This window comes from Micromonospora sp. DT227 (genome assembly GCF_049841835.1).
Lineage (GTDB): Bacteria > Actinomycetota > Actinomycetes > Mycobacteriales > Micromonosporaceae > Micromonospora.
The window spans coordinates 1-54,955 of record NZ_JBNCLA010000017.1; the positions used below are offsets into that span (position 1 = coordinate 1).

44 protein-coding genes are annotated in these 54,955 nt (G+C 74.5%); 31 read left to right on the forward strand and 13 right to left on the reverse strand.

Annotated elements, in window-relative coordinates:
- Positions 1-248: 248 nt before the first annotated feature.
- Complete coding sequence (locus ACLQ2W_RS32080; RefSeq protein ID WP_425791428.1) at positions 249-2,360, reverse strand: glycogen debranching N-terminal domain-containing protein; 2,112 nt, start codon at positions 2,358-2,360, stop codon at positions 249-251.
- Positions 2,361-2,506: 146 nt separating this feature from the next.
- Between ACLQ2W_RS32080 and ACLQ2W_RS32085 the strand changes: the two genes are divergently transcribed.
- From ACLQ2W_RS32085 to ACLQ2W_RS32100, 4 genes are all read left to right on the forward strand, one after another.
- Complete coding sequence (locus tag ACLQ2W_RS32085) at positions 2,507-3,496, forward strand: LacI family DNA-binding transcriptional regulator (RefSeq protein ID WP_425791430.1); 990 nt, start codon at positions 2,507-2,509, stop codon at positions 3,494-3,496.
- A 25-nt stretch (positions 3,497-3,521) separates the two neighbouring features.
- Positions 3,522-4,769 (forward strand): sugar ABC transporter substrate-binding protein, encoded by a 1,248-nt coding sequence (locus ACLQ2W_RS32090; RefSeq protein ID WP_396775936.1) that lies wholly within the window; start codon positions 3,522-3,524, stop codon positions 4,767-4,769.
- An 83-nt stretch (positions 4,770-4,852) separates the two neighbouring features.
- Positions 4,853-5,971: a carbohydrate ABC transporter permease gene (locus ACLQ2W_RS32095; protein ID WP_281935521.1), complete on the forward strand. Its 1,119-nt coding sequence runs from the start codon at positions 4,853-4,855 to the stop codon at positions 5,969-5,971.
- Position 5,972: 1 nt separating this feature from the next.
- On the forward strand, positions 5,973-6,857 hold the full coding sequence (locus ACLQ2W_RS32100; protein ID WP_107156039.1) for a carbohydrate ABC transporter permease: 885 nt from the start codon (positions 5,973-5,975) through the stop codon (positions 6,855-6,857).
- 76 nt (positions 6,858-6,933) lie between these two features.
- On the opposite strand, the gene ACLQ2W_RS32105 is transcribed toward ACLQ2W_RS32100, so the two are convergent.
- Positions 6,934-7,518: a GNAT family N-acetyltransferase gene (locus ACLQ2W_RS32105; RefSeq protein WP_425791433.1), complete on the reverse strand. Its 585-nt coding sequence runs from the start codon at positions 7,516-7,518 to the stop codon at positions 6,934-6,936.
- Positions 7,519-7,553: 35 nt separating this feature from the next.
- On the opposite strand from ACLQ2W_RS32105, the gene ACLQ2W_RS32110 reads away from it, so the two are divergent.
- The gene (locus tag ACLQ2W_RS32110; protein ID WP_425791435.1) at positions 7,554-8,867 is read left to right on the forward strand and encodes a glycosyltransferase family 87 protein; all 1,314 of its coding nucleotides are present in this window, start codon (positions 7,554-7,556) and stop codon (positions 8,865-8,867) included.
- Here the strand turns inward: ACLQ2W_RS32110 and ACLQ2W_RS32115 are convergent.
- On the reverse strand, positions 8,766-9,317 hold the full coding sequence (locus tag ACLQ2W_RS32115) for a GNAT family N-acetyltransferase (RefSeq protein WP_405092934.1): 552 nt from the start codon (positions 9,315-9,317) through the stop codon (positions 8,766-8,768). The two genes, ACLQ2W_RS32110 and ACLQ2W_RS32115, sit on opposite strands and share 102 nt — an antisense overlap.
- An 81-nt stretch (positions 9,318-9,398) precedes the next feature.
- On the opposite strand from ACLQ2W_RS32115, the gene ACLQ2W_RS32120 reads away from it, so the two are divergent.
- The 7 genes from ACLQ2W_RS32120 to ACLQ2W_RS32150 all read left to right on the forward strand — a co-directional run bounded on the left by ACLQ2W_RS32120 (position 9,399) and on the right by ACLQ2W_RS32150 (position 18,756).
- Positions 9,399-10,628, forward strand: a complete 1,230-nt coding sequence (locus ACLQ2W_RS32120) for a winged helix-turn-helix domain-containing protein (RefSeq protein ID WP_425791437.1) — start codon at positions 9,399-9,401, stop codon at positions 10,626-10,628.
- Positions 10,618-11,259 (forward strand): DUF2752 domain-containing protein, encoded by a 642-nt coding sequence (locus ACLQ2W_RS32125; protein ID WP_425791439.1) that lies wholly within the window; start codon positions 10,618-10,620, stop codon positions 11,257-11,259. The genes ACLQ2W_RS32120 and ACLQ2W_RS32125 overlap by 11 nt, the downstream gene beginning before the upstream one ends.
- 94 nt (positions 11,260-11,353) lie before the next feature.
- A complete protein-coding gene (gene thyX, locus ACLQ2W_RS32130; RefSeq protein ID WP_107156087.1) occupies positions 11,354-12,091 on the forward strand; it encodes an FAD-dependent thymidylate synthase in 738 nt (245 codons plus the stop codon).
- Positions 12,092-12,143: 52 nt separating this feature from the next.
- Positions 12,144-13,070, forward strand: a complete 927-nt coding sequence (gene dapA, locus ACLQ2W_RS32135) for a 4-hydroxy-tetrahydrodipicolinate synthase (RefSeq protein WP_425791441.1) — start codon at positions 12,144-12,146, stop codon at positions 13,068-13,070.
- A gap of 51 nt (positions 13,071-13,121) precedes the next feature.
- Complete coding sequence (locus ACLQ2W_RS32140; protein WP_281935505.1) at positions 13,122-14,810, forward strand: ribonuclease J; 1,689 nt, start codon at positions 13,122-13,124, stop codon at positions 14,808-14,810.
- Positions 14,811-15,131: 321 nt separating this feature from the next.
- A complete protein-coding gene (locus ACLQ2W_RS32145) occupies positions 15,132-17,834 on the forward strand; it encodes a putative Ig domain-containing protein (protein ID WP_425791444.1) in 2,703 nt (900 codons plus the stop codon).
- 79 nt (positions 17,835-17,913) lie between these two features.
- Complete coding sequence (locus ACLQ2W_RS32150) at positions 17,914-18,756, forward strand: hypothetical protein (RefSeq protein ID WP_425791446.1); 843 nt, start codon at positions 17,914-17,916, stop codon at positions 18,754-18,756.
- Here the strand turns inward: ACLQ2W_RS32150 and ACLQ2W_RS32155 are convergent, their stop codons facing one another.
- Together ACLQ2W_RS32155 and ACLQ2W_RS32160 are read right to left on the reverse strand one after the other, a co-directional pair.
- Positions 18,757-19,938 carry an asparagine synthase-related protein gene (locus tag ACLQ2W_RS32155; RefSeq protein WP_425791448.1) on the reverse strand — a complete coding sequence of 394 codons (1,182 nt, stop codon included), beginning with the start codon at positions 19,936-19,938 and terminating at the stop codon, positions 18,757-18,759.
- A 41-nt stretch (positions 19,939-19,979) separates the two neighbouring features.
- On the reverse strand, positions 19,980-20,138 hold the full coding sequence (locus tag ACLQ2W_RS32160) for a lasso RiPP family leader peptide-containing protein (RefSeq protein WP_425791450.1): 159 nt from the start codon (positions 20,136-20,138) through the stop codon (positions 19,980-19,982).
- Positions 20,139-20,379: 241 nt separating this feature from the next.
- Between ACLQ2W_RS32160 and ACLQ2W_RS32165 the strand changes: the two genes are divergently transcribed.
- The gene (locus tag ACLQ2W_RS32165) at positions 20,380-21,927 is read left to right on the forward strand and encodes a S1 family peptidase (RefSeq protein ID WP_425791452.1); all 1,548 of its coding nucleotides are present in this window, start codon (positions 20,380-20,382) and stop codon (positions 21,925-21,927) included.
- Between the two features lie 69 nt (positions 21,928-21,996).
- On the opposite strand, the gene ACLQ2W_RS32170 is transcribed toward ACLQ2W_RS32165, so the two are convergent.
- The gene (locus ACLQ2W_RS32170) at positions 21,997-23,622 is read right to left on the reverse strand and encodes a YbjN domain-containing protein (RefSeq protein WP_425791454.1); all 1,626 of its coding nucleotides are present in this window, start codon (positions 23,620-23,622) and stop codon (positions 21,997-21,999) included.
- Positions 23,619-24,098 (reverse strand): YbjN domain-containing protein, encoded by a 480-nt coding sequence (locus ACLQ2W_RS32175; protein WP_425791456.1) that lies wholly within the window; start codon positions 24,096-24,098, stop codon positions 23,619-23,621. The genes ACLQ2W_RS32170 and ACLQ2W_RS32175 overlap by 4 nt, the downstream gene beginning before the upstream one ends.
- A 113-nt stretch (positions 24,099-24,211) precedes the next feature.
- On the opposite strand from ACLQ2W_RS32175, the gene ACLQ2W_RS32180 reads away from it, so the two are divergent.
- A complete protein-coding gene (locus ACLQ2W_RS32180) occupies positions 24,212-26,671 on the forward strand; it encodes a DNA translocase FtsK (protein WP_425791458.1) in 2,460 nt (819 codons plus the stop codon).
- 60 nt (positions 26,672-26,731) lie between these two features.
- On the opposite strand, the gene ACLQ2W_RS32185 is transcribed toward ACLQ2W_RS32180, so the two are convergent.
- Positions 26,732-26,977 (reverse strand): hypothetical protein, encoded by a 246-nt coding sequence (locus tag ACLQ2W_RS32185; protein WP_107156049.1) that lies wholly within the window; start codon positions 26,975-26,977, stop codon positions 26,732-26,734.
- Between the two features lie 84 nt (positions 26,978-27,061).
- Positions 27,062-27,376 (reverse strand): DMT family transporter, encoded by a 315-nt coding sequence (locus ACLQ2W_RS32190; RefSeq protein ID WP_107156050.1) that lies wholly within the window; start codon positions 27,374-27,376, stop codon positions 27,062-27,064.
- A 215-nt stretch (positions 27,377-27,591) separates the two neighbouring features.
- Between ACLQ2W_RS32190 and ACLQ2W_RS32195 the strand changes: the two genes are divergently transcribed.
- From ACLQ2W_RS32195 to pspM, 7 genes are all read left to right on the forward strand, one after another.
- Complete coding sequence (locus ACLQ2W_RS32195; protein ID WP_425791460.1) at positions 27,592-28,524, forward strand: ornithine cyclodeaminase family protein; 933 nt, start codon at positions 27,592-27,594, stop codon at positions 28,522-28,524.
- 63 nt (positions 28,525-28,587) lie between these two features.
- The gene (rimO, locus tag ACLQ2W_RS32200) at positions 28,588-30,084 is read left to right on the forward strand and encodes a 30S ribosomal protein S12 methylthiotransferase RimO (protein WP_425791462.1); all 1,497 of its coding nucleotides are present in this window, start codon (positions 28,588-28,590) and stop codon (positions 30,082-30,084) included.
- Positions 30,085-30,131: 47 nt separating this feature from the next.
- The gene (gene pgsA / locus ACLQ2W_RS32205) at positions 30,132-30,713 is read left to right on the forward strand and encodes a CDP-diacylglycerol--glycerol-3-phosphate 3-phosphatidyltransferase (RefSeq protein WP_405094167.1); all 582 of its coding nucleotides are present in this window, start codon (positions 30,132-30,134) and stop codon (positions 30,711-30,713) included.
- 50 nt (positions 30,714-30,763) lie between these two features.
- Entirely contained in the window at positions 30,764-31,312 is a 549-nt protein-coding gene (locus tag ACLQ2W_RS32210) for a CinA family protein (protein WP_425791464.1), read from the forward strand.
- A gap of 205 nt (positions 31,313-31,517) precedes the next feature.
- Complete coding sequence (locus ACLQ2W_RS32215) at positions 31,518-31,958, forward strand: helix-turn-helix domain-containing protein (RefSeq protein WP_281935483.1); 441 nt, start codon at positions 31,518-31,520, stop codon at positions 31,956-31,958.
- Between the two features lie 128 nt (positions 31,959-32,086).
- Positions 32,087-32,938 (forward strand): PspA/IM30 family protein, encoded by an 852-nt coding sequence (locus ACLQ2W_RS32220; protein WP_396775966.1) that lies wholly within the window; start codon positions 32,087-32,089, stop codon positions 32,936-32,938.
- Positions 32,939-32,954: 16 nt separating this feature from the next.
- On the forward strand, positions 32,955-33,719 hold the full coding sequence (gene pspM / locus ACLQ2W_RS32225) for a phage shock envelope stress response protein PspM (RefSeq protein WP_425791466.1): 765 nt from the start codon (positions 32,955-32,957) through the stop codon (positions 33,717-33,719).
- A gap of 123 nt (positions 33,720-33,842) precedes the next feature.
- On the opposite strand, the gene ACLQ2W_RS32230 is transcribed toward pspM, so the two are convergent.
- Together ACLQ2W_RS32230 and ACLQ2W_RS32235 are read right to left on the reverse strand one after the other, a co-directional pair.
- Positions 33,843-37,469 carry a fibronectin type III domain-containing protein gene (locus ACLQ2W_RS32230; protein ID WP_425791468.1) on the reverse strand — a complete coding sequence of 1,209 codons (3,627 nt, stop codon included), beginning with the start codon at positions 37,467-37,469 and terminating at the stop codon, positions 33,843-33,845.
- 168 nt (positions 37,470-37,637) lie between these two features.
- Entirely contained in the window at positions 37,638-38,429 is a 792-nt protein-coding gene (locus tag ACLQ2W_RS32235) for a DNA-formamidopyrimidine glycosylase family protein (RefSeq protein WP_425791470.1), read from the reverse strand.
- Between the two features lie 107 nt (positions 38,430-38,536).
- Between ACLQ2W_RS32235 and ACLQ2W_RS32240 the strand changes: the two genes are divergently transcribed.
- The gene (locus ACLQ2W_RS32240; RefSeq protein ID WP_425791472.1) at positions 38,537-39,757 is read left to right on the forward strand and encodes a hypothetical protein; all 1,221 of its coding nucleotides are present in this window, start codon (positions 38,537-38,539) and stop codon (positions 39,755-39,757) included.
- Positions 39,758-39,908: 151 nt separating this feature from the next.
- On the opposite strand, the gene ACLQ2W_RS32245 is transcribed toward ACLQ2W_RS32240, so the two are convergent.
- Both ACLQ2W_RS32245 and ACLQ2W_RS32250 read right to left on the reverse strand, forming a co-directional pair.
- Complete coding sequence (locus tag ACLQ2W_RS32245) at positions 39,909-40,694, reverse strand: SAM hydrolase/SAM-dependent halogenase family protein (protein WP_425791493.1); 786 nt, start codon at positions 40,692-40,694, stop codon at positions 39,909-39,911.
- A 199-nt stretch (positions 40,695-40,893) separates the two neighbouring features.
- On the reverse strand, positions 40,894-45,549 hold the full coding sequence (locus tag ACLQ2W_RS32250) for an Lhr family helicase (protein ID WP_425791474.1): 4,656 nt from the start codon (positions 45,547-45,549) through the stop codon (positions 40,894-40,896).
- Between the two features lie 177 nt (positions 45,550-45,726).
- Here ACLQ2W_RS32250 and ACLQ2W_RS32255 point away from each other — a divergent pair, with 177 nt between their 5' ends.
- The 9 genes from ACLQ2W_RS32255 (at position 45,727) to ACLQ2W_RS32295 (ending at position 54,883) form a co-directional block, all read left to right on the forward strand.
- The gene (locus tag ACLQ2W_RS32255) at positions 45,727-46,080 is read left to right on the forward strand and encodes a hypothetical protein (RefSeq protein ID WP_425791476.1); all 354 of its coding nucleotides are present in this window, start codon (positions 45,727-45,729) and stop codon (positions 46,078-46,080) included.
- A 111-nt stretch (positions 46,081-46,191) separates the two neighbouring features.
- On the forward strand, positions 46,192-49,023 hold the full coding sequence (locus ACLQ2W_RS32260) for a Na+/H+ antiporter subunit A (protein ID WP_425791478.1): 2,832 nt from the start codon (positions 46,192-46,194) through the stop codon (positions 49,021-49,023).
- On the forward strand, positions 49,020-49,487 hold the full coding sequence (locus ACLQ2W_RS32265) for a Na(+)/H(+) antiporter subunit C (RefSeq protein ID WP_425791480.1): 468 nt from the start codon (positions 49,020-49,022) through the stop codon (positions 49,485-49,487). The genes ACLQ2W_RS32260 and ACLQ2W_RS32265 overlap by 4 nt, the downstream gene beginning before the upstream one ends.
- Before the next feature lie 114 nt (positions 49,488-49,601).
- Positions 49,602-51,107 carry a Na+/H+ antiporter subunit D gene (locus tag ACLQ2W_RS32270; protein WP_425791482.1) on the forward strand — a complete coding sequence of 502 codons (1,506 nt, stop codon included), beginning with the start codon at positions 49,602-49,604 and terminating at the stop codon, positions 51,105-51,107.
- Positions 51,104-51,721 carry a Na+/H+ antiporter subunit E gene (locus tag ACLQ2W_RS32275; protein WP_425791484.1) on the forward strand — a complete coding sequence of 206 codons (618 nt, stop codon included), beginning with the start codon at positions 51,104-51,106 and terminating at the stop codon, positions 51,719-51,721. The genes ACLQ2W_RS32270 and ACLQ2W_RS32275 overlap by 4 nt, the downstream gene beginning before the upstream one ends.
- Positions 51,718-51,981, forward strand: a complete 264-nt coding sequence (locus ACLQ2W_RS32280) for a monovalent cation/H+ antiporter complex subunit F (RefSeq protein WP_107156066.1) — start codon at positions 51,718-51,720, stop codon at positions 51,979-51,981. The genes ACLQ2W_RS32275 and ACLQ2W_RS32280 overlap by 4 nt, the downstream gene beginning before the upstream one ends.
- Positions 51,978-52,307: a monovalent cation/H(+) antiporter subunit G gene (mnhG, locus tag ACLQ2W_RS32285; protein ID WP_425791486.1), complete on the forward strand. Its 330-nt coding sequence runs from the start codon at positions 51,978-51,980 to the stop codon at positions 52,305-52,307. The genes ACLQ2W_RS32280 and mnhG overlap by 4 nt, the downstream gene beginning before the upstream one ends.
- A gap of 165 nt (positions 52,308-52,472) precedes the next feature.
- Positions 52,473-53,822, forward strand: coding sequence for a hemolysin family protein (locus tag ACLQ2W_RS32290; protein WP_425791488.1), 1,350 nt, complete (start codon positions 52,473-52,475; stop codon positions 53,820-53,822).
- Positions 53,819-54,883: a hemolysin family protein gene (locus ACLQ2W_RS32295; protein WP_425791490.1), complete on the forward strand. Its 1,065-nt coding sequence runs from the start codon at positions 53,819-53,821 to the stop codon at positions 54,881-54,883. The genes ACLQ2W_RS32290 and ACLQ2W_RS32295 overlap by 4 nt, the downstream gene beginning before the upstream one ends.
- Positions 54,884-54,955 lie beyond the last annotated feature (72 nt).

Below are 54,955 nucleotides of genomic sequence, written 5' to 3' on the forward strand. Positions count from 1 at the left end.
AGCGCTACATCGCCCGAGACCTCTACCGACGCCTCGAAAACCCACCCCAACCACTTGACGCACCATAGGAGCGTCCCCCGCCGCCCCTCCCGCACACCGGACCCGCCATTGACCAAGGAGTTCGGGTCAGGCCCACCGCCCCGACCCGACACGAACTCCTTAATCACCGCCGTCCAGCACCGGACCGGCTCCGGTGATCATGAAGTTGGCGGCGGTTGTGGAGATCGAAAAGGCCGCCAACTTCATGATCAACGCCTGGGGGCGGGGGTGGGGGTGGGGGTGCGGGGGGTGGGGGTGCGGGGGGTGGGGATCAGGGTGGGGGGCAGGTTTGTCAGGGTGGGGTGGCCGGTGTGGGTGACGGTGGCCGTCACCGGGGTGCCGGCGATGCGCAGGTTGGTCGCGCTGAGCGCGCCCAGTTCCGGGCCGGCCAGCGGGCGCAGGTCGACCCGGCCGTTCGGCACGTCGGGATAGACGCCGAGAGCGGCCTGGAGCAGCAGCACGGCCGACGCCGCCGACCAGGCCTGCGGGCGGCACGCCGCCGGGTAGGGCACGGGTCGGCCGAGCGCCGCCCGGTCGTCGCCGCCGTACAGCTCGGGCAGGCGGTAGTCGAACGCCTCGGCGGCGGCGAGCAGGCCGTCGGCGAGGCGTAGCGCCGCGTCCCGGTGCCCGTCGCGGGCCAGCCCCGCGAGCACGATCGCGGTGTCGTGCGCCCAGATCGAACCGCAGTGGTACGACAGCGGGCTGAACCCGGCGTCGTCGGTGGACATGGTGCGCAGTCCGAAGCCGCCGGCCATCGCCTCGGTGGAGAGCAGCGCCGCCACCTGGGCCGATTCGGCGTCCGACAGCAGCCCGGTGCCGAGCAGGTGGCCGATGTTGCTGGTCAGCGCGTCGACCGGGCGCTTGTCCCGGTCCAGTGCCAGCGCGGGTTGCGGGCCGTGGCGGCCGTCCACCCAGAACGCCGCGCGGAACCTGGTGGCGAGCCGGTCGGCGTAGCCGCGCCAGCGGTCGGCGTCCGGACGACCGAACGCGTCCAGCAGGGCCGCCCCGTCGGTGGCCGCCCGGTACGCGTACCCCTGCACCTCGGCCAGCACGATCGGCGGCGCGGCCAGCCGGCCGTCGCGGAAGCGCACCGCGTCGCCGGAGTCCTTCCAGCCCTGGTTGGCCAGGCCGTGGCCGGTGGTGTCGATGTACTCGACGAAGCCGTCGCCGTCGGCGTCGGCGTGCTCGCCGAGCCAGCGCAGCGCCGCCTCCAGGTGCGGCAGCAGCGGCTCGATCTGGTCGGCGGGCAGGCCCCAGCGCCAGGCGTCGTGCAGCAGGCTGACCCAGAGCATGGTCGCGTCGACGGTGCCGTAGTACGCGGGCGGCAGCCGCAGCCCCTCGTTCGGGGCGAACTCGTGCCGGCGCAGCTCGTGCAGGATCTTGCCGGGCTGCTCGCCGGTGGCCGGGTCGACCCGGGTGCCCTGCCGGCGGGCCAGCACCCGCAGCGTGCCGGCGGCCAGTTCGGTGCCGAGCGGCAGCATCATCCGGGCGCCCCAGAGGCTGTCCCGGCCGAACAGGGTGAGGAACCAGGGCACGCCGGCGCCGAGGAAGACGTCCTCCGGGTGGGCCGGCTCGGCCAGGCGCAGCGCGTGCAGGTCGGCCAGGGACCGGTCGAGCAGCCGGAGCAGTCGGCGGTCGTCGGCGGCGACCCGTGGTTCGGCCCAGCCGGGGCCGGGCGGCGCGGCGGTCACCACGGCCCGCGGGTCGGTGACGGCGAGCCGCCAGCGCAGCGTGACCGAGTCGCCCGGGTCGACGGCGACCGCCCAGCTCAGGCGCGGTGCGACGGCGCGCTCGCCGGTGGCGTCCACGGTGGCGCCCGCGCCGGTCACGGTCACGGTGAGGCCGTCGGCGGCCCACTGCACCCGGCCCGGCTCCCCGGCCTTGGCCTCCAGCGGCTGGCCGGCGTGGCCGGTCTTGACCTGCTCGATCGGGGCGAGATCGCAGGCCAGGTCCACGGTGACGGTGGTGCGGACCGGCTCGGCGGCGGTGGACGACACCACGATCTCCTCGGTGAGACCGGCCGGGCCGGCCCGTCGGGTGCGTTCGACCCGGACGGTCGGGTCGGGGGTGTCGTCGCCGAGCCAGCGGGCCAGGGCGACGAAGCGGGCGCCGTGCGGGCCGGCGGCGCCGTTCGCGATCGTCTCCGGCGCCTTGTCGTCGAGGCGCAGCTCGGCGCGGGAGAGCACCCGGGCGTCGGCGTGGAAGACGCCCTGGACACCGTGCGGCCGGAGCTGACCGGCCGCGTCGCCGAGCGCGCTCGTGGGGGCGTGCACCACCCCGACCAGGTCGTGCAGCAGGGGTTGGAGGCGGCGTTCGGTCACGGGGGAACTCCTGGTGCTGATCGGTGGCTCGGATGTCTTGACAACTGGCGGCGGCCGGGTGCAGAGTGCGAAACATTCCAGAAACTTTGAACGATCTAATCCTGCCGCATCGGTATTGGATCGTTCAAGGCGGCGAGAGGGATTTCGTGGGAGAAAAGGTAACCATCGCGACCGTGGCCCGGCATGCCCAGGTCAGCCGGCAGACCGTCTCCAACGTGCTCAACGCCCCGCACATCGTCCGCGAGGACACCCGTCGCCGGGTGCGGGAGGCCATCGCCGCGCTCGGCTACCGGGCCAACCAGGCCGCCCGCCAGATGCGGACCGGGCGGTCCCGGCTCATCGCCGTCCGCATCGAGCCCACCCGGGACGGCATCAACGGCTCCGTGCTCGACCGCTTCCTGCACGGCCTCACCGAGACCGCCGACGCCACCGGCTACCGGGTCATGCTCTACACCGCCCGCCACGACGACGACGAGATCGCCACCTACGACGACCTGCTCGGCGCGTACGAGCTGGACGCGTTCGTGCTCACCGGCACCAAGCACCGCGACCCGCGTACCGCGTGGCTGGCCGAGCGGAAGGTGCCGTTCGTGACGTTCGGCCGGCCCTGGGACACGCCGGAGGCGCACCCCTGGGTCGACGTGGACGGCGCCGCCGGCACCGCGCAGGCCACCCGGCACCTGCTCGCCGCCGGCCACCGTCGGATCGCGTTCCTCGGCTGGCCCGCCGGCTCCGGCGTCGGCGACGACAGGCGCGCCGGCTGGCGTACCACGATGGCGGAGGTCGGCCTCGACGGCGCCGCACCGGACCGCGCCACCGAGGACGGCATCGCCGAGGGGGAGCGCGAGGCCCGCGCGTTGCTCGCCCTCGACGCGCCGCCGACGGCGCTGGTCTGCGCCAGCGACTCGCTGGCCCTCGGCGCGTGGCAGGCCGCCCGCGACGCCGGGACCGACGTGGCGGTCGTCGGCTTCGACGACACCCCGGTGGCCGCCGCGGTCGGGCTGAGCAGCGTCAGCCAGCCGCTCGGCGAGGCCGCCGCCCGCTGCGTCGAGCTGCTCACCGGGCTGCTCGACGGGCAACAACGCGACCCCCAACTGCTGCTCGACCCCTCGCTGGTGCTCCGGCACTCGGCGTGATCCCATCCCCCACCAGGAGAAACAGATGACACCACGGATGCTCACCCGGGCCGCGGTGGCCGGCGTCGCCGCCGTCGCCCTGCTCGGCTCCGCCGCCTGCGGCAGCGGCTTCGACGACTCGGCCACCGACACCAAGCAGTCCAGCGGCCCGGCCAGCCTGCAGATCCTGATCGGCTCCTCCGGCGACGCCGAGACCAAGGCCGTGAAGGACGCCGCCGCCGCGTGGGCCGGCTCGTCCGGCAACTCCGCCACCGTCACCCCGGCGCAGGACCTCACCCAGCAGCTCGGCCAGGCGCTGGCCGGCGGCACCCCGCCGGACGTCTTCTACGTCGACGCGGCCCGCTTCGCCGACTTCGCCAGCGTCGGCGCGCTGGAGCCGTACGGGGACAAGGTCGCCAACTCCGACGACTTCTACGAGAGCCTGCGCACCGCGTTCACCTACGACGGCAAGCTCTACTGCGCGCCGAAGGACTTCTCCACCCTGGCGCTCCAGATCAACACCGACCTGTGGGCCAAGGCCGGCCTGACCGACGCCGACGTGCCGACCACCTGGGACCAGCTCACCGCCGTCAGCCAGAAGATCAAGGCGAAGGGACAGGTCGCGCTCGCGCTCGGCGACACCCGGGACCGCATCGGCGCGTTCATGGTGCAGAACGGCGGCTGGCTGATGAGCAAGGACGGCAAGCAGCCGACCGCGGACACCCCGGAGAACCTCCAGGCGCTCCAGTACGTCAAGTCGCTGCTCACAGGCGGCTACGCGAAGTTCCCGAAGCAGCTCGACTCCGGCTGGTCCGGCGAGGCGTTCGGCAAGGGCAAGGCCGTGATGACCATCGAGGGCAACTGGATCAAGGGCGCCCTGCAGAACGACTTCCCGAACGTGAAGTACAAGGTGGTGCCGCTGCCGGCCGGCCCGAAGGGCCAGGGCACGCTTTCCTTCACCCAGTGCTGGGGCATCGCGGCCAAGTCGAAGTACAAGGAGCAGGCGATCAAGTTCGTCGAGGCGATGACCGCCGGCGAGCAGCAGATCGGCTTCGCGAAGGCGTTCGGCGTGATGCCGTCCCGCCAGTCGGTCCGCGACCAGTACACCGGCGCGTTCCCGGCGGACAAGCCGTTCATCGACGGCGTCGAGTACGCCCAGGGCCCGGTGAACGCGCCGAAGATGGACAGCGTGCTGCGGGACCTGGAGGCCGGCCTCCAGGGCCTGACCACCGGTGACCCGAAGACGATCCTGGCCAACTTCGACAAGAACGCCAAGGCGGCGCTCGGCGGCTGAGGTGTGAGGAGGGGCCCCCTGTTAACAGACGGGTGTTAACAAGGGGCCCCTCCTTCCACCTCCCCCGAGCGAAGGAGGAGGGAATGGCAACGGACACGCTCGCCGCGCCGGGCACCGCGTCGGCCGGCCCGCCGCGTCGCCGTACGGGCGGCATCCGCAGCAACGAGAACCTCGCCGGCTGGCTCTTCGTCGCGCCGGTGATCGTGATCCTCGGGCTCTTCCTGCTGCTGCCGATCCTGATGGCGCTCTGGGTGAGCCTCACCGACTGGAACGGCCAGGGCAGCCCGTTCACCGGCGACGTGCCGTTCGTCGGCGGCGACAACTACAGCCGGCTGTTCACCGACGACGGGCTCGCCCGCCGCGACTTCATGACCGCCATCCGCAACAACATCTACTACGTGGCGATCGTGGTGCCGGTGCAGACCGCGCTCGCGCTCGGTCTCGCCCTGGTGGTCAACAACCGGCTGCTGAAGGGGAAGGGCTTCTTCCGCAGCGCGTTCTACTTCCCGTCCGTCACCAGCTCGGTCGCGGTCAGCGTGGTCTTCCTGTTCCTGTTCGCCAACTCCGGCGCGGTCAACCGGCTGCTCGGCCTGCTCGGCGTCGACGGGCCGGAGTGGTTCGCCGACGGTCGCGGCGTCCTGCACCTGGTCCTCGGCGCGTTCGGGCTGGACACCCCGCCGGCCGCGCTCACCTCCGGCGGCCCGTTCGGGCTGAGCTGGTGGGAGTGGCTCTCCGGGCCCAGCGTGGCCATGATGTCGATCATCTGCCTGGTCATCTGGACCACCTCGGGCACGTTCATGCTGATGTACCTGGCCGCGTTGCAGAACGTCCCGGTGGCGCTGGACGAGGCCGGCATGCTCGACGGGGCGTCCCGCTGGCAGCGCTTCCGGTACGTCACGCTGCCGCTGCTCAAGCCCACCACGTTCCTCGTGGTCACGCTGGGACTGATCGGCTCCTGGCAGGTCTTCGACCAGGTGTACGTGATGAGCCAGGGTGACCCGGCCAAGACCACGCTCACCCCGGCGTACCTGTCGTACCGGACCGCGTTCCGCGACTTCGACTACGGCTCCGGCGCGGCCATCTCGTTCGTGCTGTTCCTGATCATCATCCTGCTCACCCTGTTCCAGCGCCGGCTGATGGCCGACCGGGACGGCAACCGGCGCGGCCGGTGGTGGCGGCGACGCGTACCGGAGGGGTCCTGACATGGCCGTGCTGACCGACCGGCCGGCGCCGGTCGCGCGCCGTCGCGACCGCGAGCCGCGCGCCCGGGCCAACCGCTTCCTCGGGTACGCCGTCCTGATCTTCTTCGGACTGGTCTTCCTCTACCCGTTCGTGATCCAGCTCGGCAACTCGTTCAAGACCGAGCCGGACGCGGCGGCCAACCCGCTGTCGCCGATCCCGGACCCGCTCACGCTGGCCGGCTTCGAACGGATCTTCTCCGGCACCAACTTCCCGCTCTGGCTCGGCAACTCGCTGCTGGTCACCGTGCTGGTCACGCTCGGCCGGGTGTTCTTCGACTCGCTCGCCGGCTACGCGCTGGCCCGGCTGCGCTTCCGGGGCCGGGCCGGGCTGTTCGCCGCCGTCATCGCGGTGATGGCGGTGCCGGGCGTGGTGCTGCTGATCCCGAAGTTCCTGGTGCTCAAGCAGATCGGCCTGTACGACAGCTACGCCGGCCTGATCGTGCCGCTGCTCGCCGACGCGGCCGGCGTGTTCATCATGAAACAGTTCTTCGAGTCGATCCCGGTCAGCGTGGAGGAGGCGGCCCGGATCGACGGCGCCGGTGTCTTCCGCACGTTCTGGTCGGTGGTGCTGCCGATGGCCCGGCCGGCGCTGATCACGCTGACCATCCTGTCGTTCCAGGGCTCCTGGAACGAGTTCCCGCACAGCCTCGTCTCGGTGCAGGACCCGGGCCTGTTCACGCTGCCCCGAGGGCTGGCCGACCTGGTCGGCGGCTCGCTCGGCAAGGGCAACCAGTATCCGCTGAAGCTCGGCGCGGCGCTGCTGGCCACCATCCCGGTGGCGGTGCTCTTCGTGATCTTCCAGCGTTACTTCGTACGCGGCGCCAACGAGGGCGCGGACAAGGGCTGACCGGTGGCCGGCGGTCCCGCCCCGTGCCGGGACCGCCGGCCACCCGTCGAGGGCAGACCGGCGGCCGGCCGGAAACTCATCGCTGCGCCGGCGCCGATTCCGCCGGGACGGCCACGTGCAGCCGGAGCTGGGGCACCAGCATGTCGTCCACGTCCAGCGCCCGGGTCGCGCCGTCCGGCTCCCAGCCGGTCGAGCCGAGGAACGCGCGGGTCGCCGCGTCCGCGTCGAACGCCCACGCCACCGCGCGGGTGAGCCCGTCCGCGCGCCAGTGCTCGACGGCGGCGGCGAGCAGTCGGCTGCCGTGCCCGCGCCGCCCCCACCGCGGCTCGACCAGCAGGTCGGTCACCGCGGCCACGCCCGAGTCGAACGCGTCGGCCGGTTCGCCCGGGGCGAGCGCCTCGGCGTCGGCCGGACCGGAGGCGGCGAACCCCACCAGATACGATTGCGCGGCCTGTTCGACGGCGACCAGCACCCGGTGCGCGCCCGAGGGCGGCTCCTGCACCGCCGCGCCCCACCGCCGGGCGAGGTACGCCTCGTCCAGGTTGTCGAGCACGTGCCGGGGCAGGATCCGGCGGTACGCGACCCGCCAGGTCGCGAGCTGGATGCGTGCGATCTCGGCGACGTCCTCGGGACGCGCGGGGCGGACGTAGCCTTCAGCCATGGCACGTGAGCCTACGCAGGGCGAGGAGGAGGACGGTGGCGCAGGGTGCCGGGCGGACGACCGCGCAGGTCGTGGCCGTGGCGGCGCTCGCCGCGGCGGTCACCCTGTTCCTCTCCGTGGCGGCGGTGCGGCACGGCTTCTTCGACCTGCGGGTCTACCACGGCGCGCTCACCTACTGGGCGCGTGACGGCGGCGAGATCTACGACTTCCTCAAGGCCGGCACCCAGTACGGCTTCACCTACCCGCCGTTCGCGGCGCTCGTCATGCTGCCCATGGCGTACCTGCCGTGGGGCGCGGCGATCGTGGTGAGCGTGGCGGCGACGGTGGTGGTCAGCGCCGTGGTGATCTGGTGGCTGCTGGACCCGGTGGCCCGTCGGGCCGGCTGGACCCGGTGGTTCACGCTCGCGGTCGCGCTCTGCCTGGCCGCCGCGTACGAGCCGATGCGCGAGACGGTCAATTTCGGTCAGGTCAACATGCTGCTGCTGTTCCTGGTGGCGGTGGACCTGCTCCGGCTGCTGCCGGCCGGCAACCGCTGGGCCGGCGTGGGCATCGGCCTGGCCACCGCGATCAAGCTGACCCCCGGCATCTTCATCGTCTACCTGCTGGTCACCGGCCGCTGGCGGGCCGCCGCGACCGCGGTCGGCTCGGCCGCCGTCGCCACGCTCGTCGCCGCCGGCCTCTTCCCGGACGCGTCCCGCGAGTTCTGGACCGAGGCGCTGTGGAACACCGACCGGGTCGGTGAGCTGGCGTTCGTCTCCAACCAGTCGCTGCGCGGCGTGGTCGCCCGGCTCGACCCGGAGCATCCGAGCACCGTGGCCTGGCTGCTGCTGGTCCTGGCCACGCTGGTGGTCTGGGGCTGGCGCTGCCGGGCCGCGGTGTCCGCCGGCGACGAGGCCACCGGCCTGGCCCTGACCGGTGCGGTGATGTGCCTGGTCAGCCCCGTGACCTGGGTGCACCACCTGGTCTGGCTGCTGCCGGGGCTGATCCTGCTGGTCGACAACGGCATGGCGGCGCCCGCCCGCAGCCGGCGGCGCCGTCTGCTGCTGGCCGCCGCGCTGATCGGGTACGCGCTGCTGTGCAGCCGGATCGTCTGGTCCTGGGAGAAGGACTTCACCGGCGTGGACGGCTTCCTCGGCAGCAACACCTACGTGTGGATCAGCCTGGCGCTGCTGCTCGGCCTGCCGATCCGCCGCTGGGCGGTCCCGGCCGGCGGCGCCGGGCCGGCGGGCGGGACCGGGCCGGCCGGGTCAGCGGTCGAGCCGGGCGGTGTACCGCAGCTCGCGGAGCAGGACCGGATCGCGCCCACCGTGCAACGGCACCGGGTAGGCGGACTCCTCGCCGTCCGGTGAGTGCCCGGCCCGCTCGTAGAAGCGGCGGGCCCGGGCGTTGTCGGCGAGCACCCAGAGCCGGTACTCGGTCCAGCCCCGCCCGGCCAGCCCGGCCCGGGCGGCGGCGAGCAGCGCCGCGCCGGTGCCCGAACCCCAGTGCGCCGGCTCCAGATAGAGGGCCAGCAACTCGCCGCACGCCGGGTCGAGGTCGCCGCGGTCCTGGTTGTTCCGGTACGGCCCGAACGTGGTGAAGCCGGTGACCTCCCCGTCGGCCTCGGCGACAAGCGTGGTGAACGGGTGCTCCGGGTCGGCGGTGCCGAGGTCGCGGCGGCGCTGCGCCCAGGCGGCCGGGTTCAGCCGGCGCAGCACCTCGGCGGGCATGATGCCGGCGTACCCGGCCTGCCAGCCGTGGACGTGTACCCGGGCGATCGCCTCGGCGTCGTCCGGTTCCTCCCGGCGGATGGTGGGCACCCGTCCAGTTCTATGCCCCGGCGGTCGACCGGTCCAGCCGCCGCTCCGTCCGCGTCGTACCGGTGGATTAGGGTCGCGACGATGGCCGCACCGGAATCGCTCTCGCTCGCCCAGGCCCGCCGGGTCGCGCTGGCCGCCCAGGGCTTCGCCGACCCGACGCCCACCGGCGTGCCCACCCGCCGGCACCTGCGCCGGGTGCTCGACCGGGTCGGGCTGATCCAGATGGATTCGGTGAACGTCCTGCAACGCGCGCACTACCTGCCGCTCTACAGCCGGCTCGGGCCCTACCCGACCGCGCTGCTCGACACCGCCGCCTACCGCCGCCCCCGCGAGCTGTTCGAATACTGGGCGCACGAGGCGTCGCTGGTCCCGGTGGGGCTGCACCCGGTGCTGCGCTGGCGGATGGCCAAGGCGCGCGACGAGGCGTGGGGCGGGATGCGCCGGATCGCGCAGGAGCAACCCGAGCTGGTCGCGTGGGTCCGCGACGAGGTGGCCGCCCGGGGGCCGCTCACCGCCGCCGAGATCGAGCACGACGCGCCCCGGGAGACCGGCAACTGGGGGTGGAACTGGTCGGCCGTCAAGCGGGCGCTGGAGTTCCTGTTCTGGGCCGGTGAGGTCACCGCCGCCGACCGCACGAACTCGTTCGCCCGCCGCTACGACCTGCCCGAGCGGGTCCTGCCGGCGGCCGTGCTCGACGCGCCCACCCCGACCGTCGCCGAGGCGCACCGTGCCCTGGTGGCGCTCGCGGCCCGGTCGTTGGGCGTCGCCGCCGAGCCGGAGCTGCGGGACTACTTCCGCCTGCCGGTGGCCGGGGCCCGGCAGGCGATCGCCGAGCTGGTCGAGGCGGGCGAGCTGACCCCGGTCACCGTCCAGGGGTGGCGGCAGCCGGCCTTCCTGCACGCCGACGCCCGGCTGCCCCGCTGGGTGCGGGGCAACACGCTGGTCAGCCCGTTCGACCCGCTGGTCTGGGAGCGGGCCCGCACGGAGCGGCTCTTCGGCTTCACCTACCGCATCGAGATCTACGTGCCGGCGCCCCAGCGGGTGTACGGCTACTACGTGCTGCCCTTCCGGCAGGGCGAGCGGTTCACCGCCCGGGTCGACCTCAAGGCCGACCGGAAGGCGGGCGTCCTGTTGGTGCCGGCGGCCTGGCTGGAGCCGGGCGCCGACCCGGGGGAGACGGCCGTGGCGCTCGCCGCCGAGCTGTACCGGCTGGCCGGCTGGCTCGGCCTCGACGTGGTCGCCCCGCCGGCCGCCGGTGACCTGGCCGCGCCGTTGGCCGCCGCGCTGGTGGGCGTGGCCGGTGTACGGTGACCTCGTGACGAGCGTCGACCGGCCCGCTACCGCACCGCACCCGGACGCGGAGGCACCCGCACACGCCGAACCGCACGGGCACGCCGAGCCTTACGGCCACGCAGTGCCCTCCGGTCCTGCCGAGCCTTACGGCCATCCCGGGCCGGTGGCGTGGCCGGCCGAGGTGGTCTACCAGCCCGTCGAGCCGGACCGGTTCACCCGCATGGTGCTGCGCCTGCACGCCCGCGCCCCGCGCTGGGCGGTGCCGCTGGCCGCGCTGGCCTGCGTCGGCCTCGGCATGACGTACGCGTTGATCAGCGACCCCACCCGGAGCGACCCGGACGCCCGGCCGACCTGCCTGCTCAAGCTCACCACCGGGCTGGACTGCCCGGGCTGCGGCGGCACCCGCGCGCTCTGGTACGTGCTGCACGGCGACCTGCCGGCCGCCGCCCGGCACCACTTCCTCTTCGTCTTCGCGCTGCCGTTCCTGGCCTGGCTCTTCGTCGCCTGGGCCGGCAACCGGGCGTTCGGCTGGCGACTGCCCGAACCGCAGTTCAGCCCGAAGGTGCTCGGCGGTTTCCTGGCCGCCTGGGCGGTCTTCTCGGTGGTCCGCAACCTGCCCTGGGCGCCGTTCCCCTCGCTCTACGTCTGACCGCCCGCCGACGCGGGCACGCCGACGCCCGGTCGGCCGCGTGCCCGATTTCCGCGCCGGACGACGGGCAACTACAGTCCTCGGCATGCCGGAGATGGTGCAGCCCCAGGTCAAGCTGATCGCGTGGACCCAGTTCCAGGCGCCGGACGAGGTGCCGTGGTCGACCGACGCCGACGGCGGGCAGGCGCTCGCCGAGTTCGCCGGCCGGGCCTGCTACCAGAGCTGGAAGAAGCCGAACCCGGTCACCGCGACGAACGCCGGCTACCTGGCGCACATCCTGGAGGTGGGTCACCTGTCCGTGCTGGAGCACGGCTCGGTGAGCTTCTACTTCAGCGGCGTCTCCCGGTCGTTCACGCACGAGCTGATCCGGCACCGGCACTTCTCCTACTCGCAGCTCTCCCAGCGCTACGTGCCCGAGCGGGACGCCGCGATGGTCGAGCCGGCGGTGATCGCCGAGGACCCGGAGCTGCACAAGAAGTTCGTCGAGGCGTCCGAGGCGGCGGTGCGCGCGTACACCGATCTGCTGGAGGGCCTGGAGGCCCGCTTCACCGACGAGCCCAACCCGACGCTGCGCCGCAAGCAGGCCCGGCAGGCGGCCCGGGCCGTGCTGCCGAACGCGACCGAGACCCGGATCGTGGTGACCGGAAACTACCGGGCGTGGCGGCACTTCGTGAAGATGCGCGCCACCGAGCACGCCGACGTGGAGATCCGCGAGCTGGCGATCGAGTGCCTGCGGCAGCTCCAGGGCGTCGCGCCGAACGTCTTCGCCGACTTCGTGATCACCACGCTGCCGGACGGCACCGAGGTGGCGGCGTCGCCGCACGCGGAGTGAGTCCTCTCCCTTCGCCGCCGGGGCACCGGTGGTCGTCCGCTAGGTTGTGAACATGACGCACGACCACTCCGCCGCCCTGGACCGCGGCGCGTCGCGCCCGTTCGGGCGGGTGATCACGGCCATGGTGACGCCGTTCACCCCCGACGGCGCGCTCGACCTCGACGGCGCCGCCCGGCTGGCCCGGCACCTCGTCGACGAGCAGGGCAATGACGCGCTGGTGCTCAACGGCACCACCGGTGAGTCGCCGACCACCACCGACGCGGAGAAGGAGACGCTGATCCGCGCCGTGGTCGAGGCGGTCGGCGACCGGGCCCGGATCGTCGCCGGGGTGGGCACCAACGACACCCGGCACACCGTCGAGCTGGCCGCGCAGGCCGAGAAGGCCGGCGCGCACGGCCTGCTCGTGGTCACGCCCTACTACAACAAGCCGCCGCAGGCCGGGCTGCTGCACCACTTCACCACCGTCGCGGACGCCACCGGGCTGCCGGTGATGCTCTACGACATCCCGCACCGCTCCGGCGTGGCGATCGCCACCGAGACGCTGGTCACGCTCGCCGAGCACGGGCGGATCGTCGCGGTCAAGGACGCCAAGGGCGACCTGATCGCGACCTCGGAGGTGCTGGCCCGCAGCGACCTCGCGTTCTACAGCGGTGAGGACGCGTTGACCCTGTCCTCCCTGGCGATCGGCGCGGTCGGCGTGGTCGGCACGTCCACGCACTTCACCGGCGTGGCGACGAAGCAGATGATCGAGGCGTTCGAGGCGGGCGACCACGCCGGCGCGCTCGCCCTGCACCGGCGGCTGCTGCCGCTCTACACCGGTATCTTCCGCACCCAGGGCACGATCCTGGTCAAGGCCGGCCTCACGGCCCAGGGCCTGCCGGCCGGCCCGGTGCGACCGCCGCTGGTGGAGGCCACCGGCGACGAACTGGCCCAGCTGCGTGCCGACTGCGCCGCGGCGGGCCTGCCCCTGCCCGAATGATCCAACGACACGACGGACGCCGCACGACGGCGTCGCAGAATGAGGTGACGCGTGACCGAGGCGCACATCGACGGTGAGCTGCCCCCGCCGCTGCCGGAGGGCGGCCTGCGGATCATGCCGCTCGGCGGACTCGGCGCGATCGGCCGGAACATGACCGTCTTCGAGTACGACGGCAAGCTGCTGATCGTCGACTGCGGGGTGCTCTTCCCCGACGTCGAGCAGCCGGGCGTGGATCTGATCCTGCCCGACTTCGGTCCGATCCTGGACCGGCTGGCCGACGTGCAGGCGATCGTGCTCACCCACGGCCACGAGGACCACATCGGCGCGGTGCCGTACCTGCTCGCCCACAAGCCGGACATTCCGCTGGTCGGCTCCCAGTTCACGCTGGCGCTTGTCGAGGCGAAGCTGGCCGAGCGGCGGATCCAGCCGTACACGCTGACCGTGCGGGAGGGCGGCCGGGAGCGGCTGGGCCCGTTCGAGTGCGAGTTCTTCGCGGTGAACCACTCGATCCCGGACGCGCTGGCGGTGGCCATCCGCACCCCGGCCGGCCTGGTGCTGCACACCGGCGACTTCAAGATGGACCAGCTTCCGCTGGACGGGCGGATCACCGACCTGGCCGGCTTCGCCCGGCTCGGCGCCGAGGGTGTCGACCTGCTGCTCTCCGACTCGACCAACGCGGAGATCCCCGGCTTCGTCACGCCGGAGCGGGAGATCGGGCCGGTGCTCGACTCGATCTTCGCGAAGGCCAAGGGGCGGATCATCGTCGCCTCGTTCGCCTCGCACGTGCACCGGGTGCAGCAGGTCTTCGACTCGGCGGCCGAGCACGGCCGCAAGGTGGCGCTGATCGGCCGGTCCATGGTCCGCAACATGGGCATCGCCCGGGACCTGGGCCTGCTCAACATCCCGGCCGGTCTGGTGGTCAACATCGAGGAGGCCACCAACCTGCCGCCCGAGCAGATCGTGCTCATGTCCACCGGTTCGCAGGGCGAGCCGATGAGCGCGTTGGGCCGGATGGCCAGCGGCGACCACCGGCACATCACCATCGCGCCGGGCGACACCGTGGTGCTTGCCTCGTCGCTGGTGCCCGGCAACGAGACCTCGGTCTACCGGGTGATCAACCGGCTGGCCCGGGCCGGCGCCGTGGTGGTGCACAAGGACGTGGCGAAGGTGCACGTCTCCGGGCACGCCCCGGCCGGCGAGCTGCTCTACCTGCTCAACGTGGTGCGGCCGAGCAACCTGATGCCGGTGCACGGCGAGTGGCGGCACCTGCGCGCGCACGCCCGGCTCGGCATCGAGTCCGGTGTCGCGCCGGACCGGGTGGTGCTCTGCGAGGACGGCGACGTGGTCGACCTGGTCGAGGGCCGGGCCAGCCTGGTCGGGCGCGTGAAGAGCCGGTACGTCTACGTCGACGGCCTCGCCGTGGGCGACGTCAGCGAGTCGTTGCTGACCGAGCGCCGGATCCTCGGCGACGGCGGCTTCATCGCCACCACCGTGGTGGTCGACTCGGTCACCGGCAAGGTGGTCGCCGGGCCGACCGTCTCGGCGAAGGGCTTCTCCGAGGACCCGGCCGCGTTCAACCCGGTGGTCCCGCTGGTCACCGAGGCGCTGAACCGGGCTGCCGCGGACGGCATCACCGACCCGCACCAGCTCCAGCAGATCGTCCGCCGGACGGTGGGCCGCTGGGTCAACGACGCGTACCGCCGACGCCCGATGATCGTCCCGACAGTCGTCGAGGTCTGATCCCCGACCGGCCATGTTTCCGTGGCGGCCCCGCGGCACCTGAAGGTGCCGTGGGGCCCCTTTTTGTGGAGCCCGACGGGGTTGATTTCCGGGCCATTTCGTTATGCGGACAGCGTGTTCGCAAATTGACTAACAATGCCGATTAAAGGCGCTCTGACCTGCGGAAATGGCGACACACTGCTATCGCTCGAAGGGTGGGCGTGGTAGAAGGATAGGGCACGTCAGATTCCCTGTCGTGAATGTTTGTCTCCCTTCTTCCCACCCATTCGCCTTCGGTGCGCCCATGGCGTGCCCGTCGATCCTGCAGAAAGGTAGGATTCGATGTCCTCATTGTCCCGCCTGCGCGTCTGGGCCGTACCGGCCCTCGCCGGCGCGCTCGTCCTGTCGGTGCTGTCACCACCCGCACCCGTCTCGGCAAGACCCGCCGCCGCGGTGGAGAACCGGGCCGCCGCGGCGAAGCCGGCCACCTCGGCCGCGTCCACCACGTCGTCCCGGTCGACCGTCCGGACCGGACGGCTGGTCGAGCCCTCCGCGCCGGCCGCGCCGAAGAAGCCGCGCGCCGGCCACCGCGGCACCCTCGCGGTCGTCACCTGGCAGGCGCCCGCCGACCACGGAAGCGCCATCACCGGGTACGTGGTGACGCCGCACCGCGGCAAGAAGGCGGCCAAGCCGGTCTCGTTCGACGGCACGTCCACCACCCGCACGCTGCGGCTGGCCTCGGACAAGGGTTCGTGGACGTTCACCGTGGCCGCCCGCAACGCGGTCGGCACCGGCCCGGCCAGCCCCCGGTCGGCGCCCGCCAAGGTGCTCGCGCTGCCGGCCGCGCCGACCATCATCGCGGTCAGCGCGAACAGCACCACCGCGCTGCTGAGCTGGACGCCCGGCTCCGACGGCGGCTCCCCGGTGATCAACTGGGTGATCACCCCCTACGTCGGCGGCGCGCGGCAGGCGAGCCAGACGGTCGGCCCCGCCACCACGGCCGAGATCACCGGCCTGATCTCCGGCACCACCTACCGGTTCACGGTGGCCGCCCGGACCGCGGCCGGCACCGGGCCCGAGTCGCCGCTGTCGTTCGCGGTGACCATGAACGTGTCACCGACGCTGGCGTTCGCCACGCCGCCGCCGGGTGCGGTGGGAGTGGCGTACTCGGTGGGTCTCGACGCCACCCGGGGCGTGCCGCCGTTCGTCTGGTCGATCACCGGCGGCTCGCTGCCGCCGGGAATCTCGCTGGACCCCAACACCGGTGCCCTGAGCGGGTTGCCGACCACCGCCGGCCAGTATCCGTTCGTGGTGCGGGTGGTGGACGCGGCCGCGCAGCAGGGCAGCCGGCTGGTGACGATCGAGATCCGCCAGGCGCCGTCGCTCCAGAACGCGGCGCCGCCGCTGGCCGAGGTCGGGGCGATCTACTCCGACCAGTTCACCGTGGTCGGTGGCACCGCCCCGTTCAGTTGGTCGGTCACCGGCACGTTGCCGCCCGGGCTCACGCTCGACCCGAACACCGGGCTGCTCTCCGGGCGCCCCACCGCGGCCGGGGCGTACTCGTTCACGGTGCGGGTCACCGACGCGTTCGGGCTCTCCGACACCCAGCAGTTCCGGCTGATCGTCCAGGCGGCCAGCGTGGTCACGCTGACCGTCGACAGCACGCTCACCAACTTCGGCACACCCAGCTCCTTCCACGTGCGGATCGGCCCGGGCGTCGCCGAGGGGACCGTCACCGCGATCGACGTGCTGCCCAACGGCACCGACCGGCCGCTCGGTACGTTCCCGGTGACGTTCAACGCCGCCGACTTCCAGATCATCCTGCCGGCGTACGGGCTCAACCGGTTCCGGGTGCAGTTCGACGCCAGCAACACCAACGCGGTGGCCAACTCCAACACCGTCACCGTGGACATCCGGGCGCTGCCCGGCCAGGTGCTCATCGGCCAGTTCGCCCAGTCCGGCGTCGGGGGCGCCAAGGACCAGTTCCTGGGGATCCGCAGCAACCTGCCGATCGACGTGCCGATCGCCGGGTTCCGGATCGAGGCGCCGGGCGGGTTCAGCATCACCATCCCGGCCAGCGCCCGGCCGGTGCCGAACCGGCGAGGCTACCTGATCGCCGGGTCCGACTACTCGCTGTCGGGCATCCTGCCCGACCTGGTGGTGGACAACCTCGGGACCACCGGCGGCGGATTCCGCCTGGTGGCGCCGGACGTGCCCGGCACGGTGACCGACGCCGCCGGCTCCGCGCCCGGCTTCTACGAGGGCACCCCGCTGCCGGCGTTCAGCGGCCCGCCGTTCGTCACGCACGCCTGGGGCCGGATCCAGGAGAACGGCCAACTGATCGACACCGGAAACACCCGGAACGACTTCCGGCTGGTGGCCACCGTGCTCGGCCCGATCAACGGGGTGCCGTCCGCGCTCGGCAGCCCGAGCCCCCGCAACACGCTCGGCGTCTACCAGCAGAACGACGTCGCCCAGTCCACCCGGCTGGACCCGAACGTGTCCACCGGGGCGGCGCCGAACCGGGAGATGATCGGCAACAACCTGGTCCTCCGGTTCACCGTCACCAACCGGTCGTCCACCACCTCCCTGACCCAGGCGCGGATCCAGATCACCGCGCTGAGCCAGGTCAACGGCGCACCGAAACCCAACGGTCCCACACCGTCGCCGCAGGGCAACCTGCACGTGATCAACCCGCCCACCACGACCAGCCCGGTCACGTTGAGCAACGGGACCGTGGTCACCGTGAACAACCTCCGGATGGACGCGCCGGCCATCGACCCACCCGGCGGCGGCCTGTTCACCACGCTGACCATTCCACTTGACCTCGGCGGTCTCGGTCCGGGCGTCTCCATCCGGCTGGCGCTCTGGATGCACATCGACACGCCGGGACCGTTCTGGGTCGGCTGGGACGTCGACGCGCTCGGCGGCCCGGTGCCCTCGGCGGCGGCGATGTCCGCCAACGGCAAGGGACGCCTGCGGAAGGTCATGCCGGGTTCCGCGAAGGTCACGCCGTCGCACGTGATCAGCGGTACGGTCCGCTGATCGGATGACACGCGGTGCGGGTGGCGCTCCGGCGTCACCCGCACCGCCACGTCGCGCCACCGCACCGACAGGGAAGCAGATGACCGGACGATTCGCCTACGGGCTCCGGGTCCACGGGCTGGACGACGTCACCGACCTGATGCCGGCCGGCCCCGGGGGCGACCTGCCCGAGGTGACGATCCGCCAGCACGACGGCCCGCGCCCCACCGAAGTGCCGCTGGACCGGTGGCGGCAGGTGCGCCTGCTCGCCGACGGGCGGCACCTCACCGTCGACCGGCGGACCGGCACGGCCACGTTCCACGGGCCGCCGTTGACGCCGGACCTGCTCGCCCACCCCTACCTGGCGCCACCGGCCGTGGTGGTGAACCGGTGGGCGGGACGGGAGACGTTCCACGCCGGCGCGTTCGTCCGGCACGGGCGCGCGTACGCGGTGCTCGGTCCGCGTACCGCCGGCAAGAGCAGCCTGCTCGCGGCGCTCGCCGCCCGCGACGTGCCGGTGCTGGCCGACGACGTGGCGGTGGTGCACGACGGCGCGGTCTTCGCCGGGCCGCGCTGCATCGACCTGCGGCAGCCGGTCCCCGGCGCGGCCCTGGCCGGCCGGACCGCGCGGGAGGGCAGCCGGACCCGGGTGCCGCTGCCGCCGATCGCCGTCCGCGCGCCGCTGGCCGGCTGGTTCTTCCTGCGCTGGGGCGACGGGCCGGCGGCGACCCGGCTGGCCGCGACCGACGCGCTGGGCCGGCTCGCCGCCGAGCGGTCCTGGCCGCAGTTGCCGTCCGACCCGGCCGCGCTGCTCGGCCTGGCGGCGTTGCCCGCCTGGGAACTGACCCGGCCCCGGGACTGGACCGCGCTGGAGCGGACGTGGCGGCTGATCGCATCGGTCACCGAGTCCGCCGACCTCACCACGGCGGGCCGGCCGGCCTGATCAGCGGTCGCCGGCCAACCCCTGCGGCGCGGCGTCGCGGGGCGCCGGTGGATGCTGCCGCAACCACAGGTGCTGCACCAGCCCGGCGGTGCACTCCGGAATCGGCCACCGGCTCCAGGCCGCGCGCAACGCGGCCGGATCCACCACCGACTCGTCCACGCCGCCGCCGTCCCAGCTCCGCACGAACTCGCGCGTCGGCGTGCGCAGGAACACGTCCAGGAAGTGTGCCTTGCCCTGCCGCTGGAACAGCAGCGGCGGCAGGTGGCCGGCGGCCACCTCGGCGAGCAGGTCACGGCGGGCCACGCCACGGCGGTGACCGGCGGTGACGGCGAGCGCCGCCACGAACCCCGGATCGAGGAACGGATGCCGGACCAGCACACCGTGGTCCGCACCCATCCGGTCGAACGAGGCCACGGTGAGCCGCAGGTCACGGCGGCGCAGGTGCCAGGCCATCCGCCGGTCCAGCCGGGCCGGCTCGGCCCGCCGCTCGGCCCGGTGCCGGCGCAGCACCTCCTCGGCCGCCGCCGGCCGCAGCCAGGGGAACCGGTCGACGCCGGACGGCCCCCGTCGCCATCGGGCCCGCACGCGGGACGCCCGGTGGCGCAACCGACGGTACGGCGAGGCCGGCAGCGGTGGCCGCCAACCGGCGAGGATCTGGTCACCGCCGACACCGGTCAGCATCGACCCGCCGGCCGCCAGCTCGACGATCGGCAGGTGCAGGTGGGTGTTCAGCGGATGGCACACGCCGTAGCGGTGCAGGAACCGTCGGGCCACCGGGCCGACGAGGTCCAGGTCGTCGTCCGCGTGCAGGATCTGCCAGCGGTCCCACAGGCCCAGCGCGTCGATGACGCGGTCCTGCCAGCTCGACTCGTCGGCCGCCGGCGCGCCGGTGAAACGCCAGGTCACCGGCACCGGCGCGGGCAGGCCCTGCCGGGCGGCCACCCGGGCGGCCACGGCCAGCACCACTGACGAGTCGAGGCCACCGGAGAAGCTGACCAGGCACGGCGCGCGACGAACAGCCGGCAGCACCGCCGCCGCCAGCGCCGCCAGCGGGGACCCGACGACCGGAGCCGGCGGACCGGTGCGGTCCGCCGGCTCCACGCCGGGCACCAACCCGGTGGCCAGCTCGTACGGTGACGGCCATGGTGCGGACACCCGGGTGTCGACCGTCCACTCGGTCATGTCGGCTCCTGGTGAGCGGATCGCGGTGGTGCGCCCGGTCCTCAGAGGGACGCGCCGCTGCCGCCCGTCCCGTCACCGACGGGAAGCTCGCCGCCCCGGGTCAGCTCGGCCAGCGTTCCGAGCCGGGTCAGCCGCGGCGGCCGGTAGCCGTCGACGACCGTCTGCTGTGCGTCGGTCGGGGTTGTCTGCGGTGTGGTCATGTGTCGGTCCTCCGTGCAGGTCGAAGTGGACGGTGCCGTTCCGTCCGCACTGTCTATCGACGGGGCGACCGGACGGACACGGGGTGGCCAGAAATACACCCGATCGCGTGACTCGTCGCACCCGGTGAACATATCGACACGCTGGGTAGAAATGCCCCGCGCTCCTCAACCGATCGGCGGCCATCGCCGTACCCCCGGTCGGTCGGCGTGCCCCCCGCGCCGGCCGGGAGGAGCGTGGCGGATGGACCGCAGACGGATGACAGCCATCGGCGTACTGGTGGCGGCGGCCGGCCTGACGGCGGCGGTGACGCTGCCGTCGTTCGCCGGTGAGGAACCCCGGCGGGCGGCCCCGGCCGCCGACGGCATCGCCCCAGAGGTCCTGGACGCGCTGGGCCGCGACCTCTCGCTCACCCGCGACCAGGCGGTCCGCCGGCTGAAGACCGAACGCTGGGCGGCCGGCACGGTCAGCAGGCTGCGCACCGAACTCGGCGCCGGCTACGGCGGGAGCTGGCTCGGCGACGACGGCGCCACGCTCACCGTGGCGGTGACCGATGCGGCCGGGGCGGCGCGGGTCACCGCGGCCGGCGCGGTGCCGAAGCGGGTGCAGCGGGGCGTCGCCGAGTTGGACGCGGTGAAGACCCGGCTGGACGCGGCCGGCGCGGACGCCAGCCCGGACATCGCCGGCTGGTACGTCGACGTGGCCAGCAACTCCGTGGTGGTGGTCGCCCGGCCCGGCGCGGAGGCCGCCGGTCGCCGGTTCGCCGCCGCCGGCGGGACCACCGGCCCGGTCCGGGTGCGGACCGCCGACGAGGCCCCGCGCCCGCTGTTCGACGTGCGGGGCGGCGACGCGTTCTTCATCAACGACGCCGGCCGCTGCTCGGTCGGCTTCTCCGTGGTCGGCGGCTTCGTCACCGCCGGGCACTGCGGCCGGCCCGGCGACCGCACCACCGGCGGCAACCGGGTCGCCCAGGGCACGTTCGCGGCCTCGTCGTTCCCCGGCGACGACTGGGCGGTGGTCGAGACCAACGGTGACTGGACGCCGCAGGGCGTGGTGAACGACTTCAACGGCGGCACGGTGCCGGTGAACGGCTCCACCGAAGCCCCGGTCGGCGCGTCGATCTGCCGGTCCGGCTCCACCACCGGCACCCGCTGCGGCGTGGTGCAGGCCAAGAACGCCACCGTCAACTATCCGGAGGGGACGGTCACCGGGCTGACCCGGACCGACGTCTGCGCCGAGCCGGGCGACTCCGGCGGCGCGTGGCTCTCCGGTGACCAGGCGCAGGGTGTCACCTCCGGTGGCTCCGGCGACTGCACCCGGGGCGGCGTGACGTTCTTCCAGCCGGTCAACGAGATCCTCCAGCGCAACAACCTGACGCTGGTCACCGCCGGCGGCCAGCCGGCGCCCGCGGAGCCACCGGCCGGTGGTGACCAGACCGCCCCGCCGGCCGCCACGCCGCCCGCCGAGCCGCCGGCCGGCGACACCGAGTGCACCGGCCAGGTGAGCCGCACCGGCCGGATCGCCGCCGGGCGCGCGCAGGTGCAGCCGGACGGCCGCTTCTTCCGGGTGACCGGCGGCACGCAGGAGGCCTGCGTCGTCGCGCCGGACGGCGCCCGGGTGGTGCTGGAGCTGCAACGCTTCACCGGCGGCGCGTTCCGCACCGTGGCCCGCGCGGCCACCGCCGACGGCGCGGCCACGCTGACCGCCGACACCCCGGCCGGCGCCTACCGCTACCGCGTGGTCGGGCTGTCCGGCGCCGGCGAGTACACGGTGGCGTTCTCCGCCCGCTGACCGCCGCCCCCCGAGACCGCGGCCCCCGACCGCCACCGCCCGGTGGTCGGGGGGCGCGCCGCGTGCGGCTCAGCCCAGGGCGGCGACCGCGTCGGCGTACGCGGTGCCGGTGCGGACGGCGGCGGCCACCAGCACGGCCAGTTGGGTCGGCGCGACGCCGCAGGACAGGTCCGTGGTGACACCGGCGGCCAACACCAGCGTCCCGTCGCCGGGCTCGTGCACGTAGGCGGCGGGCAGCAGGCGGTCGTGGTTCCAGGCGTTGCAGAACGCGTACGCCTCGGCGCGTCGGTCGGCCGGCAGCGTGCGCGCCGCGACCACCCGGGCGTGCAGCACCTCGCCGAGCACGCGGAACTGGATCGTCGCCTCGCCCCACCGGCCGACGAGCGTGCCGTCCGGCTCCACCGTGACCGCCTCGCGGCGTGCCGCCAACGCGGCGGTGAGCAGCGCGGCGTCCAGCGGGGCCGGCTCCTCCGGGCCGGGTGGGCCCGGGTCGGCCGGGTCGGCCTCCGGCTCCTCGTCGAACTCGCTCTCCGCCGCCAGCGACACCGGCCCGGCGAGCGGCCGTTCGGCCAGCCAGGAGGCGATCCGGCCGGACTGGTGCCCGGTGCCGTTGCGGGCGTCGAAGCTGCCGGCCAGCGCGGTGGCCAGCGCCTGGAGCTGCGCGCCGAGCGTGGCCACGTCCACCTCGGCCGCCGGCCGGGAGCCGTGCCCGGGACGGTGGATCCGCCGCCCGCCGAGACCGGCCTCCGTGGCCAGCCCGCAGAGCAGCGCGCCGGCCGCCGCGAACTCCATCGCGGACAGGTCGTCGGTCGGCCGGTCCAGCCGGGGCAACTGCTCGGTCAGCAGCTCCAGGCCGCGGTGCGGGTACCCGCCCAGCGCGCAGAACCGCAGGTGCGTGGCGAGCAGCGGGAACGCGGCCCGCTCCCGACGGTGCCGGCGGTACGCGCGGACGTGCGCCCGCGCCGCCCGCTCCACCGCGCCGGTACGCAGCCACGGCAGCAGCCCCGCCGTGAGTGATCGTTCGGGCTGGTCGGTGCAGTCCGGCGGGCGGTCCGCCGCATCGCGCTCGCCGTGGTGCCGGCCGTGCTGGCCGTGGTGCCGGCCGTGCTCGCCCAGTGCCGCCAGGGCCGCCTCCGGCTCACCCCAGCCGGTCAGCAGCTCGGCCCGCCGGGCCGGGGCGCAACCCGGGCAGCCGCCCACCGGGTCGGCCGTGTCCCCGGCCGTCCACCGCTGGTACGCGCGCCGGGCGGCCGGCTCGTCGCCGAGGTGGTCGGCGAGCCGGCAGCGCAGCTCGGCGACCGGCGTGGCGTCCGGCCCCAGCTCGTCGGCGAGCGTGTCGGTGAGCGACCGGATCTGGTCCAGCCCGACCCGGGGCGTGCCGAGCGCCGCCTCCACCGCCTGCCGCTGGTGCCGACGCAGCCGGACCAGCTCGTCGGGGTGGGCGTCGAGCAGCCCCGGATGCCGGTCCAGCGTGGCCCGCAGGCGGCGTACCGGCTCCACGGTCCGCCACCGCTCGCCCCGGTGCAGGTACGCCTCGACCAGCGCGAACCGCGCCGACAGGGCGGTACGCGGGTCGTCGGCGGCGTCGGCGCGGGCCGCGATCCGGTCCAGCTCGGCGCAGCGTTCCTCGTCGTCCGGCCGGTCCCGGGCGTCGGCGAGCGCGGCGGCCAGCGCCCGGTCGCGGGCCGTGGTCACCGGAGCGTCCCGCCGGGCAGGTCGGCGACGGCGGCGGCGAGCTGGCAGCCGGTGGTGACGCCGCAGTCGATCAGCCGGTCGAGTTGGTGCGGGGTGACGCCGCGCTCCAGGTCGGTGGTGACCTCGCCGCAGACCTGGGCGACGCCGTCGTCGTCGACGTGCACGTACGCCTTGGGCCAGAGCCGGTCGTGGTTCCACGTGTTGCAGAACGCGTGCAGTTCGGGCACCCGCTCGATGCCGAACCGGTGCGCGGCGACGGTGCGCACCTGGAGCAGCTCGCCGGCCGCGCCCCGGCGGTGGAACCAGATCAGGCTGCGTTCCCAGCGGCCGACGAGCGCGCCGTCGGGTTCCTCGCCCACCGCGTACCCCCGGTGGGCCAGCACGGCGGCGATCAGCTCGTCGGTCAGTGGCCGCAGTGCCTGCGGGTGTCCGGTCAGCGGACCGTCCGGACCGTCCTCGATCTCCGGCGACGCCATCGGGCATCCCTTCTGAGGCGAATAACACAAACGGCGGCCCGGCCCGCGCTGCGACACGCGCACCCGACCCGGAAAAGCGGCGTTCCGCCGGTTACCGCCGTTACCGTGACTCTATGGCGGGCCGTACCTCTCAGGCGAGCCGGCGGCGCGGCGCGTCGCCGCGCGGAACCACGAACAACCGTGCCCGTCAACCGGCGAAGAAGGCGGCGCGCAAGCCGGTCCGGCGGCGACCGACCCGCGGGCCGAGCCCGGCCGCGTTCCTCGGCGGCGCGGTCAACGCGCTGTGGATGGGGTTGGCGCACTCGGTCGGCTGGGCGTTCCGGGCCGCCGGCCGGCAGGCCGCGTCCACCCGGGAGCTGGATCCGGAGCACCGCCGCGACGGTGCCGGCCTGCTCCTGTTCGGGCTGGCCATCCTCGCCGCGGTGGGCATCTGGGGCGGCGGCGCGGGGCCGGTCGGCCGGCATCTGGCCGACACGGTGCGCCTCTTCTTCGGCGCGATCTCCATCGTGCTGCCGGTGCTGTTGATGATCGGCGCGTGGCGGTTGATGCGGACGCCGGTGGACCCGGAGCATCGCGGTCGCGGCCTGGTCGGCTGGGGTTCGATGCTGCTGGCCACCGCCGCGATGCTGCACATCGGGCAGAACCCGGTCGACGAGGTGCAGCGCGACTACGCCGGCGGCCTGATCGGCGCCGGCCTGGGTGACCTGCTGAAGTCGGCGGTGACCGCCTGGGTGGCCATGCCGTTGCTGGTCCTGCTGCTGGTGTTCGGCCTGCTGGTGGTGACCGCGACGCCGATCAACCGGATTCCGGAGCGGCTCGGGCTGCGCGCCGGCCTGATCCCGTCCGACGACGTCGAGGTGGAGGAACCGGTCGAGGCCGCCGCGCCGCCGAAGCCGGCGCGCAAGCGGCCGGCGAAGCGGCTCCCGCCGCCGCTGGACCCACCGGACCCGGACGACGAGCTGGCCGGCGTGGACCTCCAGGAAACCATCGTGCTGCCGCGCAAGATGCCCAAGGTGCCGGCGAACCGCAAGCCGGCCGAGCCGCCGGAGCACTCGCCGCTGCCCACCCGCGCCGAGCAGCTCGCGCTCACCGGCCTGGCCGGCGACTACACGCTGCCGCCGGCCAACATGCTCGGCGCCGGCGCCGCGCCGAAGACCCGGAGCAAGGCCAACGACGAGGTGATCGCGGCGCTGACCGGCGTGTTCGACCAGTTCGGGGTGGACGCCGAGGTCACCGGCTTCACCCGGGGCCCGACCGTGACCCGCTACGAGGTCGAGCTGGGGCCGGGCGTCAAGGTCGAGCGGATCACCCAGCTCTCCCGCAACATCGCGTACGCGGTGAAGTCGCCGGACGTGCGGATCCTCAGCCCGATCCCGGGCAAGAGCGCGGTCGGCGTGGAGATCCCGAACACCGACCCGGAGAACGTGTCGCTCGGCGACGTGCTGCGGTCGCGCAACGCGACAAGCGACCACCACCCGATGGTGGTGGCGCTCGGCAAGGACATCGAGGGCGGCTACGTGGTGGCCAACCTGGCGAAGATGCCGCACATCCTGATCGCGGGCGCCACCGGCGCCGGCAAGTCGTCCTGCCTGAACTCGCTGCTGGTGTCCATTCTGACCCGGGCCACGCCGGACGAGGTGCGGCTGCTGCTGATCGACCCGAAGCGCGTCGAGATGACCGGCTACGAGGGCATCCCGCACCTGGTCACGCCGATCGTCACCAACCCGAAGAAGGCGGCCGACTCGCTGGACTGGGTCGTCCGCGAGATGGACATGCGCTACGACGACCTCGCCGCCAACGGGGTCCGGCACATCGACGACTTCAACCGCAAGGTGCGCAACGGCGAGATCAAGGCCCCGCCCGGCAGCGAGCGGGAGATGCGCCCCTACCCGTACCTGCTGGTGATCGTGGACGAGCTGGCCGACCTGATGATGGTCGCGCCGCGTGACGTGGAGGACTCGGTCGTCCGGATCACCCAGCTCGCCCGTGCCGCCGGCATCCACCTGGTGCTGGCCACCCAGCGCCCCTCGGTGGACGTGGTCACCGGTCTGATCAAGGCGAACGTGCCGTCCCGGTTGGCGTTCGCCACCTCGTCGCTCGCCGACTCCCGGGTCATCCTCGACCAGCCCGGCGCGGAGAAACTGCTCGGCCGCGGTGACGGCCTGTTCCTGCCGATGGGCGCGTCGAAGCCGGTACGCATCCAGGGCGCCTGGGTGACCGAGCGCGAGATCGCCGACGTGGTCAAGTTCTGCAAGGACCAGCGCGAGCCGGAGTTCCGCTCCGACGTGCTCGCCCCGGCGCAGGACAGCAAGAAGAAGATCGACGAGGACATCGGCGACGACCTCGACCTGCTGGTGCAGGCCGTCGAGCTGGTGGTCACCTCGCAGTTCGGCTCGACCTCGATGCTCCAGCGCAAGCTGCGGGTCGGCTTCGCCAAGGCGGGCCGGCTGATGGACCTGATGGAGACCCGGGGCGTGGTCGGCCCGTCCGAGGGCTCCAAGGCGCGCGACGTGCTGGTCAAGCCGGACGAGCTGGAGGAGGTCCTGGTCGGCCTGCGGGGCGGCGAGGAGTAGACCCGGTCACGACGAGGGCCCGCCGGAGAACGGCGGGCCCTCGTCGTGCTGGTGGTGCGATCAGGCGTTCAGGAGCGCGGCGGCGATGATGAAGCCGAGGACGGCGCCGGCGACGCTCGCGGCGGCGGCGTACCAGCCGAGGGGCTTGTCGCCGAGCACGGCGCCCACGATGCCGAGGATCACGCCGAGGACCCCGAAGATCAGCGGGGACAGGAAGAGCGCGAGCGCCGCGAAGACGAACGCGATGATGGTGCAGATCCGGGCGGCGTTGCTGCGCGGACGGGCGGTGGCGTGGACGTCGGCCATGGTGTCCTCCGTGAGTGATCTTCTCGATGAGCTGGGGATCACCTACCCCGGGGCGGCCGCTGTCCAAACCGGATGACGCATCGATCAGTGGAACACCTTGAGGCCGACCACGCCGGCGACCACCAGCAGCAGGCAGGCGATCCGGGGCAGGTTGGCCGGCTCACCGAGCGCGACCATGCCGACCAGCGCGGTGCCCACCGCACCGATGCCGACCCACACCGCGTAGCCGGTGCCGACCGGGATGTCGCGCAGCGCGTACGCCAGGCCGGCCATGCTGCCGACGAGCGTGACGGCGAAGACGGCGGAGGGGACGGGGCGGGTGAAGCCGGCGCTGCGGTCCAGGGCGATCGCCCACGCGGTCTCCAGCAGTCCGGAGAGCACCAACACGATCCAGGCCATGACGGGTCACCTCTGACGGGCGGGCCCGGCACTCGGCCGGGCGGCGGTCGGTTCACGCGGGGCGTCGTGCCTGACCGGGTACGCCCACCACTCGTCCGGGGCGGCCCGGGGACCGCCACGGCCGACGCTAGCACCGGCGGGGCGGGTCGGCCGGCATGGTGACGAAGCCCACCATCGCTGGAGTTGACGTCAACTTCAGGTTGCACGATGGGTCCATGACGGTGCTCTTCTCCGACGAGGACGTGGCGGCGGTCGTGGACGCCCCGCTCACCGTCGCCGCCATGCGGGACGCGTTGCTGGCCTCGTACGCCGGGCGGCTGATCGCCCCGCCCCGGGCGTCCGCGGCGCTCGGCGGCGGCCGGATGGTGCTCACCGCCGGCCACCTGACCGGCGAGTGGTACGGCTTCCGCTCGTACGACACGTTCGGGCACCCGGAGAGCGGGCAGCTCGTCGTGCTGCACGACGCGCGTACCGGCGCGGTCCGGGCCATCGCGGTCGGCGACGAGCTGGGCTCGCGGCGCACCGGGGGGCTGGGCGGCGTGGCGGTGGACGCGCTGGCCCGACCGGACGCCGCCACACTCGGCGTGGTCGGTTCCGGACGCCAGGCGTGGACCCAGGTCTGGGCCGTCGCGGCGGTCCGGCCGCTGCGCGAGGTGACCGTGCACAGCCGCTCGGCCGCCCGGCGGGAGGCGTTCGCCGCCCGGGTCCGGGCCGAGCTGGGCGTGCCGGCCCGGGCCGTCGGCTCCGCCGCCGCCGCGGTACGTGACCGCGATCTCGTGGTGCTCGCCACCACCAGCACCACCCCGGTGCTGGCCGCCGCCGACCTGGCCCCCGGCACGCACGTCAACACCGTGGGCTTCAAGCAGGTCGACCGGCACGAGTTCGGCACCGACCTGCTCGACGCCGCCGACCTGCTGGTCACCGACTCGCCGGGGCAGGCCGCCGCGTACGCCCCGCCGATGCTCGCCGCCGTCGAGCCGTACGCCGGGCGGCTGCGTGACCTGGGCGCGGTGCTGGCCGGCGCGGTCCCCGGCCGGACCCGCGCGGAGCAGATCTCGGTCTTCTGCTCCACCGGCCTGGCCGGCACCGAGGTGTTCCTGCTGGACCGCCTGGCCCGCACCCTCGCGCCCGCGCGCCCGGCGCGGTGAGACGGGGCCCCTTCTCTACCGCAGGCGTTAAGAAGGGGCCCTTCCTTGCACCTGTACCCTCGGATGGTGTCTGATTCTTTGTCTCCGTCCGATGGGCGGCGGGTTGCGCTGCTGACGCTGGGGTGCGCGCGCAACGAGGTCGACTCGGAGGAGTTGGCCGCCCGGCTGCACGCCGACGGCTGGCAGGTGACCACCGACGGCGAGGGCGCCGACGTGGTGGTGGTGAACACCTGCGGTTTCGTGGAGAAGGCGAAGCAGGACTCGATCCAGACGCTGCTGGCCGCCGCCGACACCGGCGCCAAGGTGGTCGCCGCCGGCTGCATGGCCGAGCGGTACGGCCGTGAGCTGGCCGACAGCCTCCCCGAGGCGCAGGCGGTGCTCAGCTTCGACGACTACCCGGACATCGCCGCCCGGCTCGACGCGGTGGTGGCCGGCGAGGCGATCTCCGCGCACACCCCGCGCGACCGGCGCGAGCTGCTGCCGCTGACGCCGGTGAAGCGCCGCGAGGCGGCGGTCTCGCTGCCCGGCCACGGCACGCCGACCCGGGTCGCGCCGGAGACCGACGCGCACACCCCGGCGCACCTGCGGCAGGTGCTGCGGCACCGGCTCGACACCGGCCCGGTGGCCTCGCTGAAGCTGGCCAGCGGCTGCGACCGGCGGTGCGCGTTCTGCGCCATTCCGGCGTTCCGTGGGGCGTTCGTCTCGCGTACCCCGGACGAGCTGCTCGCCGAGGCCGAATGGCTGGCCAAGACCGGCGTACGGGAGCTGGTGCTGGTCAGCGAGAACTCCACCTCGTACGGCAAGGACCTGGGCGACCCGCGCGCGTTGGAGAAGCTGCTGCCGCAGCTCGCCGCCATCGACGGGATCGTGCGGGTGCGGGCGAGTTACCTCCAGCCGGCCGAGACCCGGCCCGGCCTGGTCGAGGTGATCGCCACCACGCCCGGCGTGGCCGCGTACTTCGACCTGTCGTTCCAGCACTCCAGCGAGCCGGTGCTGCGCCGGATGCGCCGGTTCGGCTCCACCGACCGGTTCCTGGAGCTGCTCGCCTCCGCCCGCGCGCTGTCGCCGGAGGCGGGCGCGCGGAGCAACTTCATCGTCGGCTTCCCGGGCGAGACGAAGCAGGACGTGGCCGAGCTGGTCCGGTTCCTGACCGAGGCGCGGCTGGACGCGATCGGCATGTTCGACTACAGCGACGAGGACGGCACCGAGGCCGCCGGGCTGCCCGGCAAGGTCTCCGCCGCCACGGTCAAGCGGCGCTACGACAAGCTCAGCGCGCTCGCCGACGAGCTGTGCTCGCAGCGGGCCGAGGATCGGCTCGGCTCGACGGTGGAGGTGCTTGTCGACTCGGCCGCCGACGGCATGGTCGAGGGCCGGGCCGCGCACCAGGCGCCCGAGGTCGACGGGTCGACCACGCTCGTCGCGCCGGACGGCGGCGGGGTGGACCTGGCCGCGCTGCGCCCGGGTGACCTGGTCCGGGCCCGGGTGACCGCGACCGAGGGGGTCGACCTGATCGCCGTACCGGATGAGATGATCTCGGCGGCGCCCGGCGCGGCACGGTGACGGCGGGCCCGGACGGAGCGGGGAAGCCACGTGGGGCGATGCCGGACATGACCGGGGCGGAGTCGACGGTGGCCGCTCCCGTGCCGCTGCTCAACGCGGCCAACCTGCTGACCGCGGCGCGGCTGGTGCTGGTGCCGGTCTTCGCGGTCACCGTGGTCGCGTCCGGGATGAGTCACGCCGGCTGGCGGATGGCGGCCTGCCTGATCTTCGTGGTGGCCTCGGCGACGGACCTGGTCGACGGCTGGATCGCCAGGCGGTTCGAGCTGGTCACCTCGCTGGGCAAGGTCGCCGACCCGATCGCCGACAAGGCGCTCACCGGCGCCGCGTTGGTGCTGCTCTCCGTCTACGACCGGCTGCCCTGGTGGGTGACCGTGGTGATCCTGGTCCGGGAGCTGGGCATCACCGCGTTGCGCTTCTGGGTGATCCGGCACGGGGTGATCGCGGCCAGCCGGGGCGGCAAGATCAAGACCGCGTTGCAGATCCTGGCCATCACCTGGTACCTCTGGCCGATGCCGGCGGCGCTGGCCCCGGTCGGTCCCTGGATCATGGGCGCCGCGGTGGCGGTCACGGTCGCCACCGGCTTCGACTACGTCGCCCAGGCGCTGCGGCTGCGTCGTCCCACGCGTTGATCCGGGCAGCCGGCGGGTAAGCCGGCGCGGCGCGGGAAGAAGGGGCGGTCATGGGAGACACCGACGCGCGACACCAGCGGCCCGCCGGCAGTCCGGCGGCCTCCGCGGTGCACCGCCTGCACGAGTGCGGCCAGACGCTGGCCACGGTCGAGTCGCTGACCGGCGGGCTGCTCGCCGCCGCGATCGTGGAGATCGCCGGTGTCAGCGCGATCTACCGGGGCGGCCTGGTGGTCTACGCCACCGAGCTAAAGGCGGTGCTGGCCGGTGTGCCGGAGGACCTGCTGGCGGCGCGCGGGCCGGTCGACCCGGACGTGGCCGTCGCGCTGGCCGAGGGCGGGCGGCGGCGCTGCGGCGCGGACTGGGGACTGGCCACCACCGGCGTGGCCGGGCCGGAGCCCCAGGACGACAAGCCGGTCGGCCTGGTCTACGTGGCGGTCGCCGGCCCGACCGGCAGCGACGTGCGCCGGCTCGACCTCGACGGCGGCCGGGACCACATCCGCTCGGCCGCGGTGATCGAGGCGCTGCGCCTGCTCGCCGAGCACATCCCGGGCACCGACGACGCCGGGGTCGCCGACCCGGCGGGCGCCGGCCGGCGGTGAGCCGTCCGACCGCCGACGCGCCCGGCCGCGGGGTCGCCGGCACGGCGTGCTGCACAGGATTGGAGAGGCGGGGTGGGATGTCGTCGTGGCGGTCAACGGGTACGGTTGCGGGAAGGCTCCGGCGGGCGACGCCGGCGCCGGGGCGGACCGCCGTCCCCGGCGCGGCGCGGTCCGGCCGGACAGGTGTCCCGTCAGGGGAGGTGCGATGGTCCTGCTACGCCGGGTGATCGGTGACGCACTGCGGGCGCGCCGGCAGGGGCAGCACCGCACCCTCCGCGAGGTCTCGTCCGCGGCCAACGTCAGCCTCGGTTACCTCTCCGAGATCGAACGCGGCCAGAAGGAGCCCTCCAGCGAGCTGCTCGCCGCGATCTGCGACGCGCTCGGCGCCCGCCTGTCCGAGCTGCTGCGCGAGGTGAGCGACACGGTCGCGTTGGCCGAGCAGATGCCCGGCGTGCTGGTGCCGGTGACCGACGAGCCGACGCCGGTGGCCCCGTCCGCCGTGCGCAAGGCCACCAACCGGGGTGTCCGGCAGGTCACCACCGACGGCGCGGTGGCCGTCCAGGTCCGGCAGGATTCGCCGCTCAAGGCGACGCTGCGCAGCACCCGCGTGCGCCCCGCCGAGCGGGACGTGGTCTGCGCCGCCTGACCGACCGGTCCAGCGCGATGGTCGCCGGTGGCGCGTGCGTCGTACTGTTGATCAGGGTCGTACGGGTGCCGGAGTGGTGTCCGACTGGGACGATGTAGGCGCGACACTACTGAGGGGACGAGGCGGCGATGGCGAACCCGTTCGTCAAGGGTTGGAAGTACCTGATGGCGCTCTTCGGCGCGAAGATCGACGAGCACGCCGATCCGAAGGTGCAGATCCAGCAGGCGGTCGAGGAGGCGCAGCGGCAGCACCAGGCGCTGGTCCAGCAGGCCGCGGCGGTGATCGGCAACCAGCGCCAGCTGGAGATGAAGCTCTCCCGCCAGATGACCGAGGTGGAGCAGCTCCAGGGCAACGCGCGGCAGGCGCTCGCGCTGGCCGACCAGGCCCGGGGCCGGGGCGACGAGACCGAGGCCGGGCGCTACGAGCAGTCCGCCCAGTTGCTCGCCACCCAGCTCGTCTCCGGTGAGCAGGCGCTGGAGGACCTCAAGACGCTGCACGACCAGGCGCTCGGCGCGGCGGCGCAGGCCCGCAAGGCGGTCGAGAACAACTCGATGATCCTCCAGCAGAAGCTCGCCGAGCGCACCAAGCTGCTCAGCCAGCTCGAGCAGGCCAAGATGCAGGAGAGCGTGGCCAAGTCGCTGGAGTCGATGTCGTCGCTCACCGCGCCGGCCAGCACCCCGTCCCTGGACGAGGTGCGGGACCGCATCGAGCGCCGCTACGCCACCGCCATGGGCCGGGCCGAGCTGGCCGGCAACTCGGTCGAGGGTCGGATGCTGGAGATCCAGAAGGCGACGCTCGACTCGGCCGGGTCCTCCAGGCTGGAGCAGATCCGGTCGAGCATGGCCGGCGAGCAGCTCGGCGGTCAGCAGCAGCGGCCAGCCGTGGGGCAGCCGACCGACCCGGCCGCCGCCGCCCGGCTGGACGAGATCCGGGCCAGCATGAGCCGGGACCGCGGCGCCGGGGAGAGCACCACCGGCTGACGGACGAGGGAGAGCGATGGCGGACGAGCGGACGCGACACTTCCGGCGGCTGGCCAAGCTGCGTCGTTCGGCGCGGCGGTGGAGCGTGCTGGCCGGTGGGCTGGGCGGCGCCGCCGCGGTGCTCACCCCGTACGCCGGCCTGGGGCTGCCGGACGCGGCCTGGGTCGGCGCCGCGGGCAGCGCGATCGCGGTGGCCGCCTGGCGCTGGATCGACCACCGGGCGCTCGCCGCGGTGCCGGCCCCGCCGGCGCTCGACCCGGCCGAGGCCGCCGCCCGCTCCCGGGCCCGGCTGGTCGCCGCCGTCGAGCGGCTGCCCGTCGGCCCCGGCGTCCTCGCCGAGGTACGCCGCGTCCGGTCCCGCCTCGCGCTGCGCGGCACCTCGGCGGCCGAGCCGTGGGCCCGCCTGGACCGCGCCGCGCTCACCCTCGGCGGGCTGGCCGGTCGGCTGACCGGGCTGGCCGAGCCGGCGGTCCGGGAGGCCGCCGAGGCGGACCATTCCCTGCGCGAGCTGGCCGGACGGGTGGCCGGCGTGGAGCGCGCGCTGAAGCTGGCCCCGCGCGGGCCGCTCGCCGAGGTGCACGCGACCCTCGTCGCCCAGCTCGAGGAGGGCGTGGCCGCCTACGAGCGGCTGGTGGTGGCCGCCGCCGGCTACGTCGCCGAGGACGCCCGCCCCGACACCCACCACCCGGCCGCCGCGCGCCTCACCGAGGCCACCGACCTGCTGCACGGCGTCGCCTCCGCCCTGGCCGAACTCCGCACCCCCCTCCGCACCACCCCCTGACCCTCCCCGCCCCCCCCGCCCCCCCCGCCCTCCCCGGGGTGATCATGAAGTTGGCGGCGGTGTTGATCTCGGATGGTGCCGTCAACTTCATGATCACCGGCCGGGAGGGCGGGAGGGGGTGGGTCAGGTGGGGGTGGTGATCTGGATCGTGGGGGTCCAGGGGGAGGTGCCGACGATGTTCGTCGCGCGGACCCGGTAGTAGTAGGTGACGCCGGGCGGCAGGGCGGTGTTGGTGAAGCCGCGGCCGGTGACGCGGAACGTGGTGGGGTCCCGGGTGAAGCCGGCGTCGGTGGCGCGTTCGACGAGGAAGCCGGCGCCCGGCCCGACCGGCGTCGACGCCGACCAGCTCAGCGTCACCGTGGTGGTGTCCGGGGCCGGCGCGCCGGCGGTGGCGGCGACCCGGGTGGGCGCGGCCGGCCGGGGCGGCGTGGTCACCGTGGCCACCGTCGACCAGGGGGACGCCGCGCCGAGGTACGTGGTGCGTACCCGGTAGTAGTACGTGGTGTCCGGGGCGACGACCGGGTCCAGGTGGGCCTCGCCGACGGTGATCGCCGTGGTGCCCGGCCCGCTGGTGAACGTCGGGTTGGTGGCCCGCTGCACGTCCACCCCGGTGGCGAAGGAGTGGTTCGCCCAGCGCAACGCCACCCGCAGCGGGGCGGCCGGCGGCACCGCCGCGGTCAGCCGGGACGGCGCGGTCAGCCGCACCGCCGCCGGCGCGTCGTTCGACCAGGCCGAGCAGCTCACCGCGTTCTCGGCGCGGATCCGGTAGTGGTAGGTGACGCCGGGAGTGACCGTCGCGTCCGTGTACCGGGTCGCGGTGGCGGCCACGGTGATCTCGGTGCGGCCGGTCGTGAAGGCGCTGTCGGTGGCGCGTTGCAGCCGATGGCTGGTGGCCGGCGGGCGGCTGCCGTTACCGGTCCAGGCCAGCGCGATGGCCGGCAGCACGGTGGCCGAACCGGGCACCGGCGTGGCGGTCAGGCCGGTGGGCGCCCGGGGCGACACCCGCAGCACCAGCGGCCGGCTCATGCCCTGGTCGCGCAGTCCCGCCGAGCGCGTCTGCCAGCGGTACTCCCAGCCCAGGTTGACCACCTGGTTGACCACCGTCACGGGCCGCCCGTCGACCGGGCTGACCGGGCCGGCGTCCAGCCGCGCGCCGGCCGGCCGGCTCGGATCGAGCAGCCGTACGCTGTCGCCGACCGTGAACGGCAGGCCGGGCGCGACCGGGCGCAACGCCACCACCACGTCCTCCCGTGGGTTGATTCGGACGGTGTCCTTCCAGCCCAGCTCGCCCTGCTCCGGCGGGCGGAGCGTGCCGTCCCAGCCGACCCGGTTGACCACCTGCACGTCGACGCCCTCCACGTGCACCGGATGGGTCCGGTCCGGGTCGCCGACGATCCGCCAGAGCTGGGTGCCGTCCGCCGGCGCGCCCACCGGCACGGTCGGGTCGGTCACGAACAGCTCCTCGGTGACCGGGTCGGTCGGGCCGAGCGGCAGCACGGCCGGCGCGAGCGGTCCGGCGAGCGGGTGGCCGACCCCGAGTCGCCCCACCGCCCGGCCGTGCCGGGGCTCGAACACCTGCCCGACCGACTTCACCGCCAGCGGCAGCGTGACCGGGCCGGACCCGCCGGTCGGGGTGAACGTGACCGAGGTGGCGCGCGCCGGGACCAGCGTCGGGCCGGCGGTGCGGGTGCCGAACGCCGGGTCGTACGCCGGTTGCGGCACGATCGGCGGCGGCTGGCTCTGCGCGTACGCAGCGGGCAGCCGGGCGGCCAGTCGCCGCCTGTCGTAGCGGGGCGCCGGGCTGCCGACCACCCGGATCTGGAGCAGCGTGCGCGTGTTCGGGCCGTAGCCGGGGTGGGCCGGTGGCAGGCCGCCCGCGCCGGTGCGGTCGGCGGCGCCGGTGTGGTGGTCGTAGCGCGGATCGAAGCGGGGCAGCGGGGCCGGGCAGTCGTTGTAGAGGATCAGCGTGCGGCCCGGCGGCACGGTGGAGAAGTCCACCACCACGTCGGCGCGTTCGCCGGGCGCGAGCAGCAGCGTGTGCCCGTCCACGTTGAGCACTGTCGGGTCCTGCCGGTCGTAGCGGTAGCCGACCGGCTGGTTCGCCAGCACCACCGGCGCCGGCAGCAGGCCGCCCTCGTTGCCGATCTGGATCAGCTCCGGCCCGGCGGCGGCCGGGTCGGGCACGCCGCCGTCGCGCCCGTCCACCGGCCAGTACGCCGGCCGGCCCGGCACGCGTACCGCCTCGACCATCGGCACCTCGCCGGCGCGCGGGTCGGCCGGGTCGCCGTCCGGCGTCCACATCGGCCCGTCCGAGGCGGCCCGGTAGAGCTGGAGGTTGAGCGCCCGGTCCGCGCAGGCGTTCAGGATCCGGAACCGGTACGCCCGTGGCTCGACCTCCAGGTACGGGTACGCGACGCCGTTCACCAGCGGCGTGTCCCCGTACGCCGCGGGGACCGCCGAGGGGTGCGGCACGCCCGGGACCAGTGGTGGCTCGTCGGGTTCGGTGACCGGGTCGTGGTGCGGGTTCGGCACCGGGGCGACCCAGGGGCTGGTCCCGCCGTCCGGGTCGTGCGCCCACGGCCCGTAGTCCCACCGCCCGGTCGGGCTCGTGCCGCTGATCCGGTACGGGTTCTGCCGGGGCTGGTAGACGTGCGGGTGCCAGAGGCTGCCCTTGGCGCCCCAGCGGTCCCGGTCCCAGGTCGGGTCCTGCGCGGCGAGCTGCGCGTCGTCGGGGACGAACGTCTTGTCCTCGATAACCAGCGGGAGCTGGTCGGCGGGGAGCACGCCGTCGGCGACGAGGCGGTCCTCGGCCGGGTCGGTGAGCAGGTAGAGCGCGAGCTGCCCGGCGTAGACGGTGAGCCGGGACAGGCCGAGCGTGTTGTCGTGCAGCCACATCAGCCGGCCGCTCTGGTCGTTCGGGAAGTAGAGCGTGGTGGCGCCCGCGCCGGGCGCCGGCATGTCCGGCACCGGCGTCACCCCCACCCCGACCGGGTACGGGGTGATCTCGCCGGCCGGGGTCACCCACTGCCACGGGTTGCCGGCGCTGATCCAGGCGGTCCGCGCGCCGGCCAGGTGCGGCACGGCCCGGTTCTGCGGGTACGGCGCGGGACCGTCAAGCGGCCCGGTCCCGGCCCCGTCGACCGTCTCGTCGACCGGCAGGAACAGCTCACCGGCCCGGCCGGTGGGGAGCTGGTTGATGAACTTGACCCGGACCGGCCGGCCGCGCCAGGCCATGATCATCGGCCCGAGGTGCCAGGGCCGGTCGGGCGGGCTCACCGTGTTGTGGCCGGACGCGTCAGTGCCCAGGTTGAGCTGGCGGTAGCCGCGCAGCCGGGTGGCCGGCAGGTCCCGGTGCAGGCGCTGCGCGTACTCCTGGAGGCCGATCTCGTAGTAGTCGCAGCCCGGCCAGGTGATGGTGTCCGGCACCGCGACCGGCAGTCGGGCGCCGAGCCCGGCGGTGGGCGGCCGGCCCGGCAGCGGCAGCGGGTCGACGAACTTGCGCAGGCCGGTGCCGGGCACCGGGTGGCCGTCCGGGTCGAGCGTGGGCAGCGGGCTGCCGGCGGTGTTCGGTACCGGACCGAACAGGCGCGGCACCCCGCCCGGGTCCAGGGGGGCCGGTCCGGTGGGTTCGGCCGGTCCGGCGGGCGTCTCGTCGGCGGCGCGGGCGGTCGGGACGGTGGGCGCGGTCTCCTCGGCGACCGTGGCGGCCCGGTCCGGCCGGCCCGGCCGGAGTCTGCGGAACAGCACCATGGCTCTCCCCGGGATCGGGGCGCGCCGGCCGTCACCCCGGCGTGGCGGGCGTACGCGCTGCTGACGATCGGTGCGGTCCACCGCAGCATGCGACGCCGGACGGGCGGGAGGGAAGTACCCAATCGTCCGTATCTCGGGTGATCTTATCCGGTTCGTGGAAGTTGCAGGTCACGTCCGCTCCGGCTGGCAGACCGGGCACCAGTAGGTGACCCGCTCGCCCAGCTCCTCCTTGCGGATCGCCGTCCCGCAGCGCCGGCACGGCTGGGCCCGGCGGCCGTAGACGTAACTGGTCCCGCCCCGGCGCAGCACCCCGGTGGTGCTCTGGGTCCAGCGGCCCCGGTTCGCCGCCAGCAGCCGCTGGGCCAGCGCGACGGTGCCGGCCAGGTCGGGCACGTCGCGCACCGGCGTCCACGGCGACACCCCGCGCAGGAACAACACCTCGCACTTGTAGAGGTTGCCCACGCCGGCCAGGTTGCGCTGGTCGAGCAGCGCCTCGCCGATGCTCTGCTCCGGGTGCGCGGCCAGCCGGCGGACCGCCTCAGCCGGGTCCCAGTCCGGGCCGAGCAGGTCCGGACCGAGGTGACCGACGAGCGACTCCTCCTCGGCGGTCGGGATCAGCGCCAGCTCGTGCAGGTGGTAGCCGACCGCGGCCGCGCCGGCGGAGCGGAGCACCACCCGGATCAGGTGCGCCGGTCGGGCCGACCACCGCTCGCCCGGGGCGTACGCCCGCCACGCGCCGTCCATCCGCAGGTGCGAGTGCAGCGTCCGGTCCTCGTCGGCCGGACCGGTGAGGCGCAGCAGCAGGCGCTTGCCGCGGCTGGCCGACTCGCGCACGGTCCAGCCGGTCAGGTCGGTGGTGGCGAGCTGCGGCACGCGGAAGTCCGACCCGGTGAGGCGGGCCCCGGCCAGCGCGCGGTGCAGGACGCGGGCGGTGTTCCAGACGGTGTCACCTTCGGGCACCCCGCCATTGTCGCCTACCGAACGGAATTCGCATGTTTCGCTATCTGCACCGATATTCTTTTTTATGGCGATAGCGGACAGGATCAGGGGGTTCTGAGGAGAAGCCCATGGCCCGAGCCCGTCGTACCGTCATCGCCCTGACCGCCCTGCTCACCGCCACCGCCGGCCTGCCCGCCGCCGCGTCCGCCGCGCCGGCGGGCGCCAGCGGACCCGAACGTTGGTCCGCCGACCTCGCCGTCGCCGGTGGCGACGACGTCAACGTCACCTGGCGCGCCGGCCGCCTGCGGCTGGCCGACCCGCGCCCCACCGCACGCACCCGCCCCGCCGCCGCGTCCGGCCCGGTCGCCGAGGGCATCCTGCTGGCCGCGCCGCGCGCGCTGGACCGGCCCGCCACCCGGGTACGCGCCCGGCTCGCCGCCCGCACCGGCGACGGCGGCACCGCGACGGCCGAGGTACGCGGCTGGCGGGCCGGCGGCTGGACCGAGTGGCGCGACGCCACCGAGGCGGTCTTCGACCAGCCGGTCACCCGGGTCCAGGCGCGCGTCGTGCTGACCGCGCCGGGCACCGCCGCCGAGGCCACCGTGACCGACCTGACGCTCGCCGCCGACCAGGCCGCCACCGCCGCGCCCCAACCCACCGCCGGACGCACCTACCGGGTGTACGCGACCCGGATCGGCCTGGTCGGCGGCGTCACCGCCAACGGGCACGTCGTCGGCGCGCGCGACCACTTCGCGGCGCTGCCCACCCGGCGTGGCCTCTCCCCGAGGGGTGCCGGCGACTACACGGTCAAGGTCTGCACCACCAACGGCAGCCGGTGCGAGTACGCGCCGGTCTGGGACGTCGGCCCGTGGAACACCCGGGACGACTGGTGGAACCCGCCGACCGTCCGGGAGAACTGGCGCGACCTGCCGCAGGGCCGGCCCGAGGCGCAGGCCGCCTACGAGGACGGCTACCACGGCGGGCGGGACCAGTTCGGGCGGGTCGTGCGCAACCCGGCCGGGCTGGACCTGGCCGACGGCACGTTCTGGGACGGGTTGCGGCTCACCGACAACGCGTGGGTGAACGTGACCCTGCTCTGGACCGGGGGCGGGGCGCGGGCAATCGTCGGCTCCGGGCCGCTGACCCTGCGCACCGGGGCGGGCACCTCGTACGCGAGCCGGGGCCTCGCCGCCACCCACGCGCAGGTGCCGGTGCAGTGCTACCTGACCGGCGAGCGCATCGCCGGCACCTACCGCACCACGACCCGGTGGTACCGCCTGGTCGGCGGCACCTACGTCAGCCACGCGTACCTGTCCTCAATCACCGGCCCCCCCGTCCCCCGCTGCTGACCCTGACCCCCCTCCCTCCCTCCCTCCCTCCCTCTCTCCCTCCGTCCCTCCCTCTCTCCCTCCCTCCCTCCCCGGCGATCTTGCACTTGCGGCCCCTCCGGCGCGGCTTTCGGGTCATTTGTCGGGGCACGAACTGCAAGATCGCGGGGAGTCAGGGGGTGGTGACGGTGACCAGGTCGCCGGGGGAGAGGGTGAGGACGTCGGCGGCGCGGCCGGTGTGCACGGCCACGGCCACCAGGCCGGCCGAGTCGACGTAGGCGACCAGCCCGCCGGGAGCGGCGTCGCCGAACGTGCGGCCGTGCACGGCCTCGTGCCCGTTCACCAGCACCCGGGACGGCAGGCCGTCGAGCAGCGGGCCCGGCGCGGCGAGCTGGACGTTGCCGAAGTGGTCGACGGTGAGCACCTCGGCGTCGAACCCGGCGGCCTCCGCCCGGACGACCGGCTCCGGCAGCCGGACCAGGGTGGCCGGGTCGACGGCCGGCCCGGCCCCGGCCGGCGGCGCGCCGAGCGCCAGCCGGGCGGCCACCGGCACGAACACGTCCCGCCCGTGGAAGGTGCGGGACACGGTGGGCGCCAGCCACGCCGGGTTGGTCAGCTCCACCGCGGCGGTCACCCCGCCGAGCGCCTCCGCCGCGGGCAGGAGCAGGCCGTTGTCCGGCCCGACCAGCAACCCCCCGGGCGTGGCCAGCGCGATGCCGCGCCGCTCGGTGCCGACCCCCGGATCGACCACCCCGACGTGCACCCCGACCGGCAGGTACGACACCGTCTGCGCCAGCACCGCAGCGCCCCGGCGGACGTCGCCCGGCGGCACCAGGTGCGTCACGTCGATCACCCGGGCGGTCGGCGCGAGCCGCGCGAGCACCCCGTGGCAGGCCGCGACGAAGCCGTCCGCCAGCCCGTAGTCCGTGGTCAGCGAGACGCACGGCCGGCTCGCCACCGGTGGGCCGTCCGGATGACTCGCCATCGGCTCCTCCTCGTCGTCTCCGGCCACCCTAGCGAGACGTCGCCCCGCCCTCCCGCCGTGGCCGTGCGGTGCCGCCCGGCCCGAACGGTGCCCGCCGATCCGAACGGAGCCGGCCGTGCCGCCAGTCGGTCCGTGCTGAGCCAGCGTGCGGTGCCGGCCGGTCCGGGGCGGGTCAGCCGCGCAGGCGCAGGCCCCGGGGGGTGGCCCGGAACCCGGCCGCGGTGAGCGCGTCGCGCAGCGGGGAGGAGTGCACCGCCTCACCGTCGGCGCGCTCCACCGAGATCGCGCCGAGCGCGCCGGAGTGCACCGCGTCGGCGAGCGCCTTGCCGGCCGCCCCCAACGCGTCGGTGTCGTCGGTGAACGAGAGAATCGTCCGCCCGCCCCGCTCCACATAGAGCACCAGGTCACCGCCGACCAGCACCACCAGCGCGCCCGCCTTGCGCCCGGCCCGGTGACCGGTGGCGGGTGCCGCCCCGTCGCCCGAGTCGACGACCCGGTCCGGCCAGGGCAGCGCCGCGCCGTACGGGTTCGCCGGATCGGTGGCGGCCAGCACCACGGTCGGGCCGCCGCCCCGGTCCCGGCTGTCGTCGGCCAACGCGCGGATCCGGTCGACCGCGCCGGGCACCGCGAACTGGGCCGCGCCCAGGCCCTCGACGAAGTAGCCGCGTCGGGCCGCCCCGCGCTCCTCCAACGCCGACAGCACCGGGTAGACGGCGGCGAAACCACCTGTCACCTGCTCCGCCACCACCGCGCCCCGGGTCACCACCCCGTGCCGCTCCAGCAGCAGGTCGGCCAGGGCGGCGGCCCGACGGGTCGGGTCCAGGTCGCGTTCCGGCAGCCGGGACCAGCGGCCGGCCATGGTCGGCGGGCCGCCCCGGCTGGGCAGCGCCACCCGACCGGGCCGGCGGTAGCGGGTGCGCGGCGCCGCCGGCCGGGACCGGTGCGCCCCACCCGCGCCCAACGCGGCCCGCAGCGGCGCGAGCGTGTCGTTGGTCAGGTGGCCGGCCCAGACCAGGTCCCACACCACGGCCGACAACGCGGCGTCGTCGGTGGCGCCGACCCGGTCGGAGAGCGAACGGAAGAACAGCGCCTGCCCGTCGCCGAGCGCGTCGAGCACGGACTCGTGCAGCGGGGTGAGCGTCAACGCCTCGTCCGGTGGCGGCAGCAGCAGCGGCGCGACATCGGCGTACGCCAGCGTCACCCACCCGTCGCCGCCGGAGATCGCGCCGGCGCCGGCCCAGACCACCTCGCCGCTGGCGCACAGCTCGTCGAGCTGGGCCGGCGAGTAGTCGGCGACCCGGGCCGGCAACACCAGACGCTCCAGCGCGGACGCCGGCACGGTGGTGCCCTGCAGCTGCTCCACGGCGGCGGCGACCGCCTCGACGCCCCGGGCCGACGAGCCGACCTGCTGCCAGCGGGGCAGGAACGCGGCCAGCGCCCGGGGCGGCACCGGCTCGATCTCCCGGCGCAGCGCCGCCAGGGAACGGCGGCGCAGCAGGCGCAGCACCTCCGCGTCGCACCACTGGGTGCCCACGCTGTCCGGCGCGAACTCGCCGGAGACCACCCGACCGGTCGCCGACAGCCGGCGCAGCGCCTGCTCGACCACGAACACCCCGAGCCCGAACCGGGCGGCGCAGGTGGCCGCCGCGAACGGCCCGTGGGTGCGCGCGTACCGGGCGACCAGGTCGCCGAGCGGATCGGCCACCGGCGCGAGGTGGGCCTCGGCCACTCCCACCGGCAGCGCCACCCCGAGCGCGTCGCGCAGCCGGGCGGCGTCCTCGACGATCACCCAGCGGTCCTCGCCGGCGACCCGGACCCGCAGCACCCGGCGGGCCGCCGCCAGCTCCACCGGCCACGCCTCCGGCACCCCGCGTTCGGCCAGCTCGGCCGGGCTCAGGTCGCCGACCACCCGGAGCAGCTCGACCACGTCCTCGGCGTCGCGGGGCCGCCGCTGCTCGGTGCGCCACCGCAACTGCCGCTCGGTCTCGGCGAGCACCGCCGGGTCGAGCAGCTCCCGCAGGTCGACCCGACCGAGCAGCTCGCCGAGCAGCCCGGAGTCGAGCGCCAGCGCGGCGGCCCGCCGCTCGGCCAGCGGCGCGTCGCCCTCGTAGAGGAACGCCCCGACGTACCCGAACAGCAGCGACCTGGCGAACGGGGACGGGCGTTCGGACTCCACCTCGACCAGGCGCACCTTGCGGGCGGCCAGGTCGCGCATCAGCCCGCCCAGGGCCGGCTGGTCGAAGACGTCCTGGAGGCACTCCCGGGCGGCTTCCAGGGTGACCGGGAAGTCGGCGTACTCGCGGGCCACGTCGAGCAGTTGCGCGGCGCGCTGGCGTTGCGCCCAGAGCGGCTGCCGGCGGCGCGGGTCGCGGCGGGGCAGCAGCAACGACCGGGCCGCACACTCGCGGAACCGGGCGGCGAACAGCGCCGACGTGCCGACCGACTCCTCGACGAGCTGGGCGATCTCGTCCGGCTCGAAGACCACCACGTCCGCGCCGGGCGGCTCCTCGGCGGTGTCCGGCAGCCGCACCACGATGCCGTCGTCGGAGGGCATGACCTGGGCGTCCACGCCGTAGCGTTCGGCCAGCCGGCGGCCGATGGCGAGCGCCCACGGGCCGTTGACCCGGGCGCCGAGCACCGAGTGCACGGCGAGCCGCCAGTCGCCCAGCTCGTCCCGGAAGCGCTCGACCACCACCGTCCGGTCGTCGGGCAGCGACCGGGTGGCCGCCTTCTGCTCGCGCAGGTACGTCATCAGGTTGCCGGCGGCCCAGTCGTCCAGCCCGCCGGCGCGCAGCGCCGCCACCGCGTCGGCGTCGGACTGTCGCAGCAGCGCCCGGACCCGGGCGCCGATCGCGCGGCCCAGCTCGACCGGCCGGCCGAGCTGGTCGCCCTTCCAGAACGGCATCCGGGCGGCCTGCCCCGGCGCGGGGGAGACCAGCACCCGGTCGGGGGTGATCTCCTCGATGCGCCAGGACGACGAGCCGAGCAGGAACACGTCGCCGACGCGCGACTCGTAGACCATCTCCTCGTCCAGCTCGCCGACCCGCGCGGCCCGCTCGGCCCCGGCCAGGAAGACGCCGAACAGCCCCCGGTCGGGAATGGTGCCGCCGCTGGTCACCGCGAGCCGCTGGGCGCCGGGCCGGCCGGTCAGCACGTCGGTGGCGCGGTCCCAGACCAGCCGGGGGCGCAGCTCGGCGAAGGCGGTGGACGGGTAGCGGCCGGAGAGCATGTCGAGCACCGCGTGCAGCGCCGAGTCGGGCAGCTCGGCGAAGGGCGCCGCGCGCCGCACCAGCACGGCCAGGTCGCCGAGCGGCCACGGCTCCAACGCCACCATCGCGACGATCTGCTGGGCCAGCACGTCGAGCGGGTTGCGCGGGTAGTGCAGCTCCTCGATCGCGCCCTCGCCCATCCGCTCGGCGACCACCGTGCAGGAGAGCAGGTCGCCGCGGTGCTTGGGGAAGACCACGCCCCGGGAGACGGCGCCGACCTGGTGCCCGGCCCGGCCCACCCGTTGCAGCCCGGCCGCGACGCTCGGCGGCGCCTCGATCTGCACCACCAGGTCGACCGCGCCCATGTCGATGCCCAGCTCCAGGCTGGAGGTGGCCACCACGGCGGGGAGCTGCCCGGACTTGAGCGCCTCCTCGATGTGCTTGCGCTCCTCCCGGGAGACGCTGCCGTGGTGCGCCCGCGCGATCACCGACGGCGCGCCGGTCGCGGCCCCGGACTGCGCCATCACCTCGGCCGGCTGCCGGGGCGCGCGCACCGGCCCGGCCCGGTCGCCGGCCGGCGGGCCGTCGACGCCGGGCAACAGCTCGGATACGCGCACCGGCTCCCCGCCCCGGGCCACGCGGCTGCCCTCCGGGGCGGACGCCGCCTCCGCCTCCTCGGCGGCCAGCTCGTTGAGGCGGGCACAGAGCCGCTCCGCCCCCCGCCGGGAGTTGGTGAACACGATCGTGGACCGGTGCGTGCGGATCAACGCGAGCACCCGCTCCTCGACGGCCGGCCAGATCGAGGGCCGGCGCGGGCCGAGCCCGCCCAGCTCGTCCTCCGGGGGGTCCTGCTCGTCGAGGCGGGTCATGTCCTCCACCGGGACCTGGACGCTGACCTCGATGGTCTTGTCGGCCGGCGGTTGCACCACGTCGACCGGGCGGGCGCCGCCGAGGAAGCGGGCGCAGACGTCGATCGGGCGCACCGTGGCGGACAGCCCGATCCGTTGGGCGGGCCGCTCCAGCAGCGCGTCGAGGCGTTCCAGGGAGAGCGCCAGGTGGGCGCCGCGCTTCGTGCCGGCCACCGCGTGCACCTCGTCGACGATCACCGTGTCCACCCCGCGCAGCGAGTCGCGGGCGGCGGAGGTGAGCAGCAGGAACAGCGACTCGGGCGTGGTGATGAGGACGTCCGGCGGGGTGCGGGCGAAGGCCCGCCGCTCGTCGGCCGGGGTGTCGCCGGTGCGCATGCCGACGGTGATGTCGGGCGGGGCGAGCGCGAGCCGGGTGGCGGCCTGCCGGATGCCGATGAGCGGGGTCCGCAGGTTGCGCTCCACGTCGACGGCGAGCGCCTTGAGTGGGCTGACGTAGAGCACCCGGCACCGCCGCCGGGGGTCGGCCGGCGGTGGCTCCTTGCCCAGCCGGTCGAGCGACCAGAGGAACGCCGCGAGCGTCTTGCCGGAGCCGGTCGGGGCGACCACGAGCGCGTGGTGACCGGCGGCGATCGAGCGCCAGGCGCCCGCCTGGGCCGGCGTGGGCGCGGCGAACGCCGCGGTGAACCACTCCCGGGTCGCCGCGCCGAACTCCGCCAGCACCCCGTCGGCCGGGGCCACCTCGTCCGCCACGGCACCATCCTGCCCCGCCGGTACGACATCCGGCCCGTCGCCGGGGTGGTTCCGTACCGGGCGGACAATTGACGCGACGAATAAGGGATTTGTTCCGTTAAGTCTCACTTAACTGCTTGCTTGCGGCATGCAACATAAAGTAACTTCACTCGCAACGTGGCGTGGGTGGAGGCGTGGATGACCGTTGAGGAGCGAGGCTCTCGACCCGGCACCGACGTGCTCATCCGCAAGGTCGACAGCCGGCTCGCCTCGCTCCGCGCCGGTCTGCACGGCCCCGAGCTGGAGCTGGCCGAGGAGCTGGCCGAGCGCCTCCGTGAGCTGGTCGTCGCCACCGCCCGGTCCAGCGCCGCCGACCGCGCCCTGGTCCGCGCCGCGGTGCACTACTTCGTGCTGCGCCGGGAGAGCCGCGACACCCGGCTCCCGGTCCGCTCCCTCGCCGCCGCCCAGCGCGTGGTGGACCGGGCCGCCCGCCAGCTCAACCACCCGGCCCAGCCCGGCGACCCCCGCCGAAACCCGCCCCGCTTCCCCTGACCGCGCAAGGCGGGTGGGTTTCGGGGAAAACGGCGCGGCGGGTGGGGAAGTGGCGTGTGATCGGTCGTACCCGCAGCGTGCCCCCGCGCTGTACCTCGACCGGGAGTACGTGTGCTCGTCCTGCTGATCCTGCACCTGGTGGCGGCGCTGCTCGCCCCGCTGCTGGTCCGCAGGTGGGGCCCGCGCGCCTGCCTGCTGCTGGCGCTCGCCCCGGCGGCCACGGCCGGCTGGGCGGTGGCGCACACCGGCGCGGTACGCCACGGCGGCGCGGTGGTCGAGACGTACCCCTGGATCCGGCAGCTCCGGTTCGACCTGGCCCTGCGGGTCACCACGCTGTCCTGGCTGATGATGCTGCTGGTCGGCGGCGTCGGTGCGCTGGTGCTTGTCTACTCCGCCCGCTACTTCCCGCCCGGCTCGGTCGGCCTGGCCCGGTTCGCCGCCGTGCTTGTCGCGTTCGCCGGCGCGATGCTCGGCCTCGTCGTCGCCGACGACCTGCTGCTGCTCTACGTCTTCTGGGAGCTGACCACCGTCTTCTCCTACCTGCTGATCGGGCACAGCACCGAACGCCGGGCCAGCCGGTGGGCCGCCGCCCAGGCGCTCACCGTCACCACGCTGGGCGGCCTGGCCATGCTGGTCGGCTTCCTGCTGCTCGGCCACCACGCCGGCAGCTACCGCTGGTCGGCGGTGGCCGCCGCGCCGCTGCCCGGCGGCGGGTACCTGGCCACCGCCGTGCTGCTCGTCCTGGCCGGCGCGCTGGCCAAGTCCGCGGTGTTCCCGTTCAACGCCTGGCTGCCGGTGGCGATGGCGGCGCCGACACCGGTCAGCGCGTACCTGCACGCGGCGGCGATGGTGAAGGCCGGCATCTTCCTGATCGGGCTGCTCGGCCCGACGCTCGCCCCGGCCGGACCGTGGCGGCCGGTCACCGTGGTCGCCGGGCTGGTCACGCTGGTCGGCGGCGGCTGGGCGGCGCTGCGGCAGAGCGACCTGAAGCTGCTGCTGGCGTACGGCACGGTCAGCCAGCTCGGCCTGCTGGCGGTGGCGTTCGGGGCGGGCACCCCGGCCGCGGCGCTGGCCGGGGTCGCCCTGCTGACCGCGCACGCGCTGTTCAAGGCCGCGCTCTTCCTCGTCGTCGGCATCCTCGACCACGCCACGGGCAGCCGGGACCTGCGGGACCTGTCCGGCGTGGGTCGGGCCGCGCCGCTGCTGGCCACCGTCGCCGCGCTGGCCGCCGCGTCGATGGCCGGCGTCCCGCCGCTGCTCGGCTTCGTGGCCAAGGAAGGCGTGCTGGCCGCGTTCACCGACCGGCCGTGGGTGCTGGTGGTGCTGGTCGCCGGCAGCGCGTTGACGGTGGGCTACAGCATCCGCTTCCTGTGGGGCGCGTTCGGCACCCGGCCCGGGGTCCGGGACACCGTGCTGGACCGACCACCCGCGGCGATGCTCGGGCCCCCGGCGCTGCTGGCCGTGGCCGGGCTCGCCGCCGGCCTGGCCGCCGGCTGGCTGGGCGGCCTGCTCCAGCCGTACGCCGAGCTGTTCGGCCCGGTCGAGGAGCATCTGGCGCTCTGGCACGGACCCACCGGGGCGCTCGGCCTCTCCGCGCTGGTGCTGGCCGGCGGCGTGCTGCTGCACCTGCTCCGCGGCCCGCTCGCCCCCGCGCTGGCCCGGCTGCGCTCGCCGGTGACCGGCAGCCAGGGTTACGAGTGGGTGATCCACCGGTTCGACCGGCTCGCCATCGAGGTCACCGGCGCCACCCAGCGTGGCTCACTGCCGCAGTACCTCGGCACCGTGCTGCTCGCCCTGGTGGTCGTGCCGGGCGGGGCGATGGTGGCCACCGCGCCGTGGCGGGTCGAGCTGGCGCCCTGGGACACCCCGACCCAACTGGTGGTCTGCGTGGTGATCGCGGTCGCGGCGGTGCTCGCGGTGGACGCGCGTCGCCGGCTCACCGCCATGCTGCTGGTCGGCGTGACCGGATACGGCACCGCGATGATGTTCGTCCTCTACGGCGCGCCGGACCTGGCGCTCACCCAGTTCCTGGTGGAGACCGCTACCATCGCCGTCTTCGTGCTGGTGCTGCGCCGGCTGCCGGAACGCTTCTCGGCCCGTCCGCTGCGCCGCAGCCGGTGGCTGCGGCGAGGCATCGGCGTCGCCGCCGGCCTGGTGATGGCCGGTCTGGCGCTGACCGCGGCCGGTGCCCGCCGGGCGCCGTCGATCTCCGCGGCGTTCCCCGACCTCGCGGTCGCGCAGGGGTACGGCCGCAACGTCGTCAACGTGACGCTCGTGGACATCCGGGCCTGGGACACCATGGGCGAGATCTCGGTGCTGGTGGTGACCGCGACCGGGGTGGCCAGCCTGATCTTCGAGCGCTCCCGCACCGGGCCGCGCCCGCGCCGTCCCCGCCCGGCGGTGCCGCGCCCCGGCCGCACGGTCTGGCTGCGCGGCGGGCAGACGCTGCACGAGCGGCGGCGGTCGATCGTGTTCGAGGTGGTCACCCGGCTGATCTTCCACACCGTGCTGCTCTTCTCGCTGTTCCTGCTCTTCTCCGGGCACAACGCGCCGGGCGGCGGGTTCTCCGGCGGGCTGGTCGCCGGCCTCGCGCTGACCCTGCGCTACCTGGCCGGCGGGCGGTACGAGCTGGCCGAGGCCGCGCCGGTGGGCGCCGGCATGGTGCTCGGTGCCGGCCTGGCGGTCTCGGTCGGCAGCGGCGTGCTCGGCCTGGTGCTCAGCGGCGAGGTGCTGCAGAGCGTCAAGGTGGACCTGTGGCTGCCGCTGATCGGCCACTTCTACCTGGTCACGTCGCTCTTCTTCGACATCGGTGTCTATCTGGTGGTGGTCGGGCTGGTGCTGGACATCCTGCGCAGCCTGGGTGCCGAGGTGGACCGGCACGTCGAGGCGGCCGGCGAGCCGGGCCGTGGCCTGACGGTCCGGCGTGAGGGGCCGGGCGCGTGACGGGGCCGACGCTGGTGCTGGTGCTGGCGGTCGGGGTGCTCGTCGCCACCGGCGTCACGCTGCTGCTGGAACGCAGCCTGACCCGGATCCTGCTCGGCGTCATCCTGCTCGGCAACGGGGTGAACCTGCTCATCCTGCTCGGCGGCCGGTCCGGCGCCGCCCCGCTGGTCGGTACCGCGCCGACCGACGACATGAGCGACGCCCTGCCGCAGGCCATGGTGCTCACCGCCGTGGTGATCACGTTCGGGCTGACCGCGTTCCTGCTCGCGGTCGCCTACCGGAGCTGGTACACCAGCGGCGACGACGAGGTGCAGGACGACCTGGAGGACCGGCAGACCGTCCGGCTGGCCGAACGCAACGAGGTGGCCACCGCGGACCTCGGCGGCGACGGCCCGGACGGCGACCCGGAACAGGTCGACCCGGAGCCGGCCCGCCGCCGGCTGCGCCGGAACGAGGAATCGTGAGCGCGAGGAGTGAGCCGGGTTCGCGAGCCCCGCAGTCGCGAAGGAAGGCGGCGCGGTGAGCGCGAGGAGTGAGCCGGGTTCGCGAGCCCCGCAGTCGCGAAGGAAGGCGGCACCGTGAGTGGGCTGGTGCCGCTGCCGGTGGTGGTGCCGCTGCTCGGCGCGGCGCTCACCCTCATGCTGACCGGCCGGCCCCGGTTGCAGCGCTCGATCAGCGTGCTCTGCGTGGCCGGCGTGCTGCTGGTCGCGGTGGTGCTGCTGGTCCAGGCGTACCGGTACGGGCCGGTGGTGGTGCGCGTCGGCGGGTGGCCGGCGCCGGTCGGCATCGTGCTGGTCGCCGACCAGTTGGCGGCGCTCATGGTGGTGGTCTCCTCGGCGGTCACACTCTGCGTGCTGCTCTACTCGATCGGCCAGGGTCGGGCGGAGACCGGCGAGACCGCGCCGGTGAGCATCTTCCACCCCACCTACCTGGTGCTCACCGCCGGCGTGACGAACGCGTTCCTGGCCGGGGACCTGTTCAACCTGTTCGTCGGCTTCGAGATCCTGCTGGCCGCGAGCTTCGTGCTGATCACGCTGGGCGGCACCGAGGTGCGGCTGCGCACCGGCTCGACGTACGTGGTGGTCAGCATCCTGTCGTCGCTGCTCTTCCTGTCCGCCGTCGGGCTGGTGTACGCGGCCACCGGCACGCTGAACATGGCGCAGCTCGCCGGCCGGCTGGACGCGCTGCCCGCCGGCGTACGCCTGGCGTTGCAGCTCATGCTGCTGCTCGCGTTCGGCATCAAGGCGGCGGTCTTCCCGGTCTCCGCCTGGCTGCCGGACAGCTATCCGACCGCGCCCGCGCCGGTGACCGCGGTCTTCGCCGGCCTGCTGACCAAGGTCGGCGTGTACGCGATCATCCGCACCGAGACGCTGCTCTTCCCCGGCGGCCAGGTCGACGGGCTGCTGATGGTGGTGGCCGGCCTGACCATGGTGGTGGGCGTCCTGGGCGCGGTGGCGCAGTCGGACATGAAGCGGCTCTTCTCCTTCACGCTGGTCAGCCACATCGGCTACATGATCTTCGGGGTGGCGTTGAGCAGCGTCGCCGGTCTGTCCGGCGCGATCTTCTACGTGGTGCACCACATCACCGTCCAGACCACGCTCTTCCTGGTCGCCGGCCTGGTCGAGGAACGCGCCGGCAGCACCGACCTGCGGCGGCTCGGCGGGCTGGCGCGGGTCACCCCGGTGGTCGCGGTGCTCTTCTTCGTCCCGGCGATGAACCTGGCCGGCATCCCGCCGTTCTCCGGCTTCCTCGGCAAGCTCGGCCTGCTCCAGGCCGGCGTGGCGGCCGGTGGCGCGCTGCCCGCCGTGCTGGTCGGCGCCGGCACGCTGACCAGCCTGCTGACGCTCTACGTGGCGTCCCGGGTGTGGAACATCGCGTTCTGGCGGGCGCCGCGGCTGGCCACCACCACGCCGGACGCCCGGCTGCCCGGCCTGATGGTCGGCGCCACCGCCGCGCTCGTCGCGCTCGGTGTGCTGCTCACGCTGGTCGCCGGCCCGCTGTTCCAGGTCACCGCGGACGCCGCCGCCGACCTGCGCCAACGCACCCCGTACGTGCGAGCCGTGCTGCCCCGGGACGTGCCGTGACCGCCGACCCGGGCCCGGACCGGGGCGGCGCGGCGCCGGGCGGCGACCCGCCGACGGTGGGTCGCGGCGGCCGTCGGCGCGACCAGGCCGTCGCGCTCGGCTGGCTGGTCGTGGCCTGGCTGCTGCTCTGGGGCGACGTCTCCTGGGGCAATGTGCTCACCGGCCTGGCGATCGGCGCGGCGGTGCTGTTCTTCTTCCCGCTGCCGTCGGTCACCTTCGGCGGGCGGCTGCGCCCGGGGCCGCTGCTGGTGCTCGCCGGCACGTTCGTCGGGGAGCTGGTCAGCGCCAGCGTGCACGTCGCCGCCGTCGCGTTGCGCCCCGGATACCGGCCGCGCGGCGGGATCATCGCGGTCCCGCTGCGGGTCCGCACCGACCTCAACCTGGCGCTCACCGCCGAGGTGATCTCGCTGGTGCCGGGCACCCTGATCCTCGACATCGACCGCACGCGGGGCGTGCTCTACGTGCACGTGCTCGACGTGCGCGGCCCCGAGGACCTGACCGGCAGCCGCGACCGTGTGCTCGCCGTCGAACGGCGCATCGTCCGCGCCGTCGGCTCTCCCACCGAGGTACGCCAGCTCGACACCGAACCCGTCGAACGGAGGAACCACCCGTGACCGTCCTGCTCGCCGTCGCGCTGACCGTACTGCTCTCGGCCACCGCGCTGCTCGCCCTGACCCGGATCTACCGTGGCCCGTCCCTGCTCGACCGCATCGTCGGCGCCGACCTGCTGCTCGCCGCCATGCTCGGCGCGGTGGGGGCGGAGGCGGCGGTGAACCGGCACGCCACCACGCTGCCCGTGCTGGTGGTGCTCTCCCTGCTCGGCTTCGTGGGCTCGGTCTCCCTGGTCCGCTTCGCCGTCCGGGCCGAATCGTGACGGTCGTGGCGGACTGGGTGGGTGGGTTCCTGCTGCTGGGCGGCGCGCTGCTGAGCCTGGTCGCCGGCATCGGGCTGGTGCGCTTCCCGGACACGCTGGACCGGATGCACGCCGCCACGAAACCGCAGGTGCTTGGCGTGCTGCTGTTGCTGGGCGGGCTGGCGTTGCGGCTGCGTACCGGCTCGGACCTGGGCATGCTGGCGCTGGTGGCGATCTTCCAGCTCTCCACCGCGCCGGTCGCCGCGCAGATGATCGGACGGGCCGCCTACCGGTCCGGGCGGGTCGACCGGTCGCTGCTCGACGTCGACGAGCTGGCCGGACACTGAGAACCGGACGCGGGGGAGGCTTTTCGGCACCTTCAGCGAGCATCCAGCGGGCACCGATAAAATGGGCCGCATGATCGACTCTCCTGCCCCGGAGGGCAGCAGTAGCCGGCCGGGTCGTACCCGGCATCTTCCCTCCCCGACGACCCCGGGAGCCCTGAACCTCCCGTGTTGATCCTCGTCGGTCTCCTTCTCATCACCGTGCTCACCGCCGCCACCGGTTACTTCGTGGCGCAGGAGTTCGGTTACGTCGCCGTGGACCGCGGCAAGCTCAAGCAACTCGCCGACGGTGGCGACCGCGCCGCCGCCCGCGCCCTGGAGGTGACCGGGCGGCTCTCCTTCATGCTCTCCGGCGCCCAGCTCGGCATCACCGTGACCGCCCTGCTGGTCGGTTACGTCGCCGAGCCGTACCTGGGCGCCGGGCTGGCCGACCTGCTCGGCGTGGCCGGCGTGTCCGGCGCGCTGGCGCTGCCGCTGTCGGTGGCGTTGGCCCTGGTCATCGCCACCGTCGTGCAGATGGTCCTGGGTGAGCTGGCCCCGAAGAACCTGGCCATCGCCCGGGCCGTGCCACTGGCCCGGGCGCTGTCCCGGTCCACCCTGATCTACCTGCGGATCGCCGGTCCGCTGATCACGCTCTTCGACCGGGCCGCCGTGCGGCTGCTCCGCCGGGTCGGCATCGAGCCGATCGAGGAGCTGCCCAGCGGCGCCACCCCGGCCGACCTGGAACAGATCATCGCCGAGTCGCGCGAGGAGGGGCACCTCGACGCGGAGATGTCCGACCTGCTCGACCGGGGGCTCGACTTCCGGGGGCTGACCGCCGGCGAGGCCATGGTGCCCCGGGTCGACGTGCACACCGTCCGGGCCGACGAGCCGGTCAGCCGGATCGTCGAGATGCTCGACACCGGCCACTCCCGGTTCCCGGTGCGCGGCGCCGAGGGCGTCGACGACCTGATCGGCGTGGTCGGCATCGCCGACGTGCTGGGCGTGCCGCCGGCCGAGCGGGCGCGTACCCGGATCGACGCGGTGGCCGTACCCCCGTTGCTGGTGCCGGAGACGCTGCCGCTGCCGACGGTGCTGGACCGGCTCCGGTCCGGGCACCGGCAGCTCGCCTGCGTGGTCGACGAGTACGGCGGGTTCGCCGGCGTGATCACGCTGGAGGACCTCGCCGAGGAACTGGTCGGGCCGATCCGCGACGAGGACGACCCGCCGGACCGCGCGCCGGCCCGGCAGGAGGACGGCTCCTGGGTGGTGCCGGCCCGCTGGCGGATCGACGAGGTCGCCGACAGCACCGGCATCGAACTGCCCGAGGCGCCGGAGTACGACACGCTCTCCGGCCTGGTGATGCGGGAGTTGGGTCGGGTCCCCGAGGTGGGGGACCGGCTGGAGATCGCGTCCGTCGGTGACGGCGACGAGCCGGGGCGCCGGGTGCTGGTCGAGGTGCTGGCCGTGGACCGGCACGTGGCCGACTCGGTCCGCCTCCGGACGACCGCCGGCGTGCCCGGGGAGGGTGCGGCATGAGCCCCGGTTTCGCGTTGATCTTCTCCGTGGTGCTGCTGGCGCTCAACGGGTTCTTCGTGGCGGCCGAGTTCGCGCTCGTCGCCGCCAAGCGGTACCGGCTGGAGCAGTCGGCGGCCGGTGGTGGCCGGGCGGCCCGCGCGGCGCTGGACGGCGTCCGCGAGCTGAGCCTGATGCTGGCCGGCGCGCAGCTCGGCATCACGCTGTGCACGCTGGGCCTCGGCGCGTTGGCCGAGCCGGCCATCGAGCATCTGCTCAGCCCGCTGCTGCACGCGGTCGGCCTGCCCGACGCGGCGAGCCACGTGGTGGCGCTGGTGTTCGCGCTGGGCCTGGTGACGTTCCTGCACCTGGTGGTCGGCGAGATGGCGCCGAAGTCGTGGGCGATCACCGACGCGGAGCGCTCGGCGATGCTGCTGGCGCTGCCGTTCCGGGCGTTCGCCCGGATCGCCCGCCCGGTGCTGTCGCTGCTGAACGGGCTGGCCAACGCGATGCTGCGGCTGGTCGGCGTGCAGCAGCAGGACCAGCTCGCCCAGGTGCACGGCCCGGACGAGCTGCGCATCCTGCTGGAGCAGTCCCGGGAGCACGGGCTGCTCGGCGCCGAGCAGCACCAGTTGCTGACCAGCATGCTGGAGTTGCAGGGCACCACGGTGGCCCAGGTGATGGAGCCGTTCGACAAGATCGTCACGGTCCGCCGGGACGACACCGCCGAACGGATCGAGCACGTCTCCCGGGACAGCGGCCGGTCCCGCCTCGCCGTGGTCGACAGCGGTGGCGAGGTCTGCGGCCTGGTGCACGTCCGGGAGGCGGTGCGCGCGGTGACCACCGGCCGGGCGGCGACCGCCGAGGAGCTGATGACGAACGCGTTCACGCTGCCGGCCGAGTCGTCCGTGTCCGAGGCGGTGGCGGCGATGCGGGGCCGACAGGCCCAGCTCGCGTTGGTCCGCAACGGTGGTGGCCCGACCCGGCCGATCGGCTTCGTCGCGCTGGAGGACCTCCTGGAGGAGGTCATCGGCGAGTTCGACGACGAGACCGACCCGGTCCCGAGGGGCCGCCGCCTCCGCTGACTGTGAGCATGGCGGGGTCGGTTCAGCGGTGGTGAGCTGATAGCTGGCAGCAGTGGGTGTGACTCTTCGTCT

What these genes read in the sequence shown, in the direction of transcription:
- ACLQ2W_RS32255 (WP_425791476.1), top strand. Translation starts at nt 45,727, where the DNA reads ATGACCGTTGAGGAGCGAGGCTCTCGACCCGGCACCGACGTGCTCATC.
- ACLQ2W_RS32100 (WP_107156039.1), top strand. Translation starts at nt 5,973, where the DNA reads ATGGCCGTGCTGACCGACCGGCCGGCGCCGGTCGCGCGCCGTCGCGAC.
- ACLQ2W_RS32185 (WP_107156049.1), bottom strand. Translation starts at nt 26,977, where the DNA reads ATGGCCGACGTCCACGCCACCGCCCGTCCGCGCAGCAACGCCGCCCGG.
- ACLQ2W_RS32145 (WP_425791444.1), top strand. Translation starts at nt 15,132, where the DNA reads ATGTCCTCATTGTCCCGCCTGCGCGTCTGGGCCGTACCGGCCCTCGCC.
- ACLQ2W_RS32215 (WP_281935483.1), top strand. Translation starts at nt 31,518, where the DNA reads ATGGTCCTGCTACGCCGGGTGATCGGTGACGCACTGCGGGCGCGCCGG.
- ACLQ2W_RS32155 (WP_425791448.1), bottom strand. Translation starts at nt 19,938, where the DNA reads ATGACCGAGTGGACGGTCGACACCCGGGTGTCCGCACCATGGCCGTCA.
- thyX (WP_107156087.1), top strand. Translation starts at nt 11,354, where the DNA reads ATGGTGCAGCCCCAGGTCAAGCTGATCGCGTGGACCCAGTTCCAGGCG.
- ACLQ2W_RS32195 (WP_425791460.1), top strand. Translation starts at nt 27,592, where the DNA reads ATGACGGTGCTCTTCTCCGACGAGGACGTGGCGGCGGTCGTGGACGCC.
- ACLQ2W_RS32105 (WP_425791433.1), bottom strand. Translation starts at nt 7,518, where the DNA reads ATGGCTGAAGGCTACGTCCGCCCCGCGCGTCCCGAGGACGTCGCCGAG.
- ACLQ2W_RS32180 (WP_425791458.1), top strand. Translation starts at nt 24,212, where the DNA reads ATGGCGGGCCGTACCTCTCAGGCGAGCCGGCGGCGCGGCGCGTCGCCG.
- ACLQ2W_RS32230 (WP_425791468.1), bottom strand. Translation starts at nt 37,469, where the DNA reads ATGGTGCTGTTCCGCAGACTCCGGCCGGGCCGGCCGGACCGGGCCGCC.
- ACLQ2W_RS32160 (WP_425791450.1), bottom strand. Translation starts at nt 20,138, where the DNA reads ATGACCACACCGCAGACAACCCCGACCGACGCACAGCAGACGGTCGTC.
- ACLQ2W_RS32120 (WP_425791437.1), top strand. Translation starts at nt 9,399, where the DNA reads ATGGCCGCACCGGAATCGCTCTCGCTCGCCCAGGCCCGCCGGGTCGCG.
- pgsA (WP_405094167.1), top strand. Translation starts at nt 30,132, where the DNA reads ATGACCGGGGCGGAGTCGACGGTGGCCGCTCCCGTGCCGCTGCTCAAC.
- dapA (WP_425791441.1), top strand. Translation starts at nt 12,144, where the DNA reads ATGACGCACGACCACTCCGCCGCCCTGGACCGCGGCGCGTCGCGCCCG.
- pspM (WP_425791466.1), top strand. Translation starts at nt 32,955, where the DNA reads ATGGCGGACGAGCGGACGCGACACTTCCGGCGGCTGGCCAAGCTGCGT.
- rimO (WP_425791462.1), top strand. Translation starts at nt 28,588, where the DNA reads ATGGTGTCTGATTCTTTGTCTCCGTCCGATGGGCGGCGGGTTGCGCTG.
- ACLQ2W_RS32095 (WP_281935521.1), top strand. Translation starts at nt 4,853, where the DNA reads ATGGCAACGGACACGCTCGCCGCGCCGGGCACCGCGTCGGCCGGCCCG.
- ACLQ2W_RS32210 (WP_425791464.1), top strand. Translation starts at nt 30,764, where the DNA reads ATGGGAGACACCGACGCGCGACACCAGCGGCCCGCCGGCAGTCCGGCG.
- ACLQ2W_RS32190 (WP_107156050.1), bottom strand. Translation starts at nt 27,376, where the DNA reads ATGGCCTGGATCGTGTTGGTGCTCTCCGGACTGCTGGAGACCGCGTGG.
- ACLQ2W_RS32165 (WP_425791452.1), top strand. Translation starts at nt 20,380, where the DNA reads ATGGACCGCAGACGGATGACAGCCATCGGCGTACTGGTGGCGGCGGCC.
- ACLQ2W_RS32175 (WP_425791456.1), bottom strand. Translation starts at nt 24,098, where the DNA reads ATGGCGTCGCCGGAGATCGAGGACGGTCCGGACGGTCCGCTGACCGGA.
- ACLQ2W_RS32295 (WP_425791490.1), top strand. Translation starts at nt 53,819, where the DNA reads ATGAGCCCCGGTTTCGCGTTGATCTTCTCCGTGGTGCTGCTGGCGCTC.
- ACLQ2W_RS32220 (WP_396775966.1), top strand. Translation starts at nt 32,087, where the DNA reads ATGGCGAACCCGTTCGTCAAGGGTTGGAAGTACCTGATGGCGCTCTTC.
- ACLQ2W_RS32150 (WP_425791446.1), top strand. Translation starts at nt 17,914, where the DNA reads ATGACCGGACGATTCGCCTACGGGCTCCGGGTCCACGGGCTGGACGAC.
- ACLQ2W_RS32090 (WP_396775936.1), top strand. Translation starts at nt 3,522, where the DNA reads ATGACACCACGGATGCTCACCCGGGCCGCGGTGGCCGGCGTCGCCGCC.
- ACLQ2W_RS32240 (WP_425791472.1), top strand. Translation starts at nt 38,537, where the DNA reads ATGGCCCGAGCCCGTCGTACCGTCATCGCCCTGACCGCCCTGCTCACC.